The organism is Bradyrhizobium sp. AUGA SZCCT0283 (assembly GCF_018130385.1).
In the GTDB taxonomy this organism is placed as follows: domain Bacteria; phylum Pseudomonadota; class Alphaproteobacteria; order Rhizobiales; family Xanthobacteraceae; genus Bradyrhizobium.
This window is the reverse complement of record NZ_JAFCLU010000033.1, coordinates 1-55,978: the sequence shown is the minus strand read 5'-3', so window position 1 is coordinate 55,978 and position 55,978 is coordinate 1. Positions and strand designations below refer to the sequence as shown.

Sequence of the window (55,978 nt, the reverse complement as noted above, 5' to 3'; positions counted from 1 at the left end):
GCAGTCTGTTTCAGGAATGCGGCGCGGTCGACTAGCGTCTTGTCGGGGTTCGAGCAATAGAAGTCGGCGGCAAGGATCTCATCGAAGCGTTTGACGTCGGACTTCTGGACTGAATTCACGTAGTCGCGGTTGAGTGTCGTGAGTTCTTCTATGTCGTTGCTCATTGGTTTTCCTCCCATGCCTCCTCGTCATTGCGAGGAGCGATAGCGACGAAGCAATCCACCTCTCGGCTTGCGGTACGATGGATTGTTTCGTTGCGCTCGCAATGACGGAGTCCGTGCATGCCGCGGGCCCGTCAATCATCAAACATCGGCGGCGGCTTGAATCCACCGAATTCGCGCTCGATCAGTTCGGCCAGTCTCAAGGGGGTGCGGTCTTCCAGCCAGGGGCCGACGATCTGCACGCCGACCGGCAGTCCATCCGGCGAAAAGCCGGTCGGGATCGCGGTCGAGGGCAGGCCGGGCAGGGTGGCGATGCCGGGCCAGGTGAGCTGGTCGGGATAGACGTAATCCTTGCCGTCGATCTTGATACGGCGCTTCTCCTGGTCCTCCGAATGATCGTGCGGATAGGCCGGCGTCGGCATGATCGGGCAGATCACGGCGTCGTAGGTTTTGAACAACTCCCGCCATTGCGCGCGCAGGCGCGAGCGTCCGCCATCGGCCATCAACCAGTCGCGGTGGCTGAGCGCGATGCCGCGCAGGCGCTCCGCGGCGAGGCTGTTGTCGCCGGCCGGCAGCACGGCCGCGGCGGCCTGTGCGCCGGCATAGGTTTCGGGTGCAAAGGAAGCCGCGAGGAACGACATCAGCATCCGCATGTAGAGCCGGCTTGATGCCGCGAAATCAGGCAGCAGCGGACTGGTGCGGTCGATCTTGACACCGGCCTTGGTGAGATTTGCGGCAAGTATTTCTAGCGTTCCCCGCACCACACTGTCGGTCGGCATGACCGGATCGGTATCGATCAAAAGCACGCGGAAATTCTTCATCTCCGTATGACGGGCTGGCGGCAGGGTGAGGCTATAGGCCTTGCCGGATTCGAGCGGATCGGGTCCGGCGATCACGTCGAGCAGCAGCGACAGGTCGGCCGCGCCGCGTGCCATCGGTCCGATCACGCTGAGATCGCGCGTGGAAGGCAGCGGCGGCAGCGGTGGCGGCGTGTGGCCGCGCATCGCGACGAGGTCGAAGGTCGGCTTGTGCGCATAGATGCCGCAATGAAACGCCGGCACGCGCAAGGAGCCGCCGATATCGGAGCCGAGCGACAGCGGACCGTATCCGGCCGCGAGCGCCGCCGACGATCCGCCGGAGGAGCCACCCGGCGTGCGGCCGAGATCAAAGGGGTTGTTGGTGGTGCCGTAGATCTCATTATAGCTCTGCCAATCGCCGAGCCCGAGCGGGACATTGGTCTTGCCGAGGATGACGCCGCCGGCGTCTTTGACCCGCGAGACCGGCAACGCGTCTTCCGTCGGCGTAAAGTCCTTCTGCGCCGGAATGCCCCAGGTGGTCGGCAATCCCGCGATATTGTAGGATTCCTTGATCGTCACGGGCAGGCCGAGCAGCGGCTTCTTCACGCCGCGCGCGAGTTCGGCGTCGGCGACACGGGCGGCGGCAAGGCCGCGCTCGAAATCGCGAACACAGATTGCATTGATCTTTGTATCGTGCCGCTCGATCCGGGCGATCGCGTCCTCGGCCAATTCGACGGCTGAAACTTTTCTGGCAGCGAGGGCTGCCGACAATTCAACGGCGGACTTGAAGCTCCATTGCGACTTGGCCAAGGCGTACTCCCGGTCTGTTCTGAATGCGGCGCGGATGATGCTCAGTTTGCGGCAGCGCCGCAAGAGCAATGGCTGTACAGTGGCGGCCAGTCGCGTTGCTATGCTCTTGGCGGAACGACTGTTTACGCGCTAGTCTCCCGATCAACAAAAAAATGAAAACAGCGCGGGAGGCTCCGATGAGATCGGCGTGGATGACGGGTGCGGTGATTGCCGTCGCAATCGGCAGCGCGACGGTGACGGCCCGCGCGGCGGAAATCAGGTTGGCCGAACAATTCTCGATGGGCTACCTGCAGTTCAACGTCATGAAGCGTGACAGGCTGATCGAGAAATACGCCACGCAACGCGGCCTGAAGGACTTCAAGGTTTCCTGGCAACGTTTCAACGGCCCGGTGGCGATGAACGAGGCGCTGCTGTCGAATTCGACCGACATTGTCAGCGGCGGGGTGCCCGGCCTGATCACGCTGTGGGACAAGACGCAAGGCACCTCGTTCGAGGTCAAGCGCATATGCGCGCTGAGCTCGCAGCCGTTCCTGCTCAACACCGCCAATCCCGACATCAAGTCCATCAAGGATTTCACCGAGCGCGATCGCATCGCAGTTCCCTCGATCAAGGTGTCGGTGCAGGCGGTGCTGTTGCAGATGGCGGCGGCGGCGGCCTATGGCGAAGAAAACTATGCCAGGCTCGATCCGCTGACGGTGTCGATGTCGCCACCGGATGCGACGATTGCACTCTTGAGCGGCGCGGGCGGCGTCAGTTCGGCCTTCAGCGTGCCACCGTTCCAGTTCCAGCAACTGGAGCAGAAGAACATCCACACCGTGCTGTCGTCGTTCGACGTGCTCGGGCCGCACACATTTACGGTGGCGTGGACCTCGGCGCGGTTCCGCAAGGACAACCCCGAACTCTACGCCGCATTCCTCGATGCGGTGCAGGAAGCGACCGCGATCATCGCCGCCGATCCGAAGGGGACTGCGCAAAGCTGGATCAATGATTCCGGCTCGAAGCTGCCGCTCGAGATGGTGACGAAGGTCGTGACCGGCCCCGGTGTCGAATGGACCATGACGCCGGCGGCGACGATGAAATTCGCCAAATTCATGCGCCGGGTCGGCACGACAAAGCACGAGCCAGCGTCATGGAAGGACATGTTCTTTCCGGAGATCGGCGGGCTGAACGGGAGCTGAGATACTACGCCGCGCCGATCAATATCCCGACCGCGAGCACGATGGCGCCGCCGAGCACGATCTGGAACACCGCCTGCAGGAATGGCGTGTCCATGTAGCGCGCGCGGATGAAGGCGATCGCCCATAGTTCGAAAAACACCACGATGCCGGCGATCGCGGTCGCGATCCAGAACGCGTTCGGCCAGCTATCCGGCACCAGATAGGGAATGGTGTGGCCGAGACCGCCGAGCGTCGTCATCAATCCGCAGGTGACGCCGCGCAACCAGGGCGAACCGCGTCCCGTCAGCGAGCCGTCGTCGGACAAGGCTTCGGCAAAACCCATGCTGATGCCGGCGCCGATCGAGGCGGCGAGGCCGACCAGAAACGTCTGCCAGTTCTGATGCGTGGCAAAGGCCGCAGCGAACAATGGCGCCAGTGTCGAGACCGAGCCGTCCATCAATCCCGCGAGGCCCGGTTGGACATATTGCAGCACGAACACGCGCCGGCGCGTCTTGTCCTCTTCGGCGCGCACGTCGGGGCTGAGGATCTTGTCGGTCAGCCTGGCGGCGAGGTTCTCGTGACCTTTTTCCGCTTCGGCGAGATCGCCGAGCAGGCGGCGCACATCGACATCCTGGCTTTGCTCGGCGGCCTTGACGTAGAAGCGCTCGGCCTCGAACTCCATCGTCTCGGCTTCCTTGCGGATGGTGTCGAGCGACAGGTTCCTGGTCAGCCAGACCGGACGCCGGCGCAAAAAGCCTTTGACGTTCTCGCGCCGGATCGGCGGCAGGTGCTTGCCGAAGCGCCGCTCGTACATTTCGAGCAGCATGTGCCGATGGCCTCTTTCCTCCTCGGCCATCTCCTCGAACACCTTGGCCGAGTCCGGATAACGTTCCGCGAGGTCTTCCGCGAAGCTCATGTAAATGCGGCTGTCTTCCTCCTCGGAAGAGATCGCTACAGCCAGCACTTCGCGCTCGGTCAGGTCGGCGAAATTCTTCACGGGACAGCGCCTTTTGCTAGTTTAGAATCATTCTAATGTTGGCCGTCGCCGCGGTCAATTGTTGGGCGTGTCTCGGTTGGCCTTTGTCTACGCGCTTGTCTTCGCCCCTCGCAGGAATTGCACCAGCAGCCAGCTCACCTCGTTAGCCTTCTCCTGCTGCACCCAGTGGCCCGCGCCATCGACGAGATGGCAGCCGATCATGCGCGTGCAGGCCTTCGACTGCATGGCCTCGTACACGCCGGGGCGTTGATAAGTGCCCCAGTCCTGCTTGCCCGAGATGAAAGCAGAGCGCACATCGATGGTGCGGCCCGACCATGTCTGCAGTTCAGGCAGGAACGCGCCCGAGGTGCCGCAGCGATACCATTGCAGGCCGCCCTGGAATCCGGTGCGGGCATATTCGGCGCTGTAGAAGGCAAGCTCGCTGTCGGGCAGCCATTTGTTGGCGGCGATCTCTTCCGGCGGTGGCATTTCCTCCGCCACCGTTGCCGCCATGTCCTTGGCCAGGTCCATGACGTAGTAGGTCGGCAGTTTTGCGATCTCTTCCGCGCTCCAGGATTTAAGCGGATAGGGTTGGTTGGCTTTCCAGTCCGCGCTCTTGTGATGGTAGTAGGCGCGCAGGAAATCATGCACGCCCTGCGGCGCGTCGTGCATGTCGTCGTTTGCCTCGCGCGTCGAATAGTACCATTGGTAGTGCTTTCGCGGGCGCGGCAGCGCCGCCAATTCGCGGTGAATGGGATCATCGACGGGCTTGGCGGGTTCGTGCACCGTGTTGAAGGGCAGCGGCGGCGGGCCGCCGAACGGCGCGCTCATCATGACGACCGATCGAAAGACGTCGGGCCGGATCAGCGCGCACCAGGCCGCGACCGAACTGCCGAAATCATGCCCGATAACGGCGTCGATCTCGCGATAACCGAACGCCGACACCAGACCGAGCGCGTCGCGCACCAGGTTGGTGAGCCGGAACGAAGCGAGGTCGCCATCGTAATCCGGATCCCATCCGGTGGTGCGGCCATAGCCGCGCTGGTCCGGCGCGATCACGTGATAGCCGGCCGCTGCGAGAACCGGCATCACCTTGCGCCAGGAGAAGGCGAGTTCGGGGAAACCGTGCAGCAGCAGCACGCAGGGCCTGCCGCGCGTCTCGAAGCCGGCTTCCAGCACATGCATGCACAGGCCGTTGATGTTGTCGATGGTGCGGGAGCGGATGGAGGAGGGGAGCGGGATCTCGGGGAGGGTGGTCATGGTACTTCCTCGTCATGGCCGGGCAAAAGCGCGAAGCGCGTCTTCACGACAGTGTCCCCGGCCATCCACGTCTTCTTGATGGGCGCGACTGTAAAGACGTGGATGCCCGGGACAAGCCCGGGCATGACGGATCATTGTTCGCGATGTACGTCACCCTCCCCTGGAGGGCCCCTCCAGGGGAGGGTGAAGCAGGGCTACCCCTTCGTCGCCGCCTTCGGCCAATATTTGTCCCGCAGATGCCGCTTCACCAGCTTGCCGGTCGGCGTGCGCGGCAATTCTGCCTCGAAGTCGATGCTCTTCGGGCATTTGATCGGCGACAAATGCTTGCGGCAGAACACGATCAGTTCGGCCTCGAGTTCCTTGCCAGCCTTGGACATGTCGTGCGGCTGCACCACGGCCTTGACCTCTTCGCCCATCTCCTCGTTCGGCACGCCGAACACCGCGACGTCGGAGACGGCGGGATGGGTGATCAGCACGTCCTCGGTCTCTTGCGGGTAGATGTTCACCCCGCCGGAAATGATCATGTAGCTCTTGCGGTCGGTGAGATAGAGAAAACCTTCCGCGTCGAGATAGCCGACGTCGCCGAGCGTAGACCAGCCTTTTTCATTGTAGGCCTTCTTCGTCTTCTCGGGATCGTTGTGGTAGGTGAAGACAGGCGCATCGGCGAAATAGACCGTGCCGATTTCACCCGTCGGCCTTTCCTCGTCGTTCTCGTCGAGAATCTTCACCTTGCCGACGACGGCGCGGCCGACGGTGCCGCGGTGGGTCAACCATTGCTGCGAGGTTGAGACCGTGACGCCGTTGCCTTCGGAGCCGGCGTAATATTCGATCAGGATCGGTCCCCACCACTCGATCATTTTTGCCTTCACATCGACCGGGCAGGGTGCCGCGGCGTGGATCGCGCCCTTCAGCGTCGAGACGTCGTAAGCCGCGCGCACCTCGTCCGGCAGCTTCAGCATGCGCACGAACATGGTCGGCACCAGCTGCGACTGCGTCACCTTGTATTTTTCGACCAGCTTCAGAAATTCCTCGGCGTCGAAATGCTCCATGATGATGGAGGTGCCGCCGAGCGTGATCGCCATCATGTTGAAGCGCAAGGGAGCGGCGTGATAGAGCGGCGCCGGCGACAGATAGATGCTGTCGGACGACATGCCGCACATGTCGGCGCACAGAATTCTGAGAAACGCGTTCGGCACATCGATCGGATTGTTTTCGAAGGCCTTCTTGATGCCCTTGGGCCGGCCGGTGGTGCCCGACGAGTACAGCATGTCGTAGCCAGCGACTTCGTCCGCGATCGGCGTCACCGGCATGGCGATCGCTTCCTTGTCGAAGGAGCGAAAGCCGGGCGCGGGCTCGTCGACCATGAAGAACAGCGGCTCGCCGGGTTCGCCCTTGATCAGGCCTTTGACCTTGTCGGCGCATTGCGGCGTGGTGATGAAGACTTTTGCGCCGCAATCCTTCACGATATAGGCGATCTCTTCCTCGGTGAGGTAGCGGCTGATCGCGGTGTAATAGAGACCTGCGCGCTGCGCCGCCCAGCAGATTTCCATGAAGGCGAGGCGGTTTTCCATCAGAAACGCGATGTGGTCGCCGGCCTTCAGGCCGAGCTTGCGGAACAATTGCGCGCCCTGGTTCGACAGTTCGTCGAGCTCGCGATAGGTGATCGCCTTGCCGGTGCCGGCCATCTGGTAGGCGATCTTGTTCGGTGTGTTGCGGGCGTAGATGGACGGATGGGTCATGGGTGTTTCCTCAATATGAAAATGGCGAGCAGGAAGCGCACCCCCTGCTCGCCAGTCGCCAAACGCTTTTCTTGTTTTTAGAGCCGCTCGACGATCGTCACGTTGGCCATGCCGCCGCCTTCGCACATGGTCTGCAGGCCGTAACGCTTGTTGTTCTGCTTGAGTGCATTGACCAGCGTGGTCATCAGCTTGGTGCCGGAGCCGCCGAGCGGATGGCCGAGCGCGATCGCGCCGCCATTGACGTTGAGCCGTGCTGGATCGGCGCCCGTCGTCTTCAGCCACGCCACCGGCACGGCGGCGAAGGCTTCATTGACCTCGAACAGGTCGATGTCGTTGATCGACATGCCGGCCTTCTCCAGCGCCCGCTTGGTGGCGTGCAGCGGGGCATCCAGCATGATCACGGGGTCGCCGCCCATCATGGTCATGTGGTGGATGCGCGCCAAAGGCTTCACGCCGAGCGACTTCAGGCCGCGCTCATTGACGACCAGCACGCCGGAGGCGCCGTCGCAGATCTGGCTGGCGCTGGCAGCCGTATGCTTGCCGTTCTCGGCGATCAGCTTGACGCCCTTGATGCCGTCGAGGCTGGCGTCGAAGCGGATGCCCTCGTCGATATGGTGGGTGTCGGTCGAGTTGTCGGCGCGGGTGATCTGCAGCGGAACGATTTCGTCCTTGAATTTGCCCGCCTGGGTCGCGGCAATCGCGCGCTGATGGCTCTCATAGGAATAGGTGTCGAGCTGGTCCTTGGAGAGCCCGTACTTCTCCGCCATCATTTCCGCGCCGGTGAACTGGCTGAACACGATATTCGGATATTTCTTCTCGATGCCCGGGCTCTTCGAGACGCCGTAGCCGTTCTTGGCCGGCAAGGACGAAGCCAGGCCCATCGGCACCCGCGTCATCGATTCCACACCGGCGGCGATGACGATGTCCATCGTACCCGACATCACGGCCTGCGCCGCGAAATGCAGCGCCTGCTGCGACGAGCCGCATTGGCGGTCGATCGAGGTCGCGGGCACGCTTTCCGGGAGCTTGGAGGCCAGCACGGCGTTGCGCCCGACATTGCTGGATTGCTCGCCGGTCTGCATCACGCAGCCCATGATGACGTCTTCGATCTGGGCAGGATCGACCTTGGTGCGATCGACCAGCGAATTCAACACGGAAGCGGCGAGATCGGCCGGATGCCAGCCTGCGAGACGTCCCCCCTTGCGGCCGCCCGCGGTACGCGCGGCGGCGACGATATAGGCCTCGGCCATGTCTGTTCTCCCTGACTGTTCTGATGGGTGTTTTGAAAGATGGGCCGGATTTAAGGGGCGCTGCAGGATTTAGTCAATCAATCAATTAACTCTTGAGTGCAGGCGCGGCATGCGCTTATGTGCGGCCCGGATTTCCGGCAGGCAGGAAATGGGATCACCGTTGAATACCAGCGTACCGACCAGGCTTCCGGGCGGTAAAAGCAGCACCGCCGAGAAGCTGCTTGTCGCGGCCAGCGAGCTGATGATCGAGCGCGCTTCGATCGAGGTATCGCTGTCCGACATCGCACAGAAGTCGGGCGTCAACGCAGCCCTGGTGAAATATCATTTCGGCAACAAGGACGGGCTGTTGCTGGCGCTACTGGCGCGCGACGCCGCGACCGAGATGTCGCAGCTGGAATATCTGATCAGCCAGCCTATCTCGCCGACCGCGAAGCTGCGCCTGCATATCGGCGGCATCATCCGCGCCTATCACCAGTCCCCCTATATGAACCGGCTGATCCACTACCTCCTGCACGAGAGCAGCGCGGAGGCCGCCGACGAGGTCTCGAAGTTTTTTGTGGCACCCTTGCTGGAATTTCATCGCCGGCTGCTCGCCGAAGGGGTCAAGGCCGGCGAGTTCCGCAACATCGATCCGGTGCTTTTCTACACCAGCCTGATCGGCGCCTGCGACCACCTGTTCTTCGGCCGCCACGCGATGTCACGCGCCACCGGCGTCGGCCCGGTCACCGACGAGGTCTGCCGCGAATATATCAAGCATATGGAAGCGCTGATCTGCGGCGGAATGTTGAATGGGCGAATGGTGAGTAGCGAATAGCGAATGGATATCCATCCGCTACTCCCTATTCGCCATTCGCCGATCTAGAGAAAAAAACACCCAAGGAAAGGTCCCAAAAATGCAGTTGCAAGACGTAGCCGTTCTCATCACCGGCGGTGGCTCCGGCCTCGGTGCCGCGACCGCTCGCGCCATGGCCGCCAAGGGCGCGAAAATCGGCGTGATCGACCAGAACAAGGAAAATGCCGAGAAGGTCGCCGCCGAGGTGAAGGGCATAGCCCTCCACGCCGACGTGACCGACGAAGAGGCGATCAAGGCGGCGATCGCGAAAGCTGAAGCCGCGCACGGCATCGCGCGCGTGCTGATGAACTGCGCCGGCATCGGCGGATCGCAGCGCACCGTCGGCAAGGACGGCGTCTATCCGCTGGCGAAGTTTGTCCGCATCATCAATGTCAACCTGATCGGCACCTTCAACGTGCTGCGCCTGTTTGCCGAGCGTCTCGCCACTGCGCCGCCGATCGGCGAGGAGCGCGGCGTTGCCATCAACACCGCTTCCGTTGCGGCCTATGAGGGCCAGATTGGCCAGATCGCCTATTCGGCGTCGAAGGGCGGCGTCGTCGGCCTCACGCTGCCGGCGGCACGCGATCTCGCCAGCCTGAAAATCCGCGTCAACACCATCGCGCCCGGCCTGTTCCTGACACCGCTCTTGATGGGCTTGAACGAGGAGGCCCGCAAGAGCCTCGGCGCCCAGGTGCCGCATCCGGCCCGCCTCGGCGATGCCTCCGAGTATGGCGCGCTCGCGGTTCACATCGTCGAGAACCCGATGCTGAACGGCGAGACCATCCGTCTCGACGGCGCTATCCGCATGGCGCCGCGGTAGGTCACGCGCATAACTATCGTCGTCCCCGCGAACGCGGGGACCCATACTCCGCGGCGGTTGTTTGGATCCAGATGGCCGCCGCCGTTTGTAACAACGAAGGCCTGTGGTTATGGGTCCCGACTCGCGCTTCGCTTGGCGGGACGACGATGGATGGGAGATCCGCGTGACTCAACCGCTGCTGATCGAACATCATGACGGGGTCGATTGGGTCACGCTCAATCGTCCGGACAGTCTCAACGCGCTCGATCCCTCGCTGATCGACGCGCTGAACGTCTATTTCGAAGGCCTGCAGCGCAATCGATCCACCCGCGTCGTGGTGCTGAAGGGCGCCGGCGCATCGTTCTGCGCCGGCCTCGATCTCAAACATGCGATGAAGCGTCGCGCCGGGCAGCAGGAGCCGCCCGGCGTGACGGAGTCGCTGGACTCGCAGCGGCGCATTGCCGACATCGTGATGCTGATGCGGCGTTGCCCGCAGCCGATCATTGCGCTGATACAGGGCGCGGCGGCCGGCGGCGGCTTTGCGCTGGCGCTCGCCGCCGACATCCGCATCGCCACCAAATCCGCACGGATGAACTGCGCCTTCATCAAGCTCGGTCTTGGCGGCTGCGACATCGGCACATCCTACTTTCTGCCGCGACTGGTCGGCGTGTCGGTCGCGTCCGAACTGATCCTGACCGGGCGCTTCATCGGCGCCGAGCGTGCGCTTGCCGTTGGCCTTGTGTCCGAAGTCGTCGAGGAAGGCGGCCTTGAGGCTGCGGTCGAGCCTTATGTCGGTGCGATGATGACGGCTTCGCCGGTGGGCTTAAGGCTGTCCAAGGAATGCCTCAACATGAGCGTCGATGCCGGCTCGATCGAGGCCGTGATAGCGATGGAAGACCGCAATCAGGTGTTGTGCAGCCGCTCGGAAGAATTCAACGAAGGCATCAGGGCCTTTCTCGAAAAGCGAAAGCCTGTCTATATCAGGCGATAGAACTTGAAGATCCGCAAAGGACCGAATTCCGGGAGACGCAATATGAGTGGGAGTGCTGCCGCAGTGTTGACCAAGCCGGCCTTTCGCAAGATCGAATGGCTGGCGCGCGACATCGCGGTCGAGCGTCGTCCGGATGGCGTCATCATCCTGAAATCGCGCATCCCGCTGCAGCCTTACGAGAAGCATATTCCGGCGTCGCTGGCGAAATGGGCGAAGCTGGCGCCTGAGCGCATCTGGCTGGCGCAACGCGGCGGCACCGACCGGCAATGGCGAAAGGTCTCCTACGGCGAAGCCAAGCGCATCGTCGACGGGCTGACGCAGGGCCTGCTCAATCTCGGCCTCACTGAGGGCCGTCCCGTTGCAATCCTGTCAGGCAATTCGATCGAGCATGCGCTGATGACGCAGGCCGCGATGCAGGCGCGTCTGCCGGCAGCACCCGTGTCGCCGGCCTATTCGCTGATGAGCCAGGATCATCTCAAGCTCAAATACCTCTTCGACCTGATCAAGCCTGCCGTCGTGATGGTGCAGGACGGGCCGACCTTCGAGAAGGCGTTGAAGGCACTCGATCTCACCGGCGTCACGGTCGTGCATGTCTTGCGCCCCTGCGACGGCATCAAGAGCGTGTCGTTTGCGGATCTTGCCGCAACGCCGGTGACAAGCGCGGTCGAGGACTCGATTGCGAAAATAACGCCTGACACCATCGGCAAGCTGCTGTTCACCTCTGGCTCGACCGGCATGCCCAAGGCCGTCATCAACACGCAGGAGATGATGTGCGCCAACGCGGCGATGATGATGCAGGTGCGGCCGCGCGATCCCAACGGGCCGCTCGCGACCGTGCTGGACTGGATGCCGTGGAATCACACCATGGGCGGCAATGCCGCGTTCCATCCGATCCTGGTCGATGGCGGCACGCTCTATATCGACGACGGCCGGCCGATGCCCGGCCAGTTCGAAGAGACCATCCGTAACCTGCGCGAAGTGTCGCCGACCTATTATGCCAACGTGCCCGCCGGTTACGCGGCGCTGGCGGCTGCGATGGAGAAGGACGACGCGCTGTGCCGCAGCTTCTTCAGGAACCTGAGCATCATGGCCTATGGCGGCGCGCGGCTGCCGGATGATCTCTACGACCGCATGCAGGCGCTGGCGGTGAAGACCACTGGCGAGCGCATCGTATTCTACACCGGCTGGGGCTCGACCGAGACCGCGCCGACGTCGACCGGCACCTATTGGGACACTGAGCGCGTCGGCCTGATCGGCCTGCCGTTCCCCGGCGTCGAACTGAAGCTCGTTCCCTGCGGCGCGAAATACGAGCTGCGCCTGCGCGGCGTCAACGTTACGCCCGGCTATTTCGGCCAGCCCGATCTGACCAGGAAGATGTTCGACGAGGAAGGCTTCTACTGCATCGGCGATGCCGGCGTGTTCGTCGATGACAACGATCCCCTGCAGGGCATCATCTTCGCCGGCCGCGTGGTCGAGGACTTCAAGCTCACGACCGGCACCTTCGTCCATGTCGGCTCGCTGCGCACGGATGCGATCGCGGCCGCGACGCCTGTTGTGCATGACGCGCTGGTCGCCGGACAGGACCGGGAATTCATCGGGCTATTGGCCTGGCCCAATCTGCACGCCTGCCGGCAGATAACAGGCAATCCCGATGCGACGTTTGAAGATGTCGTTCGGCATCCCGAAGTGATCGCCTGCCTGAAGCGCGGGCTGGAAGCGCATAACGCGTCCGCCACCGGCAGCAGCATGCGGATTGCGCGGGCCATGCTGATGGCCGAGCCGCCCTCGATCGACGGCAACGAACTCACCGACAAGGGCTACATCAACCAGCGCGCCGGCCTCGAACGCCGCGCCGCGCTGGTGGAGAAGCTTTACGCCGGGAAGCCTGGAGGCGACGTAATCATTCTGAACTGACCGTAGGATGGGTGGAGCGCAGCGAAACCCATCTCTCACAACCAAACCATCGATGGGTATCGCTTCGCTCCACCCGTCCTACAGAGCCATCACCAACGCGAGTAACACGCCATGAACTTCGATTTCTCCGACGAACAAAAACAGATGCGCGACGAGGCGAGGAAGTTTCTCGCCGAAAAGTGCCCGCCGAAGGCGGTGCGCGAGGTGCTCGACGGCAAGGCTCCGTATGACAAGGCGCTGTGGAAGGGGCTCGCCGAGATGGGTTTCCTCGGCGTCGCAATCCCCGAAGCCTTCGGCGGCGCGGGCGCCGGCCATCTCGAACTCTGCGTGATCGCGGAAGAAATGGGCCGCGCGAATGCGCCGGTGCCGTTCTCCTCTACCGTCTACCTCGCGGCCGAAGCGCTGCTGCTGGCAGGCTCCGACGCGCAGAAGCAGAAATGGCTGCCGAAGATCGCGAGCGGCGAGGCGATCGGCACGCTGGCGCTGTTCGAGAGCAAGGGCAATCCGTCGCCGAAGGCGATCAAGCTGCAGGCCTCCGGCGGCACGCTCAGTGGCGTGAAGAAGCCGGTGCCGGATGGCGCTATTGCTGATTTCGCGGTGGTTGCCGCGCGCACCGGTTCGACGGGACGGGATTCCGATATCTCGCTGTTCCTGGTCGACCTGAAGGCCGGCGGCATCGAAGCGAAGTCGCTGACCAATGTCGACCCGACAAGGGGACAGGCCGAACTCACCTTCAAGAATGCCAAGGCCGAGCCGCTGGGAGCGGCCGGTGACGGCTGGAGCATTTTGACCCGGGTGCTCGACCGCGCCGCCGTCCTGCTCGCGTTCGAACAGGTCGGCGGCTCCGATCGCGCGCTCGAAATGGGCCGCGACTATGCGCTCGACCGTATCGCCTTCGGCCGGCCGATCGGCTCGTTCCAGGCGGTGAAGCACATCCTCGCCGACATGTATGTCTCGGCGACGCTGGCGCGTTCGAATTGTTACTACGGCGCCTGGGCGCTCTCGACCAATGCGTCGGAGTTGCCGGAAGCGGCGGCGGCTGCGCGCATCAGCGCGACGCAGGCGTTCCAGCACTGCTCCAAGAACAACATCCAGGTGCATGGCGGCATGGGTTTCACCTGGGAGTTCGACTGCCACATGTACTACCGCCGCGCCAACGCCACCGCGCTGACGCTCGGCAGCCTGTCGTACTGGGAAGATCAGTTGATCGACCGCATGCGCAAGAAGAACGCGGCGTAACGTTGGATCGTAGGGTGGGTTAGCGAAGCGTAACCCACCATCGGCCAGCAAGGATGCTCGACAAGAATGGTGGGTTACGCCTTCGGCTAACCCACCCTACACAGACAGCGAGAAGCGCCATGAACTTCGATGACACCCCGCAGGAAGCCGCGTTCCGCGCCGAAGCCAAGGCGTGGATTTCCGCCAACGCGCCGAAGCAGTACGAGGAAGAGCTTCGTAAATCCTCGCTCGGCCGTACCGCGCTCACGGGCGCCAACATTCTCGAGGTCGCAAAGGCCTGGCAGAAGAAGAAGGCCGATGCCGGCTGGGCCTGCCTGCACTGGCCCAAGGAGTATGGCGGCCGCGGCGCCTCGCCGATCGAGCGCGTGATCTGGCAGCAGGAAGAGGGGCCGTTCGGCAAGCTCAGCGGCATGTTCATCATCGGCCACGGCATGTGCGGCCCGACCATGATGGCGTTCGCCGGCGAAGAGCAGAAACGCAAATATCTGCCGCCGCTGGCGTCGGGCGAGAAGGTCTGGTGTCAATTATTCTCCGAACCCGCCGGCGGTTCCGACGTTGCGGGCCTGCGCACCCGCGCCGAGAAGAAGGGCGGCGACTGGATCATCAACGGCCAGAAGATCTGGACCTCGGGCGCCCACTATTCGGATTACGGCATCCTGCTGACGCGAACCGATCCGACCGTGCCGAAGCACAAGGGCCTCACCATGTTCTTCCTGGACATGAAGAGCCCGGGCGTCGAGGTGCGACCGATCAAGCAGGCCAGCGGCCAGTCTGATTTCAACGAGGTCTACTTTACAGATGTCGTGATCCCGGATTCGCAGCGGTTAGGGGCCGTCAATGACGGCTGGAACGTCTCGCTGACCACGCTGATGAACGAGCGCATGTCGATCGGCGCGGGCGTCTCGACCGGCTTCCCCGAACTGTTCGACTTCTGCAACAGCCTGATGCTGGACGATGGGCCTGCGATCGAGGACCGCAGCGTTCGTTCGAAGCTTGCGAACTATGCGGTGAAGGCCAGCGGCCTCCGATACACCAGCATGCGCGCGATCTCGGCGCTGTCGAAAGGCGAGCGTCCGGGGCCGGAGAATTCGATCGGCAAATTGGTCGCGGGATCGATGGTCCAGGAAGTCGCGATGTATGCGCTCGACCTGCAGGGCGCCGCCGGCGTGCTGAGCGGGCCTGAAGACGCCGAGGTCGCCGGCAAATTCCAGGCGATGCTGCTGCGTGCGCCGGGCACCCGCGTCGAGGGCGGTACCGACGAGATCATGCGCAACATCATTGCCGAGCGCGTGCTTGGTTTGCCGGGTGATATCAGGGTCGACAAGGACGTGCCGTTCAACAAGATCCCGACAAAGGGTCGGGCGTAAAAGAATCGTAGGGTGGGTTAGCGAAGCGTAACCCACCATTGCCCAGCAACGAAGCTCGATAGAACTGGTGGGTTACGCCTTCGGCTAACCCACCCTACGCAGAAAAAGAGGTCCGCCATGAACTTCGACGATACGCCACAGGAAGCCGAATTTCGGGCCACCGCCCGCAAATGGATCGACGCCAACGCGCCGAAGCAATATGAGGCGGAGCTGTCAAAATCCTCGCTCGGCCGCATCCGGCTGGAAAAGGAAGAGATCGTCGATGTCGGCAAGGCCTGGCAGAAGAAGAAGGCGGAAGGCGGCTGGGCCTGCCTGCACTGGCCGAAGGAATATGGCGGCCGCGGCGCCACCCCGATCGAGAAGGTGATCTGGCAGCAGGAAGAGGGCGTCTACGGCAAGCTGACGCAACCGTTCCAGATCGGCGAGGGCATGTGCGGCCCGACGGTGATGGCGTTCGGCAGCGAAGAGCACAAGCGCCACTATCTGCCGAAGCTCGCCTCCGGCGAACACATCTGGTGCCAGCTGTTCTCCGAGCCGGCCGGCGGCTCCGACGTGGCGGGCTTGCGGACGCGCGCGGAGAAGAAGGGCGACGACTGGGTCGTCAACGGCCAGAAGATCTGGACCTCGGGCGCGCACTATTCCGACTACGGCCTTCTGATCACCCGCACCGATCCCAATGTGCCCAAGCACAAGGGCCTGACGATGTTCTTCCTCGACATGAAGAGCAAGGGCGTCGAGGTGCGGCCGATCAAGCAGGCCAACGGCATGCAGGAGTTCAACGAGGTCTATTTCACCGATGTGGTGGTTCCCGACCATCAGCGTCTCGGCGCGGTCGGCGACGGCTGGAACGTGTCGCTGACCACGCTGATGAACGAGCGAATGTCGATCGGTTCGCGGCTCGCGACTGGTTTCCCCGAAATGTTCGAGTTCTGCTCGAACCTGATGACGGACGATGGCCTTGCAATCGATGATCCCGCCACGCGTTCGAAGCTTGCGAGCTGGGCGGTGAAGGCGAGCGGCCTGAAATACACCAGCTACCGCGCGATTTCGTCGCTCTCCAAGGGCGAGCGTCCGGGCCCCGAGAATTCCATCGGCAAGCTGGTCTCCGGCTCGATGCTGCAGGATATCGCGACTTACGCGATGGATCTGCAGGGTGCGGCCGGTGCGCTGACCGGCGCGGCCGAGCAGGAAGCGAGCGGCCAGTTCCAGCAGATGCTGCTGTCCTCGCCCTCGATGCGCATCGCCGGCGGTACGGATGAAATCCTGCGCAACATCATCGCCGAACGCGTGCTCGGCCTGCCCGGCGATATCCGCGTCGACAAGGACGTGCCGTTCAACAAGATCCCGACCAAGGGGCGATGACCATGGACGCCAAGGCACCAACGGCTCGCTTTACGACCGCAGATCGCATCGGCGTGCTCGAAGAGCTGCTGAACGAGCGCTACTCCGTGCGCGCGTTCCTGCCGCAGGAAGTGCCGCGCGAGACCATCGAGCACATTCTTAACGTGGCGCAACGCACGGCATCATGGTGCAACAGCCAGCCTTGGCAGGTGTTGATCGCAAGCGGAGAGGCCAAGGAAAGATTTCGCAAGGCAATCTATGCCGAGGCCGCGTCCGGCGCCAAGGACGACCATGATTTCACGCCGCCGCGCGAATATCTCGGCGTCTATCTCGAACGCCGCCGCGAGAGCGGCTTTCAGCTCTACAACACGCTCGGCATCGTCAGAGGCGACAAGATGGCGTATGCGAAACAGGCGCTGGAGAATTACAATTTCTTCGGCGCGCCGCATGTCGCTGTTATCCACACCGATGAGCCGCTCGGCATCTACGGCGCGGTCGATTGCGGCGCCTATGTCTCCAATTTCATGCAGGCCGCCCAGGCGCTCGGCCTCGGTACCATTCCGCAAGCCGCTCTCGCCCGGCATTCCGGGCTGATCCGTCGCCACTTCAGGCTCGGCGACGATCGCAAGGTAGTCTGCGGCATTTCGTTCGGCTATGCCGACCACGCCCACAAGGTGAACAGCTACCGCACCTCGCGGGCGAGCGTCGCCGATACCGTGACGTTCATCGACTAGAGCGTTTTCGAGCGAAGTGGATACCGGTTCGCGTGGAGAAAACGCGTCAAAACAAAAAATCTGGAGTCCGGTTCTGGTAATCAGAACCGGACTCCAGACAACAAAAGCGCTCCAGAACCGTGGAGCGTCAGGGCGTATTCAGCGTACGGCTTCAATTCAACAGGCCGTCCTGTCCCGTTCAAGTTTAGCATGGACTTGGGCTCATCTGCTGCGGAACGTGCTTCAGAAGTCCGTAAAATACGCTATTCTGATGCGGCATGGCCGGGCAGCCGCGGGCTTGACCCGGGCATCCATCGGCTTCAAAGCAGGCTGCCATCTTTTCGATGGATTGCAGGGTCATCCCCGATCAGGTCGGGGACAGGCGCCCGGCGATGACGAGATGGAAAAACGGAAGGCCTCCAATGAAATTTGGACCCGCAAAGCACTTCATCGCGCTCCTGCTGGCAGCCCCATTGCTCACCGGTTGCCTCGAACGCGGCCAGCCGACCATGGTCGACACCAGCGCCGACGATGACGCATTCTGCCGCGCCAACAATGTCGCCGTGGGCTCAAACGAATATGTCAACTGCCGCAAGAACCGCGACGTGCAGCGCGGCAATGCCAATGCCCGCACCGACCGTGCCCAACGCAATCTCGCCGAGCAGATGCTGAACAATCCGGTCAGGCCCTAACCAGGAGGCCCTCATGAACGAAGACGTCTTCAATGCCAGCCTGCGCAAGTTTCTGAAGAAAGTCGGCATCACCTCGCAGCGCGAAATCGAAAAGGCCGTGCGCGACGCCGTCGAGGCCGGCAAGCTCAAGGGCAATGAGAAGCTGCCGGCGAAGATGGTGCTGACCATCGGTGGTGTCAGCCTCTCGCATGAGATTACCGACGAGATCGAACTGGGCTAGTTCAACCGTCATCACCCGCGAAGGCGGGTGATCCAGTATGCCAGAGAAATCAGTTGTTTAGCGGATAGGCCGCGGCGTACTGGATGCCCCGCCTTCGCGGGGGCATGACGGCCTCTTTTGCAGGAAGGCATCACATGGACATCAAGGTCAGGGATTCCAACGGCGCGCTGCTCGCCGAAGGCGACAGCGTCACGCTGATCAAGGACCTGAAACTGAAGGGCTCGTCACCGTGCTCAAGCGCGGTACCGTGATCAGGAACATCCACCTCACTTCGAGGGCCGCACCGACAAGATCAAGGGCCTGGTGCTGCGGACGGAGTTCTTGAAGAACGCGTGAGGGTGGATCGGCTCACCCGGTCGTCCTTCAATCCATCTTCGAATCGATGCTATAAGACCGCCATGGAACAACTTGCCATCAAGCTGCTGGGGTTTGCTGCCGCAACATGCACGACCCTCGCTTATGCCCCGCAATTCATCAAGGTCTGGCGAACCCGCTCAACGGAGGACATTTCGCTTGGAATGTTCCTCGTCATGCTCCTCGGCCTGCTGCTCTGGCTGTTGTACGGCGTGCTTTCCGGAGATGCGCCGCTGATCGTTGCGAATGCCATTACGACCGTCCTGGCCGGCGGAATCCTCTGGATGAAGCTGAAGTACGGTTGAAGCGCAGCCAGCAAACAAAAATGCGGCAGGATGAACCGCCGCGTTCGAAATTCGTCAATCCGAATACGCGAGCCGCTTACTCCTCGTCGTCGTCCGGCTTCTTGCCCCGATCGTCTTCAGCGTGGCGAACACGGCGTCGACGTTGAGGTCGTCTTCCGTCTTTTCGCTCGGCTCGAATTCCGGCTCGCGATGGTGGTCTTGGTGGTGCCGACGAGGCGCATGATCTGCGCGTCCTTCAGCTCAGGGTGGTTGCGGACCAGCCACAGGATCGCGCTCGGCCGCTCGGGCGGGGCGCTCCACCGAACCAGCGGAGAATAGTTCGCATTGGCATCGCCTGTGACGCGCCTGCAACGTCGCGACACAATTTTGACATTGCCCGCCTGATTTGATCGATATCAAATCTTTCCGCCCCCCGTTCCTGCTGTGACAGGCGTGTCGCGCAACGAAGCGCGCATGGCTGAAGGGGATTCCAATGCGAAGAATAGTTCGAAAAACCGCGTCGCTGGCAGTGCTCGCCGCGGCGCTCGCGGGGGCATTTGCCTCGGCGCAGGCCGCAGACTTGCCGGTCTACAAGAAGGCACCGGCTCCGGCGGTGGAAGCCTGGAATCCCTGGATGATCCGTCTGCGTGTGCTCGGCGTGATTCCGGATGGCGGTGACAGCACGGTCAATGTCGCGGGTGTGCCCGCGCTGTCCTCGCCGAACTCAGGTCTTGACATCAACAATCAGGTCATCCCCGAGCTCGACATCTCCTATTTCTTCACGCCCAACATCGCCGCCGAATTGATCCTCGGCGTCACGCGGCATCATATCACCGGAACGGGCACGCTTCAGGGCCTCGATATCGGCAAGACCACGCTGCTGCCGCCGACCCTCACGTTGCAGTATCACTTCACCAATTTCGGCGCGTTCAAGCCGTACATCGGTGCCGGCGTCAATTATACGGTGTTCTTCAATAATTCGGCCGCCAACGTTCCGTTCGCCGGGCTTACAGTGACCAACCTGCACGTCAGCAACGAATGGGGCGGCGCCGTGCAGTTCGGCTTCGATTATATGCTGGACAAGCACTGGGGCCTCAACGTCGACGTGAAGAAGCTGTGGCTGCAGCCGAACTATTCGGCCACCGTCAACGGCGTAATTCCCGTCAGCGGCACGGCCCACATCGATCCCTGGCTGGTGGGCGGCGGCGTCACCTACAAGTTCTGACGCGGCTCAGGCTCCCAAGAAAAAACGCGGCGGAGCGATCCGCCGCGTTCGAAATTTTTCGGACTGAACGCGAGGAAGCTTACTCCTCCTCGTCGTCCCGCTTCTTGCCGCCGATCGTCTTTAGCTTGGCGAACACGGCGTCGACATTGAGATCGTCTTCCGTCCTTTCGCTCGACTCGAATTCCGGCTCCTTCTTGGTGGTCTCGGAGGCCGGCAGCAGCGTTGCGCCGCCGTAGGCCGCGGGCACCGGCTTTTCCTTGGCCGCGCGCTGCACCTCGAAATCGAGCTCGATCTGCGAGCACAGGCCGAGCGTCACCGGGTCCATCGGGGTCAGCGTCGAGGCATTCCAGTGGGTGCGGTCGCGGACGCTCGCGATGGTGGTCTTGGTGGTGCCGACGAGGCGCATGATCTGCGCGTCCTTCAGCTCGGGGTGGTTGCGGACCAGCCACAGGATCGCGCTCGGCCGCTCGTGGCGGCGCGACACCGGGGTGTAGCGCGGGCCCTTCTTCTTGGCGGCCGGCGGCAGCACAACCTTGCTCTCGCCGAGCTTGAGGCGGTAATTCGGGTCTTTTTCGCCCTTTTCGATCTCGTCGCGGGTCAATTGGCCGGTCGAAATCGGGTCCATGCCCTTGATGCCCTGGGCGGCGTCGCCGTCGGCGATGGCGCGGACCTCGAGGGGGTGCATTTTGGTGAAATCGGCCACCTGGTCGAAAGTCAGCGCGGTATTGTCAACCAGCCACACGGCAGTCGCTTTTGGCATCAGCGGTGCATTGCTCATGGCAAATCTCCTTTGTGCCTCGCCCACCTCTTTTGGAGGCGAAGCCTATGGTCATCGGTGATGACGGGAATTAGGGCGCTATATACGCCTTCCCGGGGTATTGGCGCAATGGTCTGCTAAAGTGCCTTGACAGAGCCCGAAAGCAGTCCCAAGTCCTTATCCGAATTGGCCGTTCCCTGCCCGCCGGCAAGGGGTGATTCGGTCCCGAGATAGCCCCGATGCCAGCCAAACCAGACCTCAGAATCGTGCTTTGTTCTCCTCGCGGCTTCTGCGCCGGGGTGGTGCGGGCGATCGATACCGTCGAACGGGCGCTCGCCATCTATGGTGCCCCCGTCTATGTCCGTCACGAGATCGTGCACAACCGCTACGTGGTCGACAGCCTGAAGACCAAGGGCGCGATCTTCGTCGAGGAACTCGCCGAAATCCCTGATAATACCAACGCCCCGGTGGTGTTCTCGGCCCATGGGGTTCCCAAATCGGTTCCGGCCGACGCCCGCGCCCGCAATTTCTTCTCGCTGGACGCGACCTGCCCGTTGGTCACGAAGGTGCACCGCGAGGCTGCGATCCATTTCAAGCGCGGCCGCGAAATCCTGCTGATCGGGCATTCCCATCACCCCGAGGTGGTCGGCACGCTCGGCCAGTTGCCGGCCGGCGCGGTGACGCTGATCGAGACCGCGGAAGACGCCAAGACGTTCAGTCCGAAGGATCCGGACAATCTTGCTTTCGTGACCCAGACGACGCTGTCGATCGACGACACCGCCGAGATCGTTGCCCTCCTCAAGGAGCGTTTCCCGAACATCAACGGGCCCCACAAGGAAGACATCTGCTACGCCACCACCAACCGCCAGCTCGCGGTCAAGAAGGTGGCGCCGGTGGTCGATGCCCTGATCGTGGTCGGCGCGCCGAACTCGTCGAACTCGCAGCGCCTGCGCGAAGTCGCCGAGCGCGAGGGCTGCAAGGTCGCGATCCTGGCGCAGCGCGCCTCGGATCTCGACTGGTCGCGCTTCGAGGGCATCAAGAGCCTCGGCATCACGGCCGGAGCCTCCGCGCCGGAAGTGATCGTCGAGGAAATCATGGGCGCCTTCGCCGAGCGCTATGAGCTGCATGTGGAGACGGTCTCGGCTGCGGAAGAGAACGAGTTCTTCCCGCTGCCGCGCTCGCTGCGACCCGACGCCGCCTGAGGTTTCTCATGGCGGTTTACACCGACGTCGCCGCCGAAGACCTCGCGGAGTTCCTGAAAGGCTACGACATCGGCGAGTTGCTCTCCTACAAGGGCATCGCCGAGGGCGTCGAGAATTCCAACTTCCTGCTGCATACCAGCAAGGGCGCGTTCATCCTCACGCTCTACGAAAAGCGCGTGGCGGTGGATGACCTGCCGTACTTCCTGTCACTGATGGCGCATCTGGCCGAGCGCGGCGTGCGTTGCCCGCAGCCGGCCAGGAATCGCACGGGCGAGGTCTACAGCGAACTGGCCGGGCGTCCGGCGGCGATCATCAACTTCCTCGAAGGCGTGTGGCCGCGGCGGCCCAACGCCGCGCATTGCACCGGCGTGGGCGAAGCGCTCGCGAAAATGCATCTGGCGGGACGCGACTTCCCGATGTTCCGCAAGAACCCGCTGTCGGTCGAGGGCTGGCGGCCTTTGTTCGATCTCGCTGCGCCGCGTGCGGATAGCGTCGCGCCCGGTCTGCAGGACTTCATCGCGCGCGAACTCGATCACCTCGAAGCGTGCTGGCCGAAAGATCTGCCGCCCGGCGTCATCCATGCCGATCTGTTTCCCGACAACGTGTTCTTCCTCGGCGATAAATTGTCGGGGCTGATCGACTTCCCGTTTTCCTGCAACGACATGTTGGCCTACGACGTCGCGATCTGCCTGAACGCGTGGTGCTTCGAAGTGGATCATGCCTTCAACGTCACCAAGGCCCGCGCGCTGCTCAACGCCTATGGCCGCGAGCGCCAATTGTCGGAGGCCGAACAGGAGGCGCTGCCGTTGCTGGCACGCGGCGCGTCGCTGCGTTTCCTGCTGACGCGGCTGGTCGATTTCCTCAACGTGCCGCCGGGCGCGCTGGTGAAGCCAAAGGATCCGCTCGAATATGTCCGCAAGCTGCGCTTCCACCAGAACGTCGCGAGCGTGCGCGATTACGGCTTGATCCAGCCAGGATACGTCGCTTGAGCGAACCGCCTCACGTGACGGTCTTCACCGACGGCGCCTGCTCGGGCAATCCCGGTCCCGGCGGCTGGGGCGCCATCCTGAGATTCGGCGACAAAGAGAAGGAACTGAAGGGCGGCGAGGCTCACACCACCAACAACCGCATGGAGCTGATGGCGGCGATCTCGGCGCTGGAAGCGCTGAAGAAGTCATGCGTGGTCGACCTCACCACCGACAGCCAGTACGTGCGCCAGGGCATTACAAGCTGGATACACGGCTGGAAGCGGAACGGCTGGCGCACCGCGGACAAGAAGCCGGTCAAGAACGTCGAACTATGGCAGCGGCTCGATGCCGCGCTGAAACCGCATCAGGTGCGCTGGCACTGGATCAAGGGCCATGCCGGCCACGCCGAAAACGAGCGCGCCGATCAATTGGCGCGCGAAGGCATCGCGATGGCGCGGCTGAAGGCTTGAGCGCTTCGCTCTATCCGTCCTACGCGATGCTGCGATAGCCAACGCCGTCGTCGCCCGCGAAGGCGGGTGACCCAGTATCCCAGAGACGTTTGTGAAATACGGAGAAGCCGCAGCGTACTGGATCGCCCGGTCAAGCCGGGCGACGACGATTTGCAGGAGGCGAGCACCAACCCGTCGTCATTGCGAGGAGCGTAGCGACGAAGCAATCCATGCTCCAGCATGCGCGGTGAGATGGATTGCTTCGCTTCGCTCGCAATGACGGACGCTTTAAAGCTGCCCCAGCAGCGTATCGCCGCCGGAGACCTCGACCTTGCCGGGCGCCGGTTCGAGGTTGAGCTTCTTGACCACGCCGTCGTCCACCAGCATCGAATAGCGCTTGGAGCGGATGCCGAGGCCGTTGCCGGAGGCGTCGAGCTCCATGCCGATCGCCTTGGTGAAATCGGCATTGCCGTCGGCGAGGAACACCGCTTCGTCGCGCTGGTCGGTGTCGCGCTTCCAGGCGTTCATGACGAAGGCGTCATTGACGGAGACGATGGCGATGGTATTCACGCCCTTGTCCTTGATGGCATAGGCGTTGAGGAAGATGCTCGGCAGATGCATCTTGTGGCAGGTGCCGGTATAGGCGCCGGGCACCGCGAACAGCGCCACCTTCTTGCCCTTGAAAATATCGTCGGTGGTTTTGACCTGCGGGCCCTCCGCCGTCATCACGCGAAACTTGGCTTCCGGCAGCTTGTCGCCAACTTGGATCGTCATCGTCAATTCTCCCTCAATGAGCGGTTTGTGTCTTAGACCGGGCGGGCAACGGGCACAATATTCGCAGGGGTTGAAACGGCAACGGCTAGGGTCGTTCACGCTTCCGTCATCACGGCGAAAACCCGCCTTTGTCCAGGAAGGCCTGCTCCTCTGGCGTGGTCGCGCGGCCCAGCAGGCGGTTGCGGTGAGGAAAGCGGCCGAACCGCCGGATAATATCGGCGTGGTGCTCGGCCCATTTCGCACTTTCGGCAAGGCCTGCCTCCCGTGAGAGCAGGACGCAGCGCAACTGGTCGGCCAGATGCTCCGAATGCATGAACGGCAGATAGAGGAATTCACGTAAAGCGGGATCGATCCGCCCGTCCAGGCCACGGTCGATGGCGCGGTGCGCCACCTCGCGCGCGAGGCGGTCGCTGGCATAGGTCCTGATGTCGCCGCGGAACATGTTGCGGGGAAACTGGTCGAGCACGATGACGAGCGCCAGCGCGCCGTCATCGCTCGTTTCCCATGTCGATAATTCGCCGGCGGCCGCGCGCTGCCACAGGCCGAAAAAGCGCCGGCGCACCTCCGCGTCGAAGCCGTCGTCGCGCCGGTACCAGCGGTCGGGGCCGGCGTCACGCCAGAACGCCAGAATTTCGGCCGGCGTGACGGGGGCTTCAGCCATCGACAGGAAGCCTGTACGCCCTTAGGCCGCGGCCTTCTTCTCGTCGCGCAGTTCGCGGCGCAGGATCTTGCCGACATTGGTCTTGGGCAGATCGGTCCTGAACTCGATCTGCTTGGGGACCTTGTAGGCGGTCAGCTGCGTGCCGCAGTACTTGATGACCTCCTCAGCCGTGAGGTTCGGGTCCTTCTTGACGATGAAGGCCTTCACCGCCTCGCCGGACTTGGAGTCCTGTACGCCGATCACGGCGCATTCGAGTACGCCGGCATGGCTCGCGATCACTTCCTCGATCTCGTTGGGATAGACGTTGAAGCCGGAGACCAGGATCATGTCCTTCTTGCGATCGACGATCTTGGTGTAGCCCCGCTCGTCCATCACGCCGATGTCGCCGGTGCGGAAGAAGCCGTCAGGCGTCATCACATTCGCGGTCTCTTCCGGCCTGTTCCAGTAGCCGGCCATCACCTGCGGGCCCTTGGCGCAGATCTCGCCGGCTTCGCCGAGCGGCACTTCCTTGCCGTCGTCGTCGCGGATCGAGAGATAGGTCGAGGGCACGGGAAGGCCGATCGTACCGGAGAACTCCTCGATGTCGGCGCGATTGCAGGTCAGCGTCGGCGACGTCTCCGACAGGCCGTAGCCTTCCGACAGTGCGCAACCGGTGGTCTTCAGCCATTTCTCGGCAACGGGCTTTTGCGTCGCCATGCCGCCGCCGTTGGAGATTTTCAGTTTGGAGAAATCGAGCTTGTCGAACCCCGGTGTGTTCAACAGGCCGTTGTAGAGCGTGTTGACGGCCGGGAAAAAGCTGACCTGGTACTTCGCCAGCTCCTTGACGAAGCCGGCCATGTCGCGCGGGTTGGGAATGAGCAGATTGGTGCCGCCGGCGCGCACGCCCAGGAGGTAGCACGCGGTCAGTGCAAAGATGTGATAGAGCGGCAGCGCGCAGACGATGACCATCTGGTCGACAATCGGCGGCTTCTTCAGCGCCGGCTGCAGCCAGGCGTCATTCTGCAGCACGTTGGCGAGAATGTTCTTGTGCAGCAGCGTCGCGCCCTTGGAGACGCCGGTGGTGCCGCCGGTATATTGCAGGAAGGCGACATCATCGAGCGTGAGCTTCGGCTTGTTGAGCTTCAAGCTGCGGCCGGCGGCGAGCGCCTCGTTGAACGAGACCGCGCCCGGGATCGACCAGGCCGGCACCATCTTCTTCACCTTGCGGACCACCAGGTTGACGATCACGCCCTTGAAGCCGAGCAGGTCGCCCATGCTGCCGACGATCACATGCTTGACCGCGGTCCTTGCGATTACCTGCTGCACCGTGGTGGCGAAATTCTCCAGAACGACGATCGCTTCCGCACCGGAATCCTTGAGCTGGTGCTCGAGCTCGCGCGGGGTGTAGAGCGGGTTGACGTTCACCACAGCATAGCCGGCGCGCAGCACGGCGGCGGTCGAGACCGGGTATTGCAGCACGTTCGGCATCATCAGCGCGACGCGGGCGCCCCTTTGCAGGCCCTTGCTCTGCAGATAGGCGCCAAGTGCGGCCGACATTTCGTCGAGGTCGCGGTAGCTGATCGACTTGTCCATGCAGATGAACGCCTTGCGGTCGGCGAACTTCGCAAAGCTTTCTTCCAACAGCTCGACCAGCGATGAGTACTGGGTGACATCGATATCGGCTGGCACGCCGGCCGGATATTGCTTGAGCCAGATCCGCTCCATGGTATTTCCCCTCTGGTTGTTTCCCTGTTTCCTGGCCGGGCACGCCTTGTTTTGGGCAGTATTGTGAATGCCGCCGCCGATGGCAAGCGGCTGGGTGCTATCGACGCATTTCGGCGATCTGGAATAATTCGGCCTAACGGCAGAAAACTGCCAAATTACGCGGCTTCGCGGCCCGTTAACCAGCCGGCTTGTTTTCGCCCTTGGGTTTAGCGGCAGCCTTCGGCTTGGCCGGCTTCGGCGCGGGCTTGTCTGCGGCGGCGGCGGGCTTGGCGGCCGGCTTTCTGTCGGCCGAAGCGGCCGGCTTCTTTTCGGCCGAGGCGGCCGGCTTGGCGGCAGCCTCCGGTCTGGCACTCGCATGCCTGACCGCAGCAGGCTTGGCTGGCTTTGCGCCGGCTTCCGCCTTGGCTTCAGTCTTGGGCGCCGCGGCGGCGGGCTTCTTCGCTGCCATCTTCGATTTCTTGCCGCGCTTTGCCGGCGTCTGCTGCTCGGCGTCCGCCGCAACGGCCGCGATCAGTGCCGTGCCGGTCTTGGTCGGGCCGGTATAGACCGGAACAGGTTCGGACGGCTCCGCCGCGGCAGCCAGCATTTCCGAGGGCTTGGCCATCGGCGGCTGCAGCCCGGCGGTGAAGAACGTGACCGCGGTCTCGCCGGTCGACGCGTTGCCGTTGGTGGCGACGACGTCGGCGTCCTCGTCGGTGGCCGGCCGCTTGCGCTTGCCGTTGCACATCTCCTCGCGCAGGTTCGGCGGCGTCGCATCGATCGGAACCAGATTGTCGACGGTACCGAGCGCGGGCTTCAGCCAGCCCAGCCCGTTGCCGCCGAAGCCGCGCTCCAGCAATTGCGCCGCGCGAACCGCGCGCGCCTGTCCCGAGGATGCGCCGAGCACGACGGCGATCAGGCGCTTGCCGTTGCGCGTGGCGGAGGCGACCAGATTGTAACCGGAAGCGCAGATGAAGCCGGTCTTGAAGCCGTCGGCGCCGGGATAACGCCCGATCAGCTTGTTGAAATTCTGCGTCACCCTGCGGCCGTAGCGGATCGAGGGAATGTGCATGAAGTATTCGTATTCCGGCAGGTCGCGAATCACCGCGCGCGCCAGGATCGCGAGATCGCGCGCCGAGGTGATCTGTCCGTCCGCGGGCAGGCCGTTGGGATTGACGTAGCTCGTCTGCGTCATGCCGAGCTTTTGCGCGGTCTGGTTCATCATGGCCGAGAAACCGTCGACCGATCCCCCGACGCCTTCGGCGAGCACCACGGCCATGTCGTTGGCCGACTTCACCATCATCATCTTCAGCGCGTTGTCGACGGTGACCTGGATGCCCGGACGGAAACCCATCTTGGACGGCGACTGCGAGGCTGCGACCGGCGATACCGTCAGCAGCGTGTCGAGCGACAGACGCCCTTCCTTCACGGCCTTCAGCGTGACGTAGGCGGTCATGATCTTGGTCACCGAGGCGGGATACCACGGCATGGTGGCGTTGTCGGCCTGCAGCACCTTGCCGGTATCGGCTTCGACGACCAGCAGCGCCTCGGCGTGCGCGGCGCGCGGCGTCACGACGGCAAGCGCCGTCGCCAGGAAAATCCAGTTCAACGAGGAAGCGCGAAGCAGCGGGCGAAGAAAATGCACTTTTCCGTTCCGGTCCTTTGAGACCCGCCTTGAAAAAAGGAGGTCCTCTCGATCTAACGTTCGGGTTTCAAGCGTGTCCGGCGCCGTCGCTTTGCGGCAGGCGCAAACCTATACCGGCTTGGCGGGCCAGAACAGAGGCCGGGCAACTAAATCGTGGACGAAATCGTCGCAAATTCGGCGATATCTAAACCGTGATCGCGCTCACGCAGGCCTTATTTGACCTCGATTCCGGCGCGCGCGCCCTCCTGCACCATGAACTGGGCCTTCGCGAGTTCCGCAAAGCGTCCGCCCTTGGCCACCAGTTCATCGAAAGTTCCGCTTTCGATCACCCGTCCATTGTCGAACATCAGGATGCGGGTGGCGTTGCGGATGGTCGAAAGCCGGTGCGCGATCACAAACGTGGTGCGGCCCTTCATGACCTCATCGAGGGCCGCATTGACCTTGGCCTCGGTGACGGCGTCGAGCGCGCTGGTCGCCTCGTCGAGGATCAGGATCGGCGGGTCTTTCAACAGGGCGCGTGCGATCGACAGGCGTTGCCGTTCGCCGCCGGAGAGCATGCGGCCGCGCTCGCCGGCATGGGTTTCGAATTTCTTCTCGCTGCGCTCGATGAATTCGAGCGCCTGCGCCCGCCCGGCGGCGATGCGCATTTCCTCGTCGGTGGCGTCCGGCTTGCCGACCTGCAGATTCTCGGCGATCGAGCGGTTGAACAGCAGCGCCTCCTGGAACACCACGCCGATGTTCCGCCGCAAGGCGGTCAGCTTCAAGGCGCGGATATCCATGCCGTCGATCTTGATGATGCCGGACTGCGGATCGAAGGCGCGGTGCAACAGCGCGATCGCCGTCGACTTGCCGGCGCCGGTCGGGCCGACCAGGGCAATGGTCTGACCCGGCAGCGCGGTAAACGAAACGTCTTCGACCGCGGGCCGCTTGCCGTCATAGGAGAATGAGACGTCGTGGAATTCGACGAGGCCGGAAAGCCGCCCGGTATCGACCGCCCCGGGCCGGTCGCGCACCGCGGGTACAGCGTCCAGCACGTCGAAGAATTCCTGTAAGCGAGGCGCCTCCATGAACACGCTGTTGATGAAGCTCACCACCTGTTCGAGCTTCTGGATCAGCATGGTCGCAAAACTCACGAACATCACGATCTCGCCGACCGTCGTCTGTCCCTGTGCGTGCAGGTAGATGCCGACGGTGAAGATCGCGAGCACGGTGATGGTGGTGGAAGCGCGGGTGATGACGGTGACCAGCGCCCACCAGCCCAATACCGGCATCTGCGCGGCGAGCAGCTTGTCGGCCACAAAGCGCAGGCCCTGAACTTCGGCGTCGATCCGCACGAAGCTCTGCACCAGCGCGACATTGCCGAGCGCGTCGGAGGCGCGCGCGGACAGATCGCTGTACTGCGCCTCGACCTCGCTCTGCATGCCGTAGGTCTTGCGCACCACCAGCGTGGTCAGCACCGTGAACACCACGCACAGCACGAACAGCAGGATCGCCAGACGCCAGTTGATGTAAAGCGCGAGCGGCAGCAGCACCACCAGCGACAGGATGGCGGCAAAGTGCTCGCGGAAGAAGGCGAGCCAGAGCCGCCACAGCGAGTCAGTGCCGTTCAGCATTACCTTCATCAATCGGCCGGAATGGGTGCCGGTGTGGAAGGTCAGCGGCAGTTGCATGATGTGTTCGAAATAATCCGTCAGCACCGCCTGGCGCTGGCGGTGCGCCAGCTTGTCGGCGTGGAGCGCGACAATGGCGCTGCAGCCGATGGTGAACAGGCCGAACGCCACCCAGGCCGCCAGCAGCGGCCAGGCCGAGTTCGAGGCCAGCGGCCCGGTCTGCGGCTTGCCGGAGAGCACATCGACGATCTTGCCGAACAGGACCGGCTCGGCGAATTGCGCGCCGGCCAGCAGCAGGTTGGCGACGGCGAGAATCCAGCCCAGCCGCGCCTCTTTGCCGAGCAGCTCGAGGACGCGGGTGTAAAGGCGCAGCATGGACATTCGGATAAGGACTCGGAAGCAAGCGGGGGCGTGATCAGCAGGGACGCATTCTAATCAGGGATCGCGGTAGAGAACCAGAGCGCGATCACTTTATCTTCCAGTCGCTTTTCCCTTTAATCGCTTGGCGGACACGTCCACCGACCTCATCCTGAGGAGCCGCAAAGCGGCGTCTCGAAGGATGGGCTACGAGCGAGGTGGGGCCTCATGGTTCGAGACGCGCGAAGACGCGCTCCTCACCATGAGGGGTAACACTTTTCCTAATTGATCAAACGGCTGTTGAGCGGCGGCAGGAACTGGTCGTCGAAGATGTCAGAGGCCTGCGGCCGCTTCTGAAACTTGAAATCTTCCCCGACCTGGTCGATCGAGCGTTCGAAGCGCGCCGCATCGATCGCGCCGATGCCGTTGCGTTTCACTTCGCTGGTCAGGACGTTGTCGCGCAGGATGGCTTGCAGGCGTTCGAGTTCGAGGTCCTTTGAGCCGCCGTCCATGCGATTGGCGACTTCGGTCGCGGCGCCCGCCGGGTGCTTGATGGTCAGATGCAGGCCGCCGATCACGGCTCGCACGAACCCCTTCACCGCCTCGGGCTTGGCGGCCGCCAGCGCCGGATTGACGATCACAGCGAAACCATAGGCCTCGCAGCCATAGTCGGCGAATTTCAGCACCGCGAGATCGTCGGCCGGCACGCCGCGGTCCTTCAAATGGATCGCCGACAGATAGGAAAATCCGGTCACGGCATCGATCTGGCCTGCCGACAACATCGGCTCGCGCACCGCGGCGCTGATGCTGCTCTGTTTCACGGTCTTGATCTTGATGCCGTTCAGGTTTGCCACCGCCGGCCACAGCCGGACCGACAGGTCGCCTTCGGCGACGCCGAGAGTCTTGCCCTCGATGTCAGTCAGCGCGCGGACGCCACGGCTCCTGCGGGCGATGATGGAATAGGGCGCCTTGTTGAACAGCACGAACACCGCCTTGATCCTGGGGCCGCCCTGCTTGTCCTTGTCGCGAAACCGCATCAACGCGTTGATGTCGACGAGGGCAAAATCGCTGGTGCCTGCCGCGACGCGCGCAATCGCGTCCAACGATCCGCTGGCGATGTTGGTCGTGACCGCCAGCGCTTCCGCGCCGAACAGGCCGCCGGCTGTGGCCATAACGAACGGCGCAGCCGCGGCGTCGATCGGACGGTCGAGCGAAAACTGGATCTGGAGCGGGGCCCGAGGCTCGTCTGCGGCCAGGACATTGCTCGCCATCAAGCCCGCAATCGCACACAGCCCGGCAAAGGAGGCCAAGAGAGTGCTCAGGCGGGAGCGGATGGCTTTGGTCCTGACAGCACGCATCGAGGTTACATCAGCACGAGGTGGGACAAGTTGCCGCGCCGGCGATGACTGTTTCGTGACATCGCCAACGGCTTGAATCGCCTTTGGGCGAGCCATTCTGCAGCATCTAACCTGAACGGTCGATGACTGCCATGATTTTGCCAGGGATCGTTCAGCTGCCGTTCGGAATGGGGAACCTAGTGTGCGCTCAGTGGTTAGCTATCTGAGGCCTGTCGGGCCAGCTCCCACGGAGGATATCGAGATGTTTGCGCGAAAAGGTGTGTTCTCATCGATCGGCCGCGCCGGCGCGGCTGCGACGGTGGTGGCGATGGCGCTGACGGCCGTGCAGCCGTCGATGGCCTTCGCGGGCTCCGCGTCTTCGGCCAAGGGTGTGACCGCTTCGACCGGGACCAGTGACGCGACCGACATCAGCGCCCGCCGCAGGCACTACCATGGTGGCGGCGGTGCCGCCGCGGCAGCAGCGTTCGCCGGCATCGTCGGTACAGGCCTTGCGATCGCGGCCGCCCAGAACCGCCGCGACTATTATGACAGCTATGGCTACTACGACGGCGGGCCTGCCTATTACGGTGGACCCGTCTACTACGGCAGCCCGGGTTACTACGGCGGCGGTTACTATCGATCGACCGTGCCCTACTATCGCGGGCATCCCCTCGCTGACTGGTAAACGCGGCCGCTAAAATCGCGATCGTTAAGATGAATCCACCGGCCGTCCCGGCCGGTGGATTTTTTTATGATTGCAAGGTCGGCCGTTAACACGCTCGCCACGGCTTTGCATTAGGTTCGCAGGATGAGTGATTCGCTCGCACGGCTTTATCAGGCTGTCCTCGCGGCCAAGGATCTCGATCCGGCAACGTCGCGAACGGCCCGGCTGTTTCTGCGCGGCCCCTCCAAGATGGCCAAGAAGCTCGCCGAGGAAGCCATCGAAGTCGTCATCGACGCCGTCAACGGCAAGACCGAGGCGGTGGTGCGCGAGAGCGCCGATCTGCTCTATAACCTGACCGTCCTGTGGGCTTCGGCCGGTGTGAAGCCGGAGGACGTCTGGCGCGAAATGGAGCGGCGCGAGGAAATGCTCGGCATCGCCGAGAAGCTGCCGAAGTCGGCGGTCAAGATGCCCAAGGCCCTCGCGAGCAAGGCGCTACCTGCCAAGACGTTGCCCAAGGGCCTGCCCAAGGATCTGCCGAAGGCGACGGCGTCCCCCGCGGTCCGGCGGCGAATTGTCGCGCTGGAAGGCCGCTCCTTGCGTAAACGGCACTAATTCCTCTCGAATTCCGTCCTTTCCGGCATGGACAAATCCGCCGCATGATGGTTCATGCGGCCATGCTGAAACGGACCTACGACTGGTGCATCGACGCCGCCGACAAGCCCTACGCGCTCTGGATCCTGGCGGCGGTCGCCTTCGCGGAAAGCTCGTTCTTCCCGATTCCCCCCGATATCATGCTGCTGCCGATGTCGCTGGCGCGGCCGAAGAAGGCATGGTGGTTCGCGACCGTGTGCACGATCGCTTCCGTCGCCGGCGGCCTGCTCGGATACGCGATCGGCGCGCTGCTCTACGATTCGATCGGGCACTGGCTCATCACCCTTTACGGCCTCAGCGACAAGGTCGAGACCTTCCGGGCCTCCTATGCCGAATGGGGCGCGGTGATCATCCTGGTTAAGGGGCTGACGCCGATCCCCTACAAGCTCGTGACCATCACCTCGGGCTTCGCGGGCTACAATATCTGGCTGTTTGTCCTGTGCTCCATCGTGGCGCGCGGCGGGCGCTTCTTCGTGGTCGCAGTCCTGCTCAACCGCTACGGCGACCTGATCCGGAGCGAACTGGAAAAGCGGCTCGGCCTGTGGGTCGCCGTCGGGGCCGTCGTTCTGGTGCTCGGCTTCTACATCGCGTTCAAGCTGATCTAGCGCAAAGCGCGCTTGGCCGTTTCTCGGGCTTTGGGCTACGCTCGCTCACATGCTCGATCGTATCAGCCATGTCATCCGCTTCGGCTCGCAACTCGTGACCTTTGGCCTCGTCGTGGCCATGTTTCCGATCGAAAGCGCCTGGCCGCAGGCCGCGCCGCAGCCCACGCTCGGCCTGCAGTCGCCGGCGCAGCAACCGGTGCCGGCCCAGCCCGGGCCGCAGCAGATCGAGCCGGCCCTGCCGCGACGCGAGGAAAATCCGGGCCTGATCAACGAGATCGGCAAGCTGTTCGAGAAATCCAAATCGCTGCTGCCGTCGCTGAAGAGCCCGAGCGAGACCATCGACGATTTCAACGCGCGCACCAAGGACGCCGGCCAGAGCCTGTCGAACGTGGCAAAGCCCTCGACCATGGTGAGCGGACGGGCGGCGTGTCTGGTGGCGGCCAACGGCGCGCCGGACTGCAAGGCCGGCGCCGACCGGCTGTGCCAGAGCAAGGGCTACAAGGAAGGCAAGAGCCTCGACACGGATGCAGCCGAGAAATGCTCGCCGAAAGTGTACCTGCCGGGCTACAAGCGCCAGCCGGGCGACTGCAAGACCGAAAATTACGTGACGAGGGCGCTGTGCCAGTAGCGCATCTCCAACGCCGGAGAAGGTCATGCTCAAACGCATCGCCGCCAGCGTCAAAACGCAATACTTGACACTGGAAAGATTGCCTTGTTGGTTGGTATGACGTCTGGCATCTCTAGGAGCATGATCCGGAAAAGTGGGTACCGGTTTTCCGAAAAGATCATGCTCAAACAAAATAGCTAGGGCAGGATAACGATTCGTAGAAAAGTCATCCTGCTCCGCGTCGCTCGCCTGAATAACCAAAGGATCGCTTCGAATGTCCATGCCCGCGCTGTTCAAGGGTCGCCTGTCGATACCCGTGATCGGGTCGCCGCTGTTCATCATCTCCGTGCCCGATCTGGTGATCGCCCAGTGCAAGGCCGGCGTGGTCGGATCGTTTCCGGCGCTGAACGCGCGGCCGGCGTCGCTCCTCGACGAGTGGCTGGCGCGGATCACGGAAGAGCTCGCGGCCTACGACAAGGCGCATCCGGAGCGGCCGTCGGCGCCGTTCGCGGTGAACCAGATCGTTCACAAGTCCAACAACCGGCTCGATCACGACCTTGCGGTGTGCGCGAAGTACAAGGTGCCGATGTTGATCACCTCGCTCGGCGCGCGTGAGGATCTCAACAAGGCGGCGCACGACTGGGGCGGCATCGTCTTCCACGACGTGATCAACCAGAAATTCGCGCACAAGGCGGTCGAGAAGGGTGCCGACGGCCTGATCCTGGTGGCGGCCGGCGCCGGCGGCCATGCCGGCACGATCTCGCCGCTTGCCTTCGTCGAGGAGACGCGCGCCTGGTTCGACGGGCCAATCGCGCTGTCGGGCGCGATCGCCAACGGCCGCGCGATCCGCGCGGCGCGCATTCTCGGCGCCGACTTCGCCTATATCGGCTCGGCCTTCATCGCGACCGAGGAAGCCAACGCGGTCGAGGGCTACAAGGAGATGATCACGTCTTCGTCGGCGGAAGACATCGTCTATTCGAACCTGTTCACCGGCGTGCACGGCAACTATCTCAAGCCGTCTATCGTCAAGGCCGGTCTCAATCCCGACGATCTGCCGACCTCAGATCCCTCCAAGATGAGTTTTGGCACCGACGCCTCCGGTGAGCGCAGCAAGCCGAAGGCGTGGAAGGAAATCTGGGGCTCTGGTCAGGGTATCGGCGGCATCGGCAAGGTCTTGCCGGCCGCTGAATTGATCGCGCGCTTCAAGAAGGAATATGACGAGGCGGTCGACCCCGCATTGTGATGCGTCTTGCGGGGCGCGCCCCGTCGTGAACGCGACGGAGGATCGATGGTGGCCGGACAGGATCTGAGTGCGCATGTCGCGCTGGTGACGGGCGCGTCCCGCGGCATTGGCGCGGCGGTTGCGCTGGCGCTTGCGGAAGCTGGCGCCGCTGTCGCGGTGAATTATCGCGAGCGGGCGGAAGCCGCGGAGGCGATTGTCGCGAAGATTAAAACTGGCGGCGGCCGCGCCATCGCGGTCGCGGCCGATGTCTCGCAGGCGGCGAGCGTTGCCGGTCTGGTTGAACAGGTCGCTTCCGCGCTCGGCCCGATCGACATTCTCGTCAACAATGCCGGCGTCGCGATCGTGCGCGGCGTCGATGATCTGACCGAGGACGATTTCGACCGCACCATTCTGGTGAACCTGAAATCGGCGTTTCTCTGCACCCAGGCTGTGCTGCCGGCAATGCGGGCGCGCAAATGGGGCCGCATTGTCAACATCTCCTCGGGCGCGGCGCGTGGCGCCGGCGCCATCGGCCCGCATTACAACGCTTCCAAGGCCGGCATGGAGGGGCTCACGCGCGGCTACGCGGCGCGGCTGGTCAAGGAAGGGATCACCGTCAACGCGGTGGCGCCGTCGCTGATCGCAACCGACATGATGGGCGGCCGGACCGATCTGGCGCGCAACATCCCGCTCGGCCGCATGGGCCAGGCCGAGGAAGTGGCGCAAGCCGTCGCGATGGTGCTCGGCAACGGCTACATGACCGGACGGACCATCGTCCTCAACGGCGGCATGGCGTTCATTTGACCGATAGATGCACGCGCATGGCCCTTGCGCATTGCGCGCAAGGGTCTGCCGCGCCGTGGCCTCGACTCCCCGAGGCGAAGCAGGCAAGAAGCGGTTCCCCTTGATCGACAGGACCTCTCACCCGATGGATGCCATCTTTCGCGTTGACGGCAACAACGTCGTCACCAGCCCCTATGCGGCGGGCCCATGGGACCCGAGCATGCAGCACGGCTCGCCGCCGGCGGCGCTGGTGGTGTGGGCGGCGGAGCGGATTCCGACGCCGGTCGCGATGCGGGTCTCGCGCGTGACCGTCGACCTGATGCGCCCCGTGCCGGTGGCGCCGCTGACGATCGAGAGCGAAGTCTTGCGCGAGGGGCGCAAGATCCAGCTCTGCGCCGTCAGGCTGCTCGCCGGCGGCGTGGTGGTAGTCGGCGCGACCGTGCTGAAGATCAAGGTGCAGGCGCAGGAATTGCCGCCTGAGGCTGCGATCCTGCCGGTCGAGCTTCCCGGACCGGATCAGTCGCGCGTCGAGCCCGCCGATTTTTCCTCCAGCCCATTCGTCACCGGCATGTCGCTGCGCGCCGCCCGCGGCCGGTTCGGCTCGCCCGGTCCCGGCGCGATCTGGTACCGCGTCGATCGGCCGATCGTGGCAGGCGCAGCCGTTTCGCAGGCGATGCGGGCGATGGCGGCGGCGGATTTCTGCAATGGCACCTCGGCTGTGCTGGATTTTCGCGAATGGACGTTTCTCAACGCCGATCTTACCGTGAATTTCTCGCGCGAGCCGGCCGGCGACTGGATCCTGCTCGATGCGGAGTCCTGGATCGGTCCCGACGGCGCGGGGCTCGCCATGGCGCGGCTCGCCGATGCGCGCGGCTATTTTGGCCGCGCGATCCAGAGTCTGGTCATAGAGAAGCGCTGAGCGCAGGCGTCAGGCATATGAGGCCGCGATCACAGGGATCGCGGCCTCCTGGTCATTCGAGATCCAGCGGCTGATAGCGTCCGCTCTCATCGAGCGCCGTGCCCCACACCTTGTTCGAGGCCTGGTGCTCGGAGCGGCCGAAGCTCAACTGGGTCCCGAGACCGAGGTCGAGATTGCGCATCGTCTCCAGCGTGTCGATCAGCTTCTCCGTATCGATCTGCGGGCCGGTCCGCTTAATGCCCGCGATCAGGACGTTGGCGGCGACATAGCCCTCGAACGAAACGTAGTCGGGCGCTTCGCCCGGGAAATATTTGGCGAGCGCGTTCTTGTATTCGAGCACGGCCGACGAATAGCCCGACACCGCCGGCACCACCTGCGTCACGATCACGCCGTTGGTGTAGCGCGGTCCCAGCAGCTTCAGTTCTTCGGCAAGCGCGGTGGAGCCGACGAACGAGACATTGGTGTAGATCATGCTGGGAAAGAGATCGCGCGTCTTCTCGATGAACCTTGCCGCGGCCCGATAGGTAGGCACCATGACGACCGCCCTGATGGGGGGCTTCTGCAGCTTCAACTGGTTGACCGCATCTTCCACATCCACGGTGTTTCGCGCGTAGTTGAGCCGGAGGATGGTGCCGTCGTTGACGCCAAGGGCACGAAACGCCTTTGCGACTCCTGCAAATCCGGCGTCGCCGTAGGAGTCCTGCTGCGCGAAGACCGCGATCTGCCTGGGCGGTATTCGGCGGATCTTGACGAGGTAGCGAACGACCGCGTCGGTTTCCTGGGCGTAGCTGGCGCGGTAGTTGAAGACGTAGCGGTCCGGCGGATCGTTGCGCAGGATGTTGGCGCCGGTGAAGGCTCCGAAGAACAGCATCCGGCGTTCGAGCGCATAAGGGATCGCCACCACCGCGGTCGGGGTGCCGACATTGCCGACGATGCCGAACACCTGGTCCTTCTCATAGAGCTGCTTCATGGCCTCGCCGGTGCGCGAAGGTTCGTAGCCGTCGTCGGCGGCGAACAATTTCAGCATCCGGCCGTCCACGCCGCCGGCATCGTTGACCCGGTTGAAGGCGGTTTCGATTCCGAGTTTCATCTGGCGCCCCAGCTCGCGGGCCGAGCCGGAGAAGGGAGCGGCGATGCCGAAGCGGATTTCCTTTTCGCCGATGCCGCGGGGCAGCGGTCCGGCCGGGACATTGGCCGTCGGCGCGGTCGCTGCATTCGCGGCGGTCGCCGCGGCGGCAGGCGACGGGCCGATGACGCTGGAGAGGCTCGGTCCGGAGATCGAGCGTTCGAGATCGGCAAGCTGACGGTCGGCCCGGATACAATCCATCCTGCCCGAGGTCACGGCGGCGCGTCCTTCGGCCACGGTGCGATCGAACGTCTGGGTGAGATCAGAACGCTCCGCCTCGTTCGACGAGGCTTCCCGGATCACCTGTGAAAACTTGTCGACGATGGTCTGGATGCGGGGACGCGCAATGTCGCGGCAGGCCTGGGCCGAGCCGATCACGGGGCCGACGCGGCCGGCAAGGTCGCGCACGATCGCAATGTCGCCGGCGGCCTGGGCGCTGCCTGCGATCCCGAGGAGCACGGCCCCGACCAGCAAGGTGATCCGGTGCGAGGTCATGGCAAACTCCTTGAGAACAAGTCCGCTGTAAGTCGGTTCTCAGGCATTGTCAGCCCTCCGTCTGGATTATGGGTTGGTGCGTTGTGGCGTGGCCGGATCCGGCTTCTCGCGCCACTGCATGAACTGCTGGAGCAATTGCCCGTCCTGCTCCGACGCCGGCGGAGCGCTCGCCGGCGAGGCGGCGAGAAGGGCCTGGAACTCGTTGATCGCAGGCCTTGGCGCAGCCTCTCCGGATGGAGACAGCGCGTTCTTGATCGACTGTGCGACGCTGGCGAACGTCGACGACTGCTCAACATCGCTCTGCCGCGATCCGGGCACGGCGACGACGAAGAACAGCGCCACCAGCGCCGCGACGCCGATGGCGGCGGCGAAGCGTGCCGCGACGGTCCACAATGCCTTCTTCGACTCCAGGCCGGGTTCGTGCATGACCTCGGGATCGAGGGGATGCCGCAGCGCATCGGATACCGCGCTCTCGAGCTGGGAGTCGAACGACACCGGAGAAAACGGCGTCTCCGGGCTTGCTCCGCGCGCAGCCGACCGCTCACGCAGCGAGCGCGGCGCGTAGTACAGGGGATCGCGGGGATTGAGATGATCCTGCTCACTCACACTACTCATACGCATACTCCTCATAACACTTGGCGGATTACCCGGCGGAATTGTTGGCGGCGATCACGGCTGCGGACTTATCGGACAAGGGGTTAAGACGATGGAGCAGGCGCGCGGAACAATCCACGTCCGCTCTCCAGGTGCTGCTAAATTTGCCTGGAAGATTTGAATCAAAGTGCAGCGCGTCGGCTCTTCGTCCGACGACACCTGCCTGCGAGATCATGTCTCGCGACCACACCATCCCCACGGCTTCCACTGCCCTAGTCCCCTGCCGGCAAATGTCCGTCTGCCCAACGGCACGAGCTGCCAGACCTAGGAGTCCACCAGCACACATAAGTTTGTTGGAACCGCGCGAGGACTAATTTAGGTCGGAAACGTGACGAAAGTAAGTTGAGGTTCTGTTAACTACAACTCACGGAACCCCTTTCCGCAAAGCGTTTGACGCGCGTCGCCCGTCGCCGACAGCAAGAATCGGCCACAAATGTGCCGGATTTGCCGCCAGTTACGCGCTTTTCTGCGCGCAGCGCGCGTTGTCGCATTAATTACTCGTTAACCAAGTTCGCCGATTGTTAACCATTCAATAAGAAAGACGAGTCGAACATCATGGACGTCCGAGCTGATCCCACGCGTCAATTGGTCCGGCTGCGCGGCCGTTCCTATGTCGCGTTCGTGTTCAGCCCCGTCGTGCCGATCGTGGAATGGCTCGCCGAGATCGACGCTACGCTGGCGCGCTCGCCGGGCTATTTCGTCGGCAAACCGATCGTGCTCGATCTCGCAGCCGTCGACCTCAGTAGCTCCGCCATCGCTCATCTCGTCGGCAGCCTCAACGAGCGCAGCATTCGCGTCCTCGGCATCGAGGGCGTGGAGGAAGAGCGCCTCGCGGCAAACATGCCGCCCCTGCTGACCGGCGGCCGCGCCTGCGTGATCACGCGCAGCGAGCCGGTGCAGAAGCCCGAGCCCGAAGCCAAGCCGAAGCCGACGTCGCTACTGCTCGATAGCCCGGTGCGTTCGGGTCAGTCGATCGTCTTCATGGAGGGCGATGTCACCGTGCTCGGCTCTGTCGGGTCGGGCGCCGAGATCGTCGCCGGCGGATCGATCCACATCTACGGCACGCTGCGCGGCCGCGCGATGGCGGGTGTCAACGGCAATTCCAATGCGCGGATCTACTGCCAGAGGATCGAGGCGGAGCTGCTCGCCATCGACGGCTACTACCAGACTGCAGAAGAAATCGACGTCTCGCTCCGCAACCGCCCGGCGCAAGCCTGGCTGCAGGGCGACACCATGAAAATTACCCCGCTGAATTAACCGGCTAAGGAGATCACGTATGGCCAAGGTCCTGGTCGTTACCTCAGGCAAGGGAGGCGTTGGAAAGACCACCTCTACGGCGGCGCTCGGCGCCGCGCTTGCCCAGAGCGGGCAAAACGTCGTGGTGGTCGATTTCGACGTCGGCTTGCGCAACCTCGATCTCGTGATGGGCGCCGAACGCCGCGTGGTGTTCGACCTCATCAACGTGGTGCAGGGCGTCGCCAAGCTGCCGCAGGCCTTGATCCGCGACAAGCGCCTCGAAAATCTCTGGCTGCTGCCGGCCTCGCAGACCCGCGACAAGGATGCGCTGACCGACGAGGGCGTCGGCCGCGTCATCGCCGAACTCAGGAGCCGGTTCGACTGGATCCTGTGCGACAGCCCGGCCGGCATCGAGCGCGGCGCGACGCTCGCGATGCGCTACGCCGACGAAGCCGTCATCGTCACCAATCCCGAGGTTTCCTCGGTGCGCGATTCCGACCGCATCATCGGCATGCTCGATTCAAAGACGGTGAGAGCGGAGCGCGGCGAGCGCGTGGAAAAACATATCCTGATCACCCGCTACGATCCGGCGCGCGCGGCGCGCGGCGAGATGCTCAATATCGACGACATCCTGGAAATCCTCGCGACACCTTTGCTCGGCATCATCCCCGAGAGCCAGGATGTCCTGAAGGCGTCCAATGTCGGCACGCCGGTGACGCTCAACAATGCCGAGAGCGCGCCGGCCCGCGCCTATATCGACGCCTCGCGCCGCCTGATGGGCGAGGAAGTCGCCATGGTCGTGCCGGCCGAACGCAAGGGCTTCATGGATCGGCTACTGGGTCGGAGGGCTGCATGAGCATGAGGCTGCTGCGGCTGTTCGGCAGCCGCGAAGCGACTGCCCCCGTTGCGCGGGAGCGGCTGCAGATTCTGCTGGCACACGAGCGCGGGCTGCTCGGCCAGTCCGACCTGCTCGTCACGCTGCGGGAGGAAATCCTCGCGGTGGTGTCGAAACACATACAGCTCGATCCCGACAAGGTCATCGTCAAGCTGGAGCGCGGCAAGACCGTCTCGACGTTGGAAGTCGACATCGAGGTGCCCAATAATTTCGACAAGTCGAAGGCGGCCATCGAGAGGCGCATGGCCGGCTAGGCATCTTTCGTGTCCCGGATGCTGCGCCGCGTCCGCGACACCATCGTTCCACCGTGTGAGGCCTACCCCACCATCCGGTCGCGGCCGGTCCAGAAGCCGGCCTTCAGCACCTTCTTGTCGACCTTGCCGACCCCGGTCATTGGAAGCTCAGTGACGAACTTGATGTGCTTGGGCGCATGCGCCGAGCCTTTTTTCGCCTTCACGAGGTTGATCAGCTCATCCGCATTCGGCCGGGTGCCTTCGCGGGCGACTATCACGGCGGTGACGGCCTCGCCCCATTTGTCGTCGGGCACGCCGACCACGGCGACCATCGCGACGTCGGCATGCTGCGACAGCACATCTTCGACCTCGCGCGGAAAGATGTTGAAGCCGCCGGAGACGATCATGTCCTTCTTGCGGTCGAGGATGAACATGTAGCCGCGCTCGTCTGATCGCGCGATGTCGCCGGTGTGCAGCCAGCCGCTCTTCAACGTCTCTGCGGTCGTGTCCGGCCGCTTCCAGTATTCGGCCATCACATGGCTGGCGCGCACGCAGATTTCGCCGGCCTCGCCGGTAGCGACTTCCCGGTCGTCATTGTCTAGAATTTTGACCTGACACGCGGCGATCGGAAAGCCGCAGGACAGGAACAATTCCGGCGTCCTGGGATCGTGATCGGCCTTGCGCAGCACCGACACGGGATAGCATTCGGTCTGGCCGTAAAGCTGCGAGAACACCGGCCCGATGCGCTCGATACCCTCGATCAGCCGGCTCGGCGACATCGCGGACGCGCCATACAGCAACAGTTCGAGCGAGGAGAGGTCGGTCTTGTCGAGGGAAGGATGATCGAGCATGACGTAGATCATCGTCGGCACGAACAGGGTGAAGTTGATCTTCTCGCGCTCGATGGTCTTGAACACCGCCTCGGGATCAAAACCCTTCAGCATGTGCACCGTGCCGCCGCGCATCAGCGTCGGCAGCACTTTGGTCCCCGCGACGTGGCTGATCGGAGCCACCGTCAGGTAGCGCGGCGTGTCCGGAATTTCGAAATCGGCCATGATCGCGCTGGTGGAACCGCCGAGTTCGCGGTGGTGCCGCAGCGCGCCCTTGGATTTTCCCGTCGTGCCGCCGGTATAGTTCAGCGTGGCGATGTCGTCTGGACCGGCGAAGTTGCGCGCCGTGGCGCTGCCGGTCGCTTCGATCGCCTGCAGGAGATCGGCGCCGTAATCGGCCGGCCCGAGCGTGAAAACGGTTTTCAGGCTCGAGGCCCTCGCGACGAGTTCGCCGCCGCGGTCACGGAACGTCACGCCATCGACCACCAGCATCTGCGCTTCCGAATCCTCGAGCTGGAATAGCTGATCGTCCAGCGAACCCAAGGGATGCAGCCAGGTGATGGCGAGCTGCGATAATTGCGCGGCGACGCTGGCGCACCAGGCGTCGGCGCGGTTGGCGCTGAGAAACGCGACGCGGGTGCCGGGCTCGACGCCCAGCTGCATGAACACGCTTTGCATGCGCCCGATCATGTCGGTCGCGCCGCGATAGGTGATCGATCCGCCCGGCCAGCTGAACGCCGTCCGCTCCGGGTAGCGCGCCAGCGCCCGCAAGGTCTGCTCGCACACCGCCGGAAACGCATAGAGCGGATTGCTCATTCTTTTCTCCCGCTGCTTTGTAATTGGCCTTCGCCCGTGCCAATGTTGGCGGCAACGCTAGCACAAAGAGGAAGCGGCTCAAGCCAGGATGACGCAACCAACCGACCCTCTCTCGCGCTTTCGCGACCGCCTCAGCCTGCCGCTGATTGCCGCTCCGATGTTTCTCGTCTCGGGTGTCGAGCTTGTGGTTGCCGCGTGCCGCAACGGCGTGATCGGCTCTTTCCCAACGGTAAATTGCCGCAGTCCCGAACAGCTCGAGCAATGGCTGACGGATATCGATATCAGGCTGAAGGCGCATGCGGATGCAAACGGCAAACCGTCAGCGCCGGTGTGCGCCAACCTGATCGTGCATCGCTCCAATGCGCGGCTGGAGCAGGATCTGGCGGTGCTGCTGCGGCACCGGCCCGAAATGGTGATCACCTCGGTCGGATCGCCGGCGCCGGTGATCGGGCCGCTGCACGCCGCCGGCGCGCTGGTGTTTGCCGACGTCGCCTCGATCCGCCACGCCGAGCGTGCCGTTGCCGCGGGCGCGGACGGACTTGTGCTGCTGACGGCCGGCGCGGGCGGCCAGACCGGCTGGCTCAATCCCTTTGTGTTCGTACGTGCGGTGCGGGCCTTCTTCGACGGGCCGATCGTGCTGGCGGGCGGTATCACCGACGGCCACGCACTTCGTGCCGCGCAGGCGCTCGGCTGCGATCTCGCCTATATGGGCACAAAATTCATCGCCACGCGCGAGAGCATGGCGGATATCAGATACAAGGAGTTGTTAGTTGCCAGCACGGCCGACGATGTCCTGCTGACGTCAGCGTTTACGGGCCTGCAGACCAACATGCTGCGCCCCTCGATCGAGGCGGCCGGCCTCGATCCGGAAAATCTGCCGGAGCGTGGCGCGATCGATATCGGCAAGGACATCGACATCGGTGCGCGCGAGGGCCGTCCAAAACGCTGGAAGGATATCTGGAGTGCAGGCCATTCCGTCTCGGGCGTGACGGAATTGCTTTCGGTCGATGAGCTTGTGGCGCGCACATCAGCGGAATTTCGCGAGGCCGCCGCGCGCGTCAGACTTGACTAGGGCGCTGCGCTCGTCCCTGCATTTGGCGGCGATTGCAAAGTTCCCGGCGATCAAGCGCTGCGGCATTTTTGTGATGCGGAAATGCCGGGCGAAATGCCAAGAGAAAACCGTCGCTATGGCAAACTTCCGACACAGGATGACGGCGAAAACAGGCGATCCGACATGACGCACGCGCGAGGGCGAGGCCTATCCCGGTTTCGCCGTCGGGCGCATTTTTTCCAAAGAGGTCTTCGTGTCGCTCAAACTCCTGCCGTCGATTCTCTTCGCCTGCGTCTTGTTTATTGTTCCGGCTTTCGCGCAGCCCGGCGCTGCGCCGGCTGCCCCTGCCGCCGATAAGGCTGACGTGCTTTCGCCCGATCAGGCGAAGCGGGCGCTCGAGACCCTTTCCGACGACAACAAGCGCACTCAGATGATCGAGACGCTGCGCGCGATCGCCAATTCCTCGCCGCAACCGCAGGCGGCGCCCGAGCCGAAATCCGCGATACCGCTGACGGCGGACAGCCTTGGCGCACAGCTCCTGCTGACTGTGTCCGAGCAGGTCGGCGAGATCTCGCGCGAGGTCGCGGATGTCGTGCGGACGCTGACGCATTTTCGGGCGTTCTATTACTGGTTCGTGCGGACCGCCAACGATCCCTCCGCCTATCATCAGCTGCTCGATATCGCCTGGAAGCTGGCGCTGGTGTTCATCTGCGCTCTTGCCGCCGAGTGGCTGGTGTTCCGCCTCATCAAACGGCCGGTGACGCTTCTGGAAGCGCGGCTTCCGCAAACCGCGCGAGCCCCGGTGCAGGCGCTGGACGTGGCCGATCCACCATCGTCAGCGGCAGACGTTGCCGCGGCACCCGCGCTGCATCGGCGGCGCCTCAGCCTGGCGCGCACCTGGCAGTCGCTGGTCCGGCTGCCCTTCGTGCTGGGACGTCTCGCGCTTGAATTGGTCCCGGTGCTCGTCTTCATCGGGATCGCCACGATGTTGCTGGGCACCGGGATCGGCGATCTCTCAACCACCCGGCTCGTGATCCTCGCGGTCGTCAATGCCTATGCGCTGTCGCGCGCGCTGATCTGCGTGGTGCGGGCGCTGGCCGGGCCATTCGGCCTGTTTCGCGTTCGCGCCGAAACCGCCGCCTATATCGAAATATGGGCGCGCCGCATCTTGACCGTCGCCGTCGCCGGGATAGCCTTCGCCAATGTGGCGCTGCTGCTGGGCCTGCATCGCGCCGGCTACGCCGCGTTGCTGCGCCTGGTGATGCTGGTCGTGCATCTCTTTGTCGTCGTCGTCATCCTGCAGTGCCGCCGACAGGTCGCCGAGGCCATTCGCGCGCCGGTCGGCCGCGACGGAGCGGCGGCCCGGATACGCAACCGCGTCGCCGGCCTCTGGCATTATCTGGCGACCGCCCTCGACCTCGCTCTGTGGGCGGTGTGGGCGCTGAACATCCGCAACGGCTACTCGCTGCTGCTGCAATATTTCGTCGGCACCATCGCGGTCGTGCTGATCATGCGGCTCGCGACCATGCTGGTGTTGAGCCTGATCGATCGGGGCTTTCGCATCAGCCCGGATCTCTTGCGCCGCTTCCCGGGCCTGGAGACCCGCGCCAACCGCTACCTGCCGCTGTTGCGCAACATTGTCTCGGCGGTGATCGCCTTCATCGGCCTCGTTGCGCTGCTGGAGGTCTGGGGCGTCGATGCCATCGTCTGGTTCTATGGCGGCCAGATCGGCAGCCGGTTGCTATCGGCGGTGGTGACGGTCGGCATTGCCGCGCTGGCGGCGGCGGCGATCTGGGAAGTCAGCAACGCGCTACTGGATCGCAAGATCAATGCGCTGTCGCGTGAGGGCCATTACGCGCGCGCGGCGCGCTTACGCACCTTTCAGCCGATGCTTCGAACCGCGCTGCTGTGCGTGATCGTCACCGTCGTTGGCCTCACCGCGCTGAGCGAAATCGGCGTCAACGTTGCGCCATTGCTGGCCGGCGCCGGCATCGTCGGTATCGCCATCGGCTTCGGCTCGCAGAAGCTGGTGCAGGACCTCATCACCGGGTTGTTTCTGCTGCTCGAAAACACCGTCCAGGTCGGCGACAACGTCACGCTGTCGGGCCTGTCGGGCGTGGTGGAAAACGTCTCGATCCGCACCCTTCGTCTGCGCTCCGGCGACGGCTCGGTGCATATCGTGCCGTTCAGCGCGGTGACGACGATCACCAATTCAAGCCGCGGCGCCGGCAATGCTGCCGTCAGCGTCAACGTCTCCTACAAGGAAGACACCGACCGCGCCGGCCAGATCCTCAGGGACATCGTCGCCGAGATGCGCCGCGAGGTGGAGTTCCAGAATTTGATCCGCGGCGATCTCGAACTGTGGGGCGTCGACAAGGTGGACGGCTCGATGGCCTCGATCGTCGGCCAGATTCGCTGCACCGATGCCGGCCGCTGGCCGGTGCAGCGCGAATTCAACCGCCGCATGAAGCGGCGATTCCAGGAGTGCGGCGTGGAAATCGCGCCCACGAGTCAAACCATTCTCATGCAACTGCCGGCGCCCGCGCCTGCCGAGGCGGCCGCGAATGCAGCGCCGAGGCGGGCGGCCGGCTAATTCGCCACGAAATACCAGTCCTTGTCGTAGCGGACGAACTGGCTCGGCGGCTTGTCCCCGAACTCGAAGAACTTTTCGGGATCGCCGCCCGGCGGCACGCGCAGGAAGCCGGTGAAATAGTGTTTTAGGCCGCGTGAGGTCAAAAACAGCACATAGACGCCTTCATCGGCCTGATCGACGACGATGTCGTTGCCGCCTGCGGAAACGTTGGGTTCGCGGTCGCCGAGCGCGATCAGGTTTTCGTTGTGGCTGACATTGGGTTTGAGTTCGCCGGCCTCGACCCGCGCCACGATCCGCTCGCGAGTCTTGCGGTGCCAGTCGAAATTCTGCTGCAGGGCGATTTGCTGCAGCGGCGCGTAGACCAGCGCGGCAAGCGTCAACGCGCAGATCAGAAAGGGGAGGGCGAACCTCAGTCCGCTTTTTCGGATTCGGAGCAGCAGCGTCGCCGACCACACGACGCAGCCGAAGAACACGAGCGCCATCAGCGGCACCACCACGAGCAGGACGAAGCCGGACGGCCAGTCCGCCATCGCCAGTTCGAAGGTCGCGACCGACAGCGTGAAGGCTGAAATCGCGACGGCCGCCGCCAGCGCGGCGCGGACCGACGGCCCGGTCGCGGCCGTTGTCGTCTGAGGTGTCGTTTCAGCCATGCCGGGCTGTTCCGCTCCGCCGTTCGCTTTAGGTCCCGGCCCGTGCCATTACGAGGCTTAACGCGCCGTTAACCATATCAGCCCCAACAATAGCCCCAGAGGATGGTCGGCCGCCACGGCCGGCCCGGCGGCAAACCGAGGGGGCGCGGAATGGATCTGGACCGGTATTTTGGCAAAACCTCAGCGACCCTCGAGGAGATCCGGCGGCGGGTGATGTTTGCGCTCGATCGGCATCCGCTGTGCCGCGGTATCGAATTCGACGTCGTCAGCATGCCCCGCAACCGCAAGGCCAACTGGACCGTCACACTGCAGGCGGTCGCCCCCGACGCCCTGTGGGAGGCGTCCGATATCGTTGCCGATATCCAGGAGGCCTACGAATTGGCCGCGGCGGCTTGATTCCGGGCTGTTTCGGGACGATTTCCCCAGTTTTTTGATCGCGTTACGGCTCCGATCGGCATCGTAACGCCTCAATTGTCGTCCAGTTTTCGGCAAAAGGGCCAAACGTCGGCGGGAATGGAGACCTTTTTGACCAAAACGATGACCATCGTTGCGCTGATCGGCTTTCTCGTGGTCGGCGCCGCCGCTACTGCCATTCTCGGCCGCGACAGCGTACCTGCGGCGCCGCCCCAGCTGGCTGCCGCGTCTGCTGTTGCCGCCCAGGCGCCGGTTTCGAACAGGGAAAACAAGAAGGACCGGCTGGCCGTCGTGAGCTACGCGCTGGCGGCCTACGAATCGCCGCAGACCACCGCGGCGTTGAGCGAGCCGTTGCGCCAGGCCTATGCGTCGACCGCCCCTGTCGATATCGGGCTGCCGAAGGAGGTCGCGCCTGCCGCGGCACAGGCTGTGCCGCCGAAGCCCAAGGCTGTCGCAAAACCCCAGCCGCAGAAAAACTACGCGCTGCTGAGCGACGTCCAGATCGCCGGAATCAAGGACCGTCTGAAACTGTCCTCCTCTCAGGAATCCTACTGGCCGCCCGTGGAAAGCGCGCTGCGCGCCGTCGCCCGCAAGATTCATGCGGGCCGGCAGGCCAACCCGAATGCTTCGGGCGTGCCGATCGATCCCGAATCCGCAGAAGTCCAGCAGTTGAAATCGGCGGCGATGCCGCTCTTGTTCCAGCTGCGTGAAGACCAGAAGAGCGAAGTCCGTTCGCTCGCCCGCATCATCGGTCTGGAAAAAGTCGCCGCGATGATCTGAGCGGCGAGCGCTGCGATTGCAGTGCTACCGGTTCCAATTTCCTCACAATACCGTGCCGGAACATCGGCCCATTCAACGCGTTGCCCGCGTGGATGAGGGAGCCGAACCATGCGGACATCGACGGCTTATTTTGCAGGCGTGGGAACCGTGATCGTGGCGGTCGCCGCTGGTCTCGGCGGAGGCTATCTGGCTGCGAATATTGCCAGCCCGCCTACGCAGGCGGTCTCCAAGCTGGAACGCAGAATGTCGGCGGAGCCGATATCCGTCTCGACGGCACCAGCGGAGCCGGTGCCGCATGTGACTGCGACGAAACCCGCTGCCGCGCAGGCACAGCAACAGCCGCAGACGCAAACGCAGCAACAGCCGCAAACGCAACAGCCCCCGTCGCAAACACAGGCGGCCGGGCTCTCCGCCAATGCTCCTTCTGCTGAAGAGAAGGCCACCAACAATGTGGCGGCCGCGCAACCCGTACAGTCACCGCAGCAACCTTCGAAGCCCGCCGACCAGGCCGACGAAAAGACCGCCGCGCCTCGGGACGCCTTCGCCAGGTCTCGCGATGCCGACATCAAACGCGCAGAGGCCGAAAAGCGGCGCGCCGAACGGCGACAGCAATGGGCAGACAAGCGCCGCTTGAAGCAGCCCCGTGAGCAGGAACTCGAGGCGGTCGAAGAGCGAGTCCGGGAAGTGACCGAGCCGCGGCAGTTCTTCGCTGCCGAGCCGGTGAGGATCGAGACGCGCCGCATCAGGCTGTTCGATCAGGATTGACGGGCCTTCCCGGGACGATCCTCTTGACGATCCTTGCGGCAGGTTTCTACCCGCCGCGCGATTCCACCACCTTGCGGCAGCCGTCCGACAGCTTCTCCTTGTTCGCCTTCAGGCAGGCATTCATCTGCGGCGGCTTGCCGATATGTTCGGCGCAGAATTTTCCGGCATCCGAACGGCAGGCCATCTGCTCCTGGGGGCTCGGTCCGGATTGCGCCTGAGCCAGCGAGCCGGCGGCGAGCGACAGGATCAGCGCGGCGGCCGGGACGTGGATTGATTTTTTCATGGATCACCTTTCGACGGGAATGTGAGGGTTGAAAGCGCGCGGAAGCTCGTCGAGGTTGCGCCCGTGGTCCATGCCATGTTCATGGCGTCGGAAATCGGCCCTGCAAACGCCTGCGCGCACGCCCACACCATTTTCATGGGATGTTGCCGCGCCCTCCGATGGACCATGTACATCTCGCGTCGGCTGCGGTGACCGATCGGCACATCGCAAAGAGCTGCACGCCCAATTCGGGAGAGATGACAGATGTTGAAGAAGACAGGTTGGCTGAGCGCTGGTCTGACGCTTGCGGCGTTCTCGGCCGTGGCTTCGTTCGCGCTGGGCGGTGTGAGTTCGGCCCAGGCTGCGGTGGTTTACTGCAAGACGGTCGGCGTGCCGAAGGGTTGCGTGGCGCGGCCGACGCCGGTCGCGGTGGTCGCTACACCGGTCGTCGGCGTCGGCGCTGTCGGCGTCGGTGCTCCCGGCGTCGGCGTCCGTCCCGGCACGCCGATGAACCGCGGCGGTCCGGTCAATCGCGTCGGCCGCCGCTGAGCCAAAACGTAGGCTAGAGCAGGATCAGGTTGGGCCAAGACGGCGGACCATCCCGTGCCCCGGACGCAAGCGACGTGAGTGCTGCGAGCCGGGGCTCATTCTACTTTGCATGGGGTTGTTTTCGCAATTTGTGTCTGGACCCTCTCGTGTATCGCCGAGGGGTATCTGAACTGCGTCCGGGACACGAGATCGTTAATGCTTCGCACTGACCGCGAATCGATCCGGCTCCAACCCATTCCACTCTAACCGGCAGCGCCGTCGCTGTCGGGGAAGCGGTGGGGCAATGTCAGTCTCACGCGCGTGCCTTGATGGTCCCCTTGATCAGTCCCTTGGGTGCAGGAGCTCAGTTCCAGCTCCGCGCCGCAGCGCGCCGCGCGGCTTCGCATGTTGCGCAAGCCGCGCGCCGCCTTTATCGCGCCTGCCGCCGCACCATCCGACGTGATCTCAAAACCCTGGCCGTCGTCCTCGACGGTGATGCAGCCGCGGTCGAGGCCATCGGCGCCTGCGAGCGTCTCGATCCTCACCGTGATGCGCCGCGCATAGGCATGCTTGACCGCGTTGGTCACGGCTTCATCGAGCAGCCGCACGATCTGGATCACATGCCATGGCCGCAGTTCGGGATGTACCGGCAGGCCTTGCGGGGTGACCGCGCGCCAGTCGAGCGCGATGTCATGCGGACGCAGCTGTGCCATCGCGCGTTCGCGCCATGACCCCAGCGCCAGCATCAGATCGCCGCCGATGTCGTCCATGGAGTCGATGACGAGGCGCAGATCTTTCAGCGCCGCGCGCGCGGCATCGCCGATTCCCGCGCTGCCATTGCCGCGTTCGCTCAAGGCCACGATGCTGACGAGCTGGCCGCCGAGCCCGTCATGCAGGTCGCGCATCAGCCGCGTGCGCTCGCGCGCCAGCGCGGCGGCGCGGGCGCGCTCCTCCTCGCGGGCGAAGCTGGCCTTCAGCTTCTCTTCCGCCTCGCGCACCTGGGTGACGAGGCGGCCGGCAAAGCCGTCGACCTGGTTCAGCGCGCGGGCGAACCGCCAGGTCAGCCCCGCGCCGATCGCGACCAGCATCGCCGAATAGGACAGCCGCGCGGTGAAGATGCGATTGGGCATCATCTGAAATACCGAGAGCAGGTCGACGATCCAGCAGGTCAGCATGATCGTGACCGCGCAGCCGAGCAGCAGGCTGGCGACATTCCGCCGCTTCAGCATCGAGCGGGCGGTGACGACGGCCATGATGAGAAGGGAGACGCCAACCATCGGCACGGCGAGATACAGGAACAGCGCGCGCACCATCGTCTGGTTTCCGAACAGGCCGGCCAGCGCCAGCAGCGCGCCGGGAATGAAAATGATCCAGCCGTAGCGATGCCATTTCCAGCCCGAGAACAGCAGCGCAAATGTCAGCACCAGTCCGCTTTCAATCGGAGCCGAAGAAATCAGGATCACGTTGAGCCGGGAAAACGGCGTCTCGCCCATCGGCGTTTGCAGGAACGCCTGCCCGACACCCACCGCCATTGCCGCGGCCAGAACGCCATAGGCCGGCTCATGGCGCCGCATCACCCACATGATTCCCAGGATGACCGCGAGAATCGCCTGCCAGGACGAGAACACCACCGGCAAGGTAACGAAGATCAGCGTTCTCAGATTATAGCTCGGACGCAACAGCTCGTCCGGGCCGACCCAGATGCGGTCCAGGAATCCGGAGATCGGGCCCCAGATGAACAATCTGACCGAAACCTCGTTGGCGCCGTCGTGCAGCACCGACGCGGGGATCACCGCGATTTGCGGTGTGTTGCGGTCGGGACGGTTGGCGACGGGATCGCGCCGGCTGTCGAGGATCACGACGCCGTTGACGGTGACCTCGACGCCGTTGGTGAACCGCGGCACAAACACCGACCAGGCCCGCGCGGCCTCGCCGGCCGCGCGAACGAAGTGTCCCGTGAAGCGGGGCGGATCGTTCATCGCATTCCGCAACGGAGAGAAATACGGCAGCGTCACCGCGCGCTCGACCCCGGCTTCGGTGAGCTGGAACGCCGTGACCTGATACTGGGCGGGAGGTCCGGGAAGCGACTGCCGCAGCGCGAAGATGCATGCGGCCACGATCAGCGCCTGCAGCAACAGGTATTGGACCAGGCGGGACGTCTGCAGCCGCCGCCGTTCGCGGGCGGGCAGTTGTTCCGCCGTCGCGTCCTCGTCGTGGTCGTTCACAACTTTATCAAGCCTTGCTGGACCGCCTCGAACACCGCTTCGCCCCGGGTGTGAACCTCGAGCTTGCGATAGATGTTCTTGATATGCCCGGGCACGGTCTGACGCGACAGGCCGAGATGGCTGGCGATCTCGGCGTAGCTGAATCCCTTGGCGATGCCCCAGAGGATGTCGATTTCGCGCGGCGTCAGTTTGGCGGTGTTGAGCGCGGGGCCGGGCGGGGGCTCGGGCGAGCTCTGGGTTCGCCGCACGATGAAGCGCGCGATCGAGGCCGAGATCGGCGAATGCCCGGCGACGAGATCGCGCACGGTGGCGGCGATATCGGTCGGGAACGCGTCCTTGAGCAGATAGCCCGTTGCGCCGACGGTGATCGCCGAGATCACGCTTTCCTCATCGCCAAGGATCGAAATCACCATGATCTCGGTGTCGGGAAAGCGCTGCCGCGTTTCCCGGATCAGATCCACGCCATGGCCATCAGGCAGTTGAAGGTCGGTCAGCAGCACCTTTGGCGCACCTTGCGCCAGACAGGCGCGGGCTTCCGTGAGTGTCCCTGCGGCCCTGACCTGATATCCGGCCTTGGCCAGCGCGTCCTGCAGCCGCCAAAGCGTCGGCGCGTCGTCCTCGACCAGCACGACCGTGATGGCCTCCGCCTTCGGCCCATCGCTCAATGAATTCATCTGAAAACTCCGGCCGCCTGTCCCTGCGACCCTAGCCAAGTGTAACGCCGCGGCGGCTTTTTGCGACACCCATGTTCATGGGGCGGGATTTTACGAGATTCGGAGGAGGCGCGTCCGGCGGAAAAGGCTTATACGATTGCCTCCCAATGAGGCCCGCCATATGCCGAAAGCCCCCAAAAACGCCCCGCCGGACCAACACGCTTCCGAAGCAGGCCTTGCCGTCACACCCGATGATGTCAGAGTCGCGGCCGCTGCCATTTCCAGCTCGGTCATCGTCACCGAATGCGACCAGAGCCAGACGCTGAGCGAGATCTGCGGCTGCCATCTCTGGCTCAAATTCGAGAACCTGCAGTTCACCTCGACCTTCAAGGAGCGCGGCGCGCTCAATCGGCTGCTGGCGCTGTCGCCCGACGAGCGGCGGCGCGGCGTGATCGCGATGTCGGCCGGCAACCACGCGCAGGGCGTGGCCTATCACGCGCATAGGCTCGGCATTCCCGCCACCATCGTGATGCCGATCGGCACGCCGATGGTGAAGATCGAGAACACCAGGCGTCACGGTGCGGAGATCGTCATTTCCGGCAAGACGCTGGAGGAGGCCGCCGAGTTCGCGCGCGCGCATGGCAAGGCAGAGAACCTCACGATGATCCACCCTTACGACGATCCGTATGTCATCGCGGGGCAGGGCACCATCGCGCTCGAAATGCTTGCAGCGGTGCCGCAGCTCGATACGCTGGTGGTGCCGATCGGCGGCGGCGGGCTGATTTCCGGCATGGCGGTCGCGGCCAAATCGCTGAAGCCGGAGTTGCAGATCATCGGCGTCCAGGCGCAGCTCTATCCCTCGATGTACAACGCCATCAAGGGCGAGAGCCTGCCGATGCGCGGCGACACGCTCGCCGAAGGCATCGCCGTCAAGGCGCCGGGCCGCATCACCACCGAAATCATCCGCCGTCTCGTCGACGACATCATTCTCGTCACGGAGGACCAGATCGAGCGTGCGGTGGCGATGCTGATCGCGATCGAAAAGACCGTGGTCGAGGGCGCCGGCGCCGCGGGCCTTGCCGCGGTGCTGGCCGCGCCGGAGCGTTTTGCCGGGCGCAACGTCGGCCTCGTCCTGACCGGCGGCAACATCGATACGCGGCTGATCGCCTCGGTGCTGACCCGCGAACTCGCGCGCGAGGGGCGGCTGACGCAGATCGCCATCGACATCGTCGACAGGCCCGGCCAGTTGGCCGCGGTCTCGGCGCTACTCGCCGAAGCCGGCGCCAACATCATCGAGGTCTCGCACCAGCGCACGTTCTCCGACCTGCCGGCCAAGGGCACGCTGCTGGAAGTCGTGATCGAAACGCGGGACCGCGTCCATCTGGAAGATGTGATGAAGCGGCTCGGTGAAGCCGGGTATACAGCGTGGCTGCCGGGGCGGCGGTAACGTAGCGTTTTCGAGCGCAGCAGATACTGGTTCGCGCAAAGGAAACCGGCGTCAAGGCGACGTGCTGGGCGCAAACCCGTGCATTCAGAGTGACCGGTGAAGGCCTGCTGCTGAGCTGCGCTTTTGGTCGGGCCATCTATCGGCATACTCAACACACCTTCCGATATGCGACGTCGGGAGAGTTTGTCCGGCACTGGCTCGATGATGACCGGAGCGCAGTATTGGATTCCTTTGTCGTGCAGTATTCGGGTCCGGGTCTCGTTTCCGGGCCAGAATGAATCCACCGCGTTGCCAGATTTGAGCCGCATTGTGACCCAAGTCGCGGCCAAAGGTCGTGCTGCGGGGGGCGCAACACCGGGGTTTCCATGTCCGGTCATTTGCGATTTTGCTTCGCCGCTTTTGTGCTTCTCGCAAGTCTCTCGACATCGCCTGCATCTTCGAATCCTTTTACCGATTTGTTCAATGTCGCTCCCCGGCAAGCCACTGCGCCCGCTTCCGCGGCAGCGGAAGAGGAGTGCTTGCCGCGGCCCGGCAAGTCGACGACGGCCGGCCAGCACTGGGTCTACCGTTTGGAGGGCCACCGCAAATGCTGGTTCCAGGCCGCTGAGGGGATCGCGGTGAAGAAGCAGGTTCGTCATCGCGCCGCGCAGGCGCGTGTCGCCGCTTCCGAGGAGAACGAGGCCGCGCGGCGCAAGCGGAAGGCGGTCGTGGATGCGCGGGCGGAGCTGCTGCGCTCCGCACCGGAAACGTCTCAGCCGATGCGGACCGCGCCCGAGCTCAAGGTGGTTGATGCCGCTTCCGTCCTGGCGACGGGGCCCGCGGCCTTCGCACCGCCGGCACCCATCGATAACCTCGCGACCGATCAGCTCACACCCGACCACCGCACGCCGCGCCAGGTCGACGTGGAGACGCTTCTGACGGCCGCACCGGCCGCTAGAGACGCGGTCGCCGCCTCCGTGCCTCTGGCCGCGCCGGTCGTCTTTCCCATCGCCGAGGCGGCCGACGACGGGCGGGGCTGGACGGCAACCTGGCTTGGCGTGCTGCTGATGGCGCTGGGGCTCGTCTCCGTTTTAGGCTCGAGCCGGACCCTTCGGAAGGCCGTGCTGTTGCGCGATTGATCGGGGACGGAGTTGGTGGCCATCGCGGACGACGGATTCTGGAGCCTGATGCTTCATATCACCCTTGGCTTCCATCCGGCCGCATCTGCGACCAGGCTCGATGTCCGAGATGGGTCCAGGCTGTGTGAATACGTTTTTCCACCCCCAAAAACTGCACGCAACCAGGGACGATCCGCGTCGACACGACGGTCT

Annotated in this window: 54 protein-coding genes and 2 pseudogenes (1 of these 56 cut by a window edge); 35 read left to right on the top strand and 21 right to left on the bottom strand. The window is 63.8% G+C overall.

The features are described 5' to 3' along the window. Both JQ624_RS31405 and JQ624_RS31400 read right to left on the bottom strand, forming a co-directional pair. Positions 1–164 carry the start of a nuclear transport factor 2 family protein gene (locus JQ624_RS31405; RefSeq protein WP_212422780.1) on the bottom strand. The gene continues 190 nt to the left of window position 1, outside the view, so 164 of the gene's 354 nt are visible here — the first part of the coding sequence; its start codon is at positions 162–164; the stop codon falls past the left edge of the window. A 131-nt stretch (positions 165–295) separates the two neighbouring features. Then, complete coding sequence (locus JQ624_RS31400; RefSeq protein ID WP_212422779.1) at positions 296–1,768, bottom strand: amidase; 1,473 nt, start codon at positions 1,766–1,768, stop codon at positions 296–298. A gap of 176 nt (positions 1,769–1,944) precedes the next feature. Between JQ624_RS31400 and JQ624_RS31395 the strand changes: the two genes are divergently transcribed. Next, positions 1,945–2,946, top strand: coding sequence for an ABC transporter substrate-binding protein (locus tag JQ624_RS31395; protein WP_212422778.1), 1,002 nt, complete (start codon positions 1,945–1,947; stop codon positions 2,944–2,946). Positions 2,947–2,950: 4 nt separating this feature from the next. On the opposite strand, the gene mbfA is transcribed toward JQ624_RS31395, so the two are convergent. From mbfA to JQ624_RS31375, 4 genes are all read right to left on the bottom strand, one after another. After that, the gene (mbfA, locus tag JQ624_RS31390) at positions 2,951–3,922 is read right to left on the bottom strand and encodes an iron exporter MbfA (RefSeq protein ID WP_212422777.1); all 972 of its coding nucleotides are present in this window, start codon (positions 3,920–3,922) and stop codon (positions 2,951–2,953) included. Between the two features lie 87 nt (positions 3,923–4,009). Beyond that, complete coding sequence (locus JQ624_RS31385) at positions 4,010–5,161, bottom strand: alpha/beta hydrolase family protein (protein WP_212422776.1); 1,152 nt, start codon at positions 5,159–5,161, stop codon at positions 4,010–4,012. A gap of 194 nt (positions 5,162–5,355) precedes the next feature. Further along, a complete protein-coding gene (locus JQ624_RS31380) occupies positions 5,356–6,900 on the bottom strand; it encodes an acyl-CoA synthetase (RefSeq protein ID WP_212422775.1) in 1,545 nt (514 codons plus the stop codon). A gap of 77 nt (positions 6,901–6,977) precedes the next feature. Then, positions 6,978–8,150, bottom strand: a complete 1,173-nt coding sequence (locus tag JQ624_RS31375; RefSeq protein WP_212422774.1) for an acetyl-CoA C-acetyltransferase — start codon at positions 8,148–8,150, stop codon at positions 6,978–6,980. A 148-nt stretch (positions 8,151–8,298) separates the two neighbouring features. Here JQ624_RS31375 and JQ624_RS31370 point away from each other — a divergent pair, with 148 nt between their 5' ends. From JQ624_RS31370 to JQ624_RS31315, 12 genes and pseudogenes are all read left to right on the top strand, one after another. Continuing rightward, positions 8,299–8,964 (top strand): TetR family transcriptional regulator, encoded by a 666-nt coding sequence (locus JQ624_RS31370; RefSeq protein WP_249130207.1) that lies wholly within the window; start codon positions 8,299–8,301, stop codon positions 8,962–8,964. 79 nt (positions 8,965–9,043) lie between these two features. After that, positions 9,044–9,802 carry an SDR family NAD(P)-dependent oxidoreductase gene (locus JQ624_RS31365; RefSeq protein ID WP_212422772.1) on the top strand — a complete coding sequence of 253 codons (759 nt, stop codon included), beginning with the start codon at positions 9,044–9,046 and terminating at the stop codon, positions 9,800–9,802. 163 nt (positions 9,803–9,965) lie between these two features. After that, positions 9,966–10,772, top strand: a complete 807-nt coding sequence (locus JQ624_RS31360) for an enoyl-CoA hydratase/isomerase family protein (RefSeq protein WP_212422771.1) — start codon at positions 9,966–9,968, stop codon at positions 10,770–10,772. A gap of 42 nt (positions 10,773–10,814) precedes the next feature. Then, positions 10,815–12,686: an AMP-binding protein gene (locus JQ624_RS31355; protein ID WP_212422770.1), complete on the top strand. Its 1,872-nt coding sequence runs from the start codon at positions 10,815–10,817 to the stop codon at positions 12,684–12,686. Between the two features lie 111 nt (positions 12,687–12,797). Further along, entirely contained in the window at positions 12,798–13,925 is a 1,128-nt protein-coding gene (locus tag JQ624_RS31350; protein WP_212422769.1) for an acyl-CoA dehydrogenase family protein, read from the top strand. A gap of 119 nt (positions 13,926–14,044) precedes the next feature. Then, entirely contained in the window at positions 14,045–15,292 is a 1,248-nt protein-coding gene (locus JQ624_RS31345; RefSeq protein WP_212422768.1) for an acyl-CoA dehydrogenase, read from the top strand. 117 nt (positions 15,293–15,409) lie between these two features. Further along, the gene (locus tag JQ624_RS31340) at positions 15,410–16,654 is read left to right on the top strand and encodes an acyl-CoA dehydrogenase (protein ID WP_212422767.1); all 1,245 of its coding nucleotides are present in this window, start codon (positions 15,410–15,412) and stop codon (positions 16,652–16,654) included. 2 nt (positions 16,655–16,656) lie between these two features. Then, positions 16,657–17,367: a nitroreductase gene (locus tag JQ624_RS31335; RefSeq protein WP_249130205.1), complete on the top strand. Its 711-nt coding sequence runs from the start codon at positions 16,657–16,659 to the stop codon at positions 17,365–17,367. Between the two features lie 401 nt (positions 17,368–17,768). Then, a complete protein-coding gene (locus JQ624_RS31330; protein ID WP_212422765.1) occupies positions 17,769–18,038 on the top strand; it encodes a hypothetical protein in 270 nt (89 codons plus the stop codon). A 13-nt stretch (positions 18,039–18,051) separates the two neighbouring features. Further along, positions 18,052–18,258, top strand: coding sequence for a DUF6494 family protein (locus JQ624_RS31325; protein WP_212422764.1), 207 nt, complete (start codon positions 18,052–18,054; stop codon positions 18,256–18,258). A gap of 134 nt (positions 18,259–18,392) precedes the next feature. Further along, positions 18,393–18,594 (top strand): annotated as a pseudogene (locus JQ624_RS31320) (PhnA domain-containing protein). Between the two features lie 62 nt (positions 18,595–18,656). Then, positions 18,657–18,917 carry a SemiSWEET transporter gene (locus JQ624_RS31315; protein WP_212422763.1) on the top strand — a complete coding sequence of 87 codons (261 nt, stop codon included), beginning with the start codon at positions 18,657–18,659 and terminating at the stop codon, positions 18,915–18,917. Positions 18,918–19,039: 122 nt separating this feature from the next. Here the strand turns inward: JQ624_RS31315 and JQ624_RS39795 are convergent. Further along, positions 19,040–19,234, bottom strand: a pseudogene (locus JQ624_RS39795) (cell cycle transcriptional regulator TrcR); the annotation flags it as partial. Positions 19,235–19,389: 155 nt separating this feature from the next. On the opposite strand from JQ624_RS39795, the gene JQ624_RS31305 reads away from it, so the two are divergent. Continuing rightward, a complete protein-coding gene (locus tag JQ624_RS31305; RefSeq protein ID WP_212422762.1) occupies positions 19,390–20,121 on the top strand; it encodes an OmpW family protein in 732 nt (243 codons plus the stop codon). 79 nt (positions 20,122–20,200) lie between these two features. Here JQ624_RS31305 and JQ624_RS31300 read toward each other — a convergent pair whose 3' ends face one another. Beyond that, complete coding sequence (locus JQ624_RS31300; RefSeq protein WP_212422761.1) at positions 20,201–20,899, bottom strand: DUF1013 domain-containing protein; 699 nt, start codon at positions 20,897–20,899, stop codon at positions 20,201–20,203. 218 nt (positions 20,900–21,117) lie between these two features. Here JQ624_RS31300 and ispH point away from each other — a divergent pair, with 218 nt between their 5' ends. The 3 genes from ispH to rnhA are packed head-to-tail and all read left to right on the top strand — an operon-like array spanning position 21,118 to position 23,518. Then, on the top strand, positions 21,118–22,080 hold the full coding sequence (gene ispH / locus JQ624_RS31295) for a 4-hydroxy-3-methylbut-2-enyl diphosphate reductase (RefSeq protein WP_212422760.1): 963 nt from the start codon (positions 21,118–21,120) through the stop codon (positions 22,078–22,080). 8 nt (positions 22,081–22,088) lie between these two features. Further along, positions 22,089–23,069, top strand: coding sequence for a homoserine kinase (locus JQ624_RS31290; RefSeq protein ID WP_212422759.1), 981 nt, complete (start codon positions 22,089–22,091; stop codon positions 23,067–23,069). Further along, the gene (rnhA, locus tag JQ624_RS31285; protein WP_212422758.1) at positions 23,066–23,518 is read left to right on the top strand and encodes a ribonuclease HI; all 453 of its coding nucleotides are present in this window, start codon (positions 23,066–23,068) and stop codon (positions 23,516–23,518) included. Before JQ624_RS31290 ends, rnhA begins: the two co-directional genes overlap by 4 nt. A gap of 267 nt (positions 23,519–23,785) precedes the next feature. On the opposite strand, the gene JQ624_RS31280 is transcribed toward rnhA, so the two are convergent. The 6 genes from JQ624_RS31280 to JQ624_RS31255 all read right to left on the bottom strand — a co-directional run bounded on the left by JQ624_RS31280 (position 23,786) and on the right by JQ624_RS31255 (position 31,585). After that, positions 23,786–24,271, bottom strand: a complete 486-nt coding sequence (locus JQ624_RS31280; RefSeq protein ID WP_057854710.1) for a peroxiredoxin — start codon at positions 24,269–24,271, stop codon at positions 23,786–23,788. 109 nt (positions 24,272–24,380) lie between these two features. Then, positions 24,381–24,932 carry a DUF924 family protein gene (locus tag JQ624_RS31275; RefSeq protein ID WP_212422757.1) on the bottom strand — a complete coding sequence of 184 codons (552 nt, stop codon included), beginning with the start codon at positions 24,930–24,932 and terminating at the stop codon, positions 24,381–24,383. A gap of 21 nt (positions 24,933–24,953) precedes the next feature. After that, complete coding sequence (locus tag JQ624_RS31270) at positions 24,954–26,636, bottom strand: long-chain fatty acid--CoA ligase (protein ID WP_212422756.1); 1,683 nt, start codon at positions 26,634–26,636, stop codon at positions 24,954–24,956. Between the two features lie 175 nt (positions 26,637–26,811). Beyond that, positions 26,812–28,260, bottom strand: coding sequence for a D-alanyl-D-alanine carboxypeptidase family protein (locus JQ624_RS31265; protein ID WP_212422755.1), 1,449 nt, complete (start codon positions 28,258–28,260; stop codon positions 26,812–26,814). A 212-nt stretch (positions 28,261–28,472) separates the two neighbouring features. Further along, on the bottom strand, positions 28,473–30,251 hold the full coding sequence (locus tag JQ624_RS31260) for a glucan ABC transporter ATP-binding protein/ permease (RefSeq protein WP_212422754.1): 1,779 nt from the start codon (positions 30,249–30,251) through the stop codon (positions 28,473–28,475). 257 nt (positions 30,252–30,508) lie between these two features. Further along, on the bottom strand, positions 30,509–31,585 hold the full coding sequence (locus JQ624_RS31255) for an ABC transporter substrate-binding protein (RefSeq protein WP_212422753.1): 1,077 nt from the start codon (positions 31,583–31,585) through the stop codon (positions 30,509–30,511). A 241-nt stretch (positions 31,586–31,826) separates the two neighbouring features. Between JQ624_RS31255 and JQ624_RS31250 the strand changes: the two genes are divergently transcribed. From JQ624_RS31250 to JQ624_RS31220, 7 genes are all read left to right on the top strand, one after another. Next, positions 31,827–32,249, top strand: a complete 423-nt coding sequence (locus JQ624_RS31250) for a hypothetical protein (protein WP_212422752.1) — start codon at positions 31,827–31,829, stop codon at positions 32,247–32,249. A gap of 123 nt (positions 32,250–32,372) precedes the next feature. After that, positions 32,373–32,840 carry a phosphoribosyl-ATP diphosphatase gene (hisE, locus tag JQ624_RS31245; RefSeq protein WP_212422751.1) on the top strand — a complete coding sequence of 156 codons (468 nt, stop codon included), beginning with the start codon at positions 32,373–32,375 and terminating at the stop codon, positions 32,838–32,840. Between the two features lie 44 nt (positions 32,841–32,884). Beyond that, positions 32,885–33,484: a YqaA family protein gene (locus JQ624_RS31240; protein ID WP_212422750.1), complete on the top strand. Its 600-nt coding sequence runs from the start codon at positions 32,885–32,887 to the stop codon at positions 33,482–33,484. Between the two features lie 49 nt (positions 33,485–33,533). Further along, positions 33,534–34,112 carry a hypothetical protein gene (locus JQ624_RS31235; protein ID WP_212422749.1) on the top strand — a complete coding sequence of 193 codons (579 nt, stop codon included), beginning with the start codon at positions 33,534–33,536 and terminating at the stop codon, positions 34,110–34,112. Positions 34,113–34,365: 253 nt separating this feature from the next. Continuing rightward, on the top strand, positions 34,366–35,334 hold the full coding sequence (locus tag JQ624_RS31230) for a nitronate monooxygenase family protein (protein WP_212422748.1): 969 nt from the start codon (positions 34,366–34,368) through the stop codon (positions 35,332–35,334). A 45-nt stretch (positions 35,335–35,379) separates the two neighbouring features. After that, the gene (locus tag JQ624_RS31225) at positions 35,380–36,117 is read left to right on the top strand and encodes an SDR family NAD(P)-dependent oxidoreductase (protein ID WP_212422747.1); all 738 of its coding nucleotides are present in this window, start codon (positions 35,380–35,382) and stop codon (positions 36,115–36,117) included. 124 nt (positions 36,118–36,241) lie between these two features. Further along, a complete protein-coding gene (locus JQ624_RS31220) occupies positions 36,242–37,015 on the top strand; it encodes a thioesterase family protein (protein WP_212422746.1) in 774 nt (257 codons plus the stop codon). A gap of 52 nt (positions 37,016–37,067) precedes the next feature. On the opposite strand, the gene JQ624_RS31215 is transcribed toward JQ624_RS31220, so the two are convergent. After that, positions 37,068–38,636: an ABC transporter substrate-binding protein gene (locus tag JQ624_RS31215; protein ID WP_249130204.1), complete on the bottom strand. Its 1,569-nt coding sequence runs from the start codon at positions 38,634–38,636 to the stop codon at positions 37,068–37,070. A 66-nt stretch (positions 38,637–38,702) separates the two neighbouring features. Next, entirely contained in the window at positions 38,703–39,251 is a 549-nt protein-coding gene (locus JQ624_RS31210) for a hypothetical protein (protein ID WP_212422745.1), read from the bottom strand. A gap of 594 nt (positions 39,252–39,845) precedes the next feature. Here JQ624_RS31210 and minC point away from each other — a divergent pair. From minC to minE, 3 genes are read left to right on the top strand one after another with little or no spacing between them, the layout of a single operon-like run. After that, positions 39,846–40,547 carry a septum site-determining protein MinC gene (gene minC, locus JQ624_RS31205; RefSeq protein WP_212422744.1) on the top strand — a complete coding sequence of 234 codons (702 nt, stop codon included), beginning with the start codon at positions 39,846–39,848 and terminating at the stop codon, positions 40,545–40,547. A 19-nt stretch (positions 40,548–40,566) separates the two neighbouring features. After that, on the top strand, positions 40,567–41,382 hold the full coding sequence (gene minD, locus JQ624_RS31200; protein WP_212422743.1) for a septum site-determining protein MinD: 816 nt from the start codon (positions 40,567–40,569) through the stop codon (positions 41,380–41,382). After that, positions 41,379–41,675 carry a cell division topological specificity factor MinE gene (minE, locus tag JQ624_RS31195; protein WP_212422742.1) on the top strand — a complete coding sequence of 99 codons (297 nt, stop codon included), beginning with the start codon at positions 41,379–41,381 and terminating at the stop codon, positions 41,673–41,675. Before minD ends, minE begins: the two co-directional genes overlap by 4 nt. Before the next feature lie 62 nt (positions 41,676–41,737). Here the strand turns inward: minE and JQ624_RS31190 are convergent, their stop codons facing one another. Next, a complete protein-coding gene (locus tag JQ624_RS31190) occupies positions 41,738–43,300 on the bottom strand; it encodes an AMP-binding protein (protein ID WP_212422741.1) in 1,563 nt (520 codons plus the stop codon). 88 nt (positions 43,301–43,388) lie between these two features. Between JQ624_RS31190 and JQ624_RS31185 the strand changes: the two genes are divergently transcribed. Both JQ624_RS31185 and JQ624_RS31180 read left to right on the top strand, forming a co-directional pair. Then, positions 43,389–44,372, top strand: a complete 984-nt coding sequence (locus JQ624_RS31185; protein ID WP_212422740.1) for a nitronate monooxygenase family protein — start codon at positions 43,389–43,391, stop codon at positions 44,370–44,372. A 232-nt stretch (positions 44,373–44,604) separates the two neighbouring features. Further along, positions 44,605–46,944: a mechanosensitive ion channel domain-containing protein gene (locus JQ624_RS31180; RefSeq protein WP_212422739.1), complete on the top strand. Its 2,340-nt coding sequence runs from the start codon at positions 44,605–44,607 to the stop codon at positions 46,942–46,944. Here JQ624_RS31180 and JQ624_RS31175 read toward each other — a convergent pair. After that, entirely contained in the window at positions 46,941–47,594 is a 654-nt protein-coding gene (locus JQ624_RS31175; RefSeq protein ID WP_212422738.1) for a hypothetical protein, read from the bottom strand. The two genes, JQ624_RS31180 and JQ624_RS31175, sit on opposite strands and share 4 nt — an antisense overlap. A gap of 150 nt (positions 47,595–47,744) precedes the next feature. On the opposite strand from JQ624_RS31175, the gene JQ624_RS31170 reads away from it, so the two are divergent. The 3 genes from JQ624_RS31170 (at position 47,745) to JQ624_RS31160 (ending at position 49,553) form a co-directional block, all read left to right on the top strand. After that, positions 47,745–47,990 carry a hypothetical protein gene (locus tag JQ624_RS31170; protein WP_212422737.1) on the top strand — a complete coding sequence of 82 codons (246 nt, stop codon included), beginning with the start codon at positions 47,745–47,747 and terminating at the stop codon, positions 47,988–47,990. 129 nt (positions 47,991–48,119) lie between these two features. Next, positions 48,120–48,788 carry a hypothetical protein gene (locus tag JQ624_RS31165; protein ID WP_212422736.1) on the top strand — a complete coding sequence of 223 codons (669 nt, stop codon included), beginning with the start codon at positions 48,120–48,122 and terminating at the stop codon, positions 48,786–48,788. Between the two features lie 147 nt (positions 48,789–48,935). Further along, complete coding sequence (locus tag JQ624_RS31160) at positions 48,936–49,553, top strand: hypothetical protein (RefSeq protein ID WP_312014523.1); 618 nt, start codon at positions 48,936–48,938, stop codon at positions 49,551–49,553. Positions 49,554–49,599: 46 nt separating this feature from the next. Here the strand turns inward: JQ624_RS31160 and JQ624_RS31155 are convergent, their stop codons facing one another. Beyond that, the gene (locus tag JQ624_RS31155) at positions 49,600–49,836 is read right to left on the bottom strand and encodes a cysteine rich repeat-containing protein (protein ID WP_212422734.1); all 237 of its coding nucleotides are present in this window, start codon (positions 49,834–49,836) and stop codon (positions 49,600–49,602) included. Positions 49,837–50,079: 243 nt separating this feature from the next. Here JQ624_RS31155 and JQ624_RS31150 point away from each other — a divergent pair, with 243 nt between their 5' ends. Beyond that, positions 50,080–50,364: a hypothetical protein gene (locus JQ624_RS31150; protein WP_212422733.1), complete on the top strand. Its 285-nt coding sequence runs from the start codon at positions 50,080–50,082 to the stop codon at positions 50,362–50,364. 242 nt (positions 50,365–50,606) lie between these two features. On the opposite strand, the gene JQ624_RS31145 is transcribed toward JQ624_RS31150, so the two are convergent. Next, positions 50,607–52,568: an ATP-binding protein gene (locus JQ624_RS31145; protein ID WP_212422732.1), complete on the bottom strand. Its 1,962-nt coding sequence runs from the start codon at positions 52,566–52,568 to the stop codon at positions 50,607–50,609. Further along, entirely contained in the window at positions 52,565–53,242 is a 678-nt protein-coding gene (locus JQ624_RS31140) for a response regulator transcription factor (RefSeq protein ID WP_212422731.1), read from the bottom strand. The genes JQ624_RS31145 and JQ624_RS31140 overlap by 4 nt, the downstream gene beginning before the upstream one ends. A 160-nt stretch (positions 53,243–53,402) precedes the next feature. Here JQ624_RS31140 and JQ624_RS31135 point away from each other — a divergent pair, with 160 nt between their 5' ends. Continuing rightward, positions 53,403–54,668, top strand: coding sequence for a threonine ammonia-lyase (locus tag JQ624_RS31135; RefSeq protein WP_212422730.1), 1,266 nt, complete (start codon positions 53,403–53,405; stop codon positions 54,666–54,668). A gap of 518 nt (positions 54,669–55,186) precedes the next feature. Beyond that, on the top strand, positions 55,187–55,786 hold the full coding sequence (locus tag JQ624_RS31130) for a hypothetical protein (RefSeq protein WP_249130203.1): 600 nt from the start codon (positions 55,187–55,189) through the stop codon (positions 55,784–55,786). Positions 55,787–55,978: the final 192 nt, after the last annotated feature.

Excerpts from the sequence above, each read along its gene's own strand:
- JQ624_RS31395 (WP_212422778.1), top strand. The coding sequence starts at position 1,945 with ATGAGATCGGCGTGGATGACGGGTGCGGTGATTGCCGTCGCAATCGGC.
- JQ624_RS31385 (WP_212422776.1), bottom strand. The coding sequence starts at position 5,161 with ATGACCACCCTCCCCGAGATCCCGCTCCCCTCCTCCATCCGCTCCCGC.
- JQ624_RS31380 (WP_212422775.1), bottom strand. The coding sequence starts at position 6,900 with ATGACCCATCCGTCCATCTACGCCCGCAACACACCGAACAAGATCGCC.
- JQ624_RS31375 (WP_212422774.1), bottom strand. The coding sequence starts at position 8,150 with ATGGCCGAGGCCTATATCGTCGCCGCCGCGCGTACCGCGGGCGGCCGC.
- JQ624_RS31370 (WP_249130207.1), top strand. The coding sequence starts at position 8,299 with ATGGGATCACCGTTGAATACCAGCGTACCGACCAGGCTTCCGGGCGGT.
- JQ624_RS31365 (WP_212422772.1), top strand. The coding sequence starts at position 9,044 with ATGCAGTTGCAAGACGTAGCCGTTCTCATCACCGGCGGTGGCTCCGGC.
- JQ624_RS31355 (WP_212422770.1), top strand. The coding sequence starts at position 10,815 with ATGAGTGGGAGTGCTGCCGCAGTGTTGACCAAGCCGGCCTTTCGCAAG.
- JQ624_RS31350 (WP_212422769.1), top strand. The coding sequence starts at position 12,798 with ATGAACTTCGATTTCTCCGACGAACAAAAACAGATGCGCGACGAGGCG.
- JQ624_RS31345 (WP_212422768.1), top strand. The coding sequence starts at position 14,045 with ATGAACTTCGATGACACCCCGCAGGAAGCCGCGTTCCGCGCCGAAGCC.
- JQ624_RS31340 (WP_212422767.1), top strand. The coding sequence starts at position 15,410 with ATGAACTTCGACGATACGCCACAGGAAGCCGAATTTCGGGCCACCGCC.
- JQ624_RS31335 (WP_249130205.1), top strand. The coding sequence starts at position 16,657 with ATGGACGCCAAGGCACCAACGGCTCGCTTTACGACCGCAGATCGCATC.
- JQ624_RS31330 (WP_212422765.1), top strand. The coding sequence starts at position 17,769 with ATGAAATTTGGACCCGCAAAGCACTTCATCGCGCTCCTGCTGGCAGCC.
- JQ624_RS31325 (WP_212422764.1), top strand. The coding sequence starts at position 18,052 with ATGAACGAAGACGTCTTCAATGCCAGCCTGCGCAAGTTTCTGAAGAAA.
- JQ624_RS31315 (WP_212422763.1), top strand. The coding sequence starts at position 18,657 with ATGGAACAACTTGCCATCAAGCTGCTGGGGTTTGCTGCCGCAACATGC.
- JQ624_RS31305 (WP_212422762.1), top strand. The coding sequence starts at position 19,390 with ATGCGAAGAATAGTTCGAAAAACCGCGTCGCTGGCAGTGCTCGCCGCG.
- JQ624_RS31300 (WP_212422761.1), bottom strand. The coding sequence starts at position 20,899 with ATGAGCAATGCACCGCTGATGCCAAAAGCGACTGCCGTGTGGCTGGTT.
- ispH (WP_212422760.1), top strand. The coding sequence starts at position 21,118 with ATGCCAGCCAAACCAGACCTCAGAATCGTGCTTTGTTCTCCTCGCGGC.
- JQ624_RS31290 (WP_212422759.1), top strand. The coding sequence starts at position 22,089 with ATGGCGGTTTACACCGACGTCGCCGCCGAAGACCTCGCGGAGTTCCTG.
- JQ624_RS31280 (WP_057854710.1), bottom strand. The coding sequence starts at position 24,271 with ATGACGATCCAAGTTGGCGACAAGCTGCCGGAAGCCAAGTTTCGCGTG.
- JQ624_RS31275 (WP_212422757.1), bottom strand. The coding sequence starts at position 24,932 with ATGGCTGAAGCCCCCGTCACGCCGGCCGAAATTCTGGCGTTCTGGCGT.
- JQ624_RS31270 (WP_212422756.1), bottom strand. The coding sequence starts at position 26,636 with ATGGAGCGGATCTGGCTCAAGCAATATCCGGCCGGCGTGCCAGCCGAT.
- JQ624_RS31260 (WP_212422754.1), bottom strand. The coding sequence starts at position 30,251 with ATGTCCATGCTGCGCCTTTACACCCGCGTCCTCGAGCTGCTCGGCAAA.
- JQ624_RS31255 (WP_212422753.1), bottom strand. The coding sequence starts at position 31,585 with ATGCGTGCTGTCAGGACCAAAGCCATCCGCTCCCGCCTGAGCACTCTC.
- JQ624_RS31250 (WP_212422752.1), top strand. The coding sequence starts at position 31,827 with ATGTTTGCGCGAAAAGGTGTGTTCTCATCGATCGGCCGCGCCGGCGCG.
- hisE (WP_212422751.1), top strand. The coding sequence starts at position 32,373 with ATGAGTGATTCGCTCGCACGGCTTTATCAGGCTGTCCTCGCGGCCAAG.
- JQ624_RS31240 (WP_212422750.1), top strand. The coding sequence starts at position 32,885 with ATGATGGTTCATGCGGCCATGCTGAAACGGACCTACGACTGGTGCATC.
- JQ624_RS31235 (WP_212422749.1), top strand. The coding sequence starts at position 33,534 with ATGCTCGATCGTATCAGCCATGTCATCCGCTTCGGCTCGCAACTCGTG.
- JQ624_RS31230 (WP_212422748.1), top strand. The coding sequence starts at position 34,366 with ATGTCCATGCCCGCGCTGTTCAAGGGTCGCCTGTCGATACCCGTGATC.
- JQ624_RS31225 (WP_212422747.1), top strand. The coding sequence starts at position 35,380 with ATGGTGGCCGGACAGGATCTGAGTGCGCATGTCGCGCTGGTGACGGGC.
- JQ624_RS31220 (WP_212422746.1), top strand. The coding sequence starts at position 36,242 with ATGGATGCCATCTTTCGCGTTGACGGCAACAACGTCGTCACCAGCCCC.
- JQ624_RS31215 (WP_249130204.1), bottom strand. The coding sequence starts at position 38,636 with ATGACCTCGCACCGGATCACCTTGCTGGTCGGGGCCGTGCTCCTCGGG.
- JQ624_RS31210 (WP_212422745.1), bottom strand. The coding sequence starts at position 39,251 with ATGAGTAGTGTGAGTGAGCAGGATCATCTCAATCCCCGCGATCCCCTG.
- minC (WP_212422744.1), top strand. The coding sequence starts at position 39,846 with ATGGACGTCCGAGCTGATCCCACGCGTCAATTGGTCCGGCTGCGCGGC.
- minD (WP_212422743.1), top strand. The coding sequence starts at position 40,567 with ATGGCCAAGGTCCTGGTCGTTACCTCAGGCAAGGGAGGCGTTGGAAAG.
- minE (WP_212422742.1), top strand. The coding sequence starts at position 41,379 with ATGAGCATGAGGCTGCTGCGGCTGTTCGGCAGCCGCGAAGCGACTGCC.
- JQ624_RS31190 (WP_212422741.1), bottom strand. The coding sequence starts at position 43,300 with ATGAGCAATCCGCTCTATGCGTTTCCGGCGGTGTGCGAGCAGACCTTG.
- JQ624_RS31185 (WP_212422740.1), top strand. The coding sequence starts at position 43,389 with ATGACGCAACCAACCGACCCTCTCTCGCGCTTTCGCGACCGCCTCAGC.
- JQ624_RS31175 (WP_212422738.1), bottom strand. The coding sequence starts at position 47,594 with ATGGCTGAAACGACACCTCAGACGACAACGGCCGCGACCGGGCCGTCG.
- JQ624_RS31170 (WP_212422737.1), top strand. The coding sequence starts at position 47,745 with ATGGATCTGGACCGGTATTTTGGCAAAACCTCAGCGACCCTCGAGGAG.
- JQ624_RS31155 (WP_212422734.1), bottom strand. The coding sequence starts at position 49,836 with ATGAAAAAATCAATCCACGTCCCGGCCGCCGCGCTGATCCTGTCGCTC.
- JQ624_RS31150 (WP_212422733.1), top strand. The coding sequence starts at position 50,080 with ATGTTGAAGAAGACAGGTTGGCTGAGCGCTGGTCTGACGCTTGCGGCG.
- JQ624_RS31140 (WP_212422731.1), bottom strand. The coding sequence starts at position 53,242 with ATGAATTCATTGAGCGATGGGCCGAAGGCGGAGGCCATCACGGTCGTG.
- JQ624_RS31135 (WP_212422730.1), top strand. The coding sequence starts at position 53,403 with ATGCCGAAAGCCCCCAAAAACGCCCCGCCGGACCAACACGCTTCCGAA.